This window comes from Acetobacter senegalensis (genome assembly GCF_001499615.1).
GTDB classification, from domain to species: domain Bacteria; phylum Pseudomonadota; class Alphaproteobacteria; order Acetobacterales; family Acetobacteraceae; genus Acetobacter; species Acetobacter senegalensis.
This window is the reverse complement of record NZ_LN606601.1, coordinates 1-56,904: the sequence shown is the minus strand read 5'-3', so window position 1 is coordinate 56,904 and position 56,904 is coordinate 1. Positions and strand designations below refer to the sequence as shown.

Sequence of the window (56,904 nt, the reverse complement as noted above, 5' to 3'; positions counted from 1 at the left end):
CGAATGTCGCGCCTATTACTTTGGCCTCGATTGCGCAGACTGAATCAGGGTTTGATCCATTTCTGGTTCACGATAACAACACGAAAAAAGCGTTCAATCTGGAAACAGATGCCGAAGCTGCGGAACTGGCAAGCCGACTGATCTCGATCGGCCATTCGGTCGATCTTGGGCTTATGCAGATCAATTCGCATAACCTGCCCGCTCTTGGATTACGGGTTCAGGATGCGTTTGACCCCTGTGTTTCGATAGGTGCAGCGTCGATCATCCTATCCGATACCTATGTTGGCGGTGAGAGCCACGAGGCGCAACAGAAGGCGCTGCGGGTAACAATCTCCCGATACAATACCGGAGATGCACAGCGCGGCTTTACGAATGGCTATGTGAGCAAGGTGGAAGCATCTGCCCGCAAGGTTGTTCCTGCGCTCGATGTAGGCATGGGTCAGAGCGGCGTGCCGGCCGCTCCCCAGCCGCAACAGGTTGCTGTTCCTACCGATCCAAATGCCCCCCCGGTGTGGGACGTGTGGGGCAGCTTCGAATACAGCACAGCGTCTGACACCAAGAAAAAAGGAAATGATCCTCGGGCTTCAGATGCGGTGTTGTTTGTCCAGGCTAGCGATGGTTCGGCCGTTTTTCCTCAACTGAGCAAGGAATAAGATATGCTGTCGTCCAGTCATTACGTTGCAGTTCGTAGTCCACGCTTGAAGGCGGGTCTGGTTGCATGGGTGGTTTTTCTATCTGTTCTTCCGGCAGTGGCCCATGCACAGACTGTTTCTGGTGGTTCAACGCCCACACAGATGATTAACAATATCTGCACATTCATCTTGGGTGATTTCGGCAAGAGCATTGCTGTCGTCGTACTCGCGGCTGCCGGATTGATGCTGGCATTCGGCCGTCTTTCGTTGGGTATATTCGCCGGAATGGTTGGCGGTATCCTCTTAATGTTTGGCGCGGCCTATCTCGGGTCCATGGTTACCGGGTGACTCATGGAAAAATTGGAAGAAGACACCCTCTTTCTTGCAGCAACCCGTCCGGCGCTATTGGCAGGGGTCCCTCTGCCGGTAGCTGCACTATTGCTGACGATGATTGGGCTCATAATGGTCCTTCTTCAAAACCCACTATATGAAGCAGTAATGGTTCCGCTTTGGTTCGGATCGCGAATACTTGTCGCGAGAGACTATAATGCGGTTGGCGTGGTAGTTTTGTTTTTGAAGACGGCCGGACGTTCTTTGGATAGTTCCTTGTGGGGCGGGGCATCTGTCAGCCCAAATCCGCTGAAGGTTCATAAACGGGGGAGGGGCATCGTGTGATGTTTGGCAATCCCGGTTATGGCGAACGCTCAGGTGAGATTTATCTTCCGTATGTTGGGCACATTACGGAAAATGTCATTCTGCTTCGTGATGGATCAGTTATGGCAATGGGCTACGTCAAAGGCGTTCCCTTCGAGCTGGAAGATACTGTCGTCCGTAATGGCCGCAAGCGCAATATGAATACTGTCCTTCGGAATATCTCCGATGATAACGTAACAATTACGACTCACATGGTACGGCATTCGGATGTGCCGGGATTGCCAAAGACGCATTTTAGGTCAGATTTTGCGTCGAGACTTCATGAAGATTACAATAGAAGAGTTCTAAAAGATCGTTTGTTTAGAAACGACTATTTTCTCTCTGTTGTGGTGACTCCCCGGAATGCACTCGGCAAGATGGGCAGCAAGCTCTTTCGGGTGGGTAAAGGCGAGGCGACAGAGGCCAGTGACGCGACAGTCAGGCAGCTTGAAGATGTCTGGCAGATCGTTTCGTCTGCTCTCGACAATTATAGCGTGCGGCGCCTGGGGCTGCGTGAGCATGATGATGTCGTCTTCACTGAAATCGGCGAGGCGTTGCGTCTCATCATCTCTGCACGCTGGATGCCTGTCCCGGTTGTATCGGGACATCTTGGAGCGTCCATTTACACGGATCGGGTAATCTGCGGCAAACGTGGCTTCGAAGTTCGTTCTCTGGATCGGAGCTATGTCGGTGGCATTTTTTCGTTCCGTGAATATCCGGCCAAGACCAGGCCCGGAATGTTGAATGCTCTGCTCAGTGTGGGTTTTCCCCTCGTGGTAAGTCAGTCCTTTGGCTTTCTGACACGCTCACAGGCTGATGAAAAGCTGACGCTGAAGGGTAATCAGATGGTAAGCGCAGGTGACAAGGCGACCAGCCAGATCGACCAGCTCACGGATGCCGTAGATAAGCTCATATCGAATGAATTTGTCTTCGGATCGCATCATCTTTCATTGGCAGTTTATGCTGATACCCTTGCGCAGCTAGGCGATAATGCTGCTCGTGCGCGGGCACGGCTGACCGATGCCGGTGCAGTAGTCGTACAGGAAGGTATCGGCCTAGAGGCCGCATTCTGGTCACAGTTGCCCGGAAATTGGGAGTACCGCACCCGTCCCGGCGCTATCAACAGCAATAATTTTGCCTGCTTTTCGACCTTTGACAATTTTCCGGCAGGAGCACGCGAAGGCCATTGGGGCACGGCAATCGCCCGTTTTCGGACGGATGGTGCGACGTCTTACGATTATGTGCCTCACGTCAAGGATGTGGGCATGACGGCGATCTTTGGCCCGATCGGCTCGGGCAAGACGACCCTGCTGACATTCATTATGGCGATGATGGAACAGGCGCTCTCTGAGGTGAACGGTGCCGTCGTATTCTTCGACAAGGATCGGGGAGGGCAGCTTCTGGTCCTTGCTACTGGTGGCACGTATCTTGTTCTCAAGCGTGGTGTTTCCTGCGGCCTTGCGCCGTTGCGTGGCCTGACGAACACGCCCGAGGATCGGGAGTTTCTGCGGCAGTGGCTCACCGGGCTGATTGAGAGTGACGGCAAGGGCACGGTCTCGTCAGAAGATGCAAAGCGACTGCAACGGGGGATCGAACGGCAGATGTCCTATCCCGTCGAAATGCGCTCACTTGCTGGATTGCGCCAGTTCTTGATGCACGGGCCAGAAGAGGGAGCTGGTGCCAGGTTGGAACGCTGGTGCAGAGGCGGCGCATTGGGATGGCTGTTCGACGGCGAAACCGATGAAGTGGATCTGTCGAGTGCCATAACAGGCTTCGATCTGACGGCTTTTCTCGATCATGACGAAATATGCGCCCCGACGGCTGCGTATCTGCTCTATCGGATCGAGAAGGTGGTTGACGGCCGACGTTTTCTTATGAGCTGCGATGAATTTAGGGCCTATCTTTTGGACCCGAAATTTGCCGCTGTAATCGACAAGTTCCTGCTGACCGTTCGTAAAAACAACGGGATGCTGATTTTGGCGACACAACAGCCGGAGCACGTTCTGGAATCAAAGCTGGGTTCGTCGCTCGTTGCGCAGTGCATGACAAAGATTCTCTACCCGTCTCCCACGGCTGACCGGCACGCCTACATCACGGGACTAAGCTGCACCGAGGGCGAGTATCGTGCTGTACGGGAAGGGATGGTGGGTGATCCCAAACGGTTTCTCATGAAGCGGGAAAACGGCAGCGTCATTTGTGAATTCGATCTGTCCTCCATGCCGGAATACATCGCGGTACTGTCCGGCCGCGCCAATCGAGCGAATTTTGCCGAACGGTTGAGGGCAGAATACGGGGCCGATCCGAGCCAGTGGCTCGACCATTTCATGGCCCGTTACCACGAAGCGAAAGACTGAGGCGAGGGAGGGCACGATGAAGGCATATAGTCTGGTTGCAGTGGTATGGTTTTCTCTCATTGGAGCGGATGCCGCCCATGCGCAGGTAGCTGTATTTGATAATGCAAGCATTGCGCAAAGCGTCACCAATACCACAAATGAAATCAATCAGATGATGGACGAGCTGAAGCAGCTACAAGCGCAATATCAGCTCCTTCAGAACATTCCGAATGTTGCAACGGGGATGCTGAAGACTTTCAACAGCGCCAATCTGCAAAATCCGCTGCCGACAGTTACACAAGCAACCGGTCAGATCACGGGAGCAACCAATACACTGAATAGCTATGGTCAGTCATTTATGAGCTTGAACAGGTATTCAGCTACGGGAACAGATCCAGTTGCGCAGTCATATCAGCAGAGAGAAACTTCTTTAGCAAACATTCAAGGTATAGCAGCGCAGAACCTTGATTCTATTAACCAGCGCCTCGCTTCGCTTGATGAAATGAAGCAGGAACTGTCGAACGCAAAGGATATTACGCAGGTCAGCACGATTAACGGTCGGATAGCCGTCGAGAATCAGGCCATCCAGGCACAGGCGGCTGCGGCCCAAAATCTTCAGACTCTCTCTATGGCGCAGATCCGAAATCAGGAATTGCAGGAGCAAGAGGCGGCGCGGAAGGACGACGAAGCGACCGCTGCTTATTTCCCTGCGGCCATCCAGTGAAGGGATATGCTGTGAACGGTTACAAGACCCTTGTTGTGGCATCTTTGGGCGTGCTTGCGAGTGGTGTGGCTTCTGCTCACCCGTTACCCAATGCCGCGGAGCATACAGTGGAATGGTATTCATCGCACGCGGCCGAACGGCGTCAGGTAAACCGTGAGTGCATGAACGACCGGACGTATGAGAATTATCCGGATTGTAGGAATGCCGTTGCGGCTGAGACAGGTGCCGAAGCCCCGGCCCAGCCAGCAACGGACGACATGACGCAGCCGGGTTATTACGTGGACAAGCGGCAGCGTGACATCGTGCTGGCTTTGTGCGGGGTGAACCATCCTCCCCCGGCCGCCGTATGTAGCGCAGCAAGAAACGCAGCCTCGGCAGCCAACAAAAAGGGAAGCGGTCGGCAATAGACGTGAACTTAAAGACGGTGCGCCGTTGACGCGGGGTAAAGACTATGACGACGCCATTTGAAGACTTCGACACAAGCCTACGGACAGCTTTTTCGACCGGGACATCGAATGTCATCAGCCAAGGACTGTCTGCTGTGGCGTCCCCGTTCACGGCGTTGATTGTTCTGTGGGTGATTGTCCAGGGCGTACTCGTCATGCGTGGTGATCTGGATGCCAGACGCGGCATATCAAGGATTATTCGGGTGACGCTAGTTTCCGCATTCATCTTGGAAGCTGGCATATACAACGGTTACGTCGTGAATCTTTTCCAGACTGTGCTTCCGACTTGGGCTGCGAGTTCGGTATCCAGCTCTACGGCTTCGACACCTAAATTGCTGGACGACATCTGGAACAGCCTCGTCAATTATTCGGCAACAATAGATAAGCAACTTCATTGGTTTCAGGTTGTCGATCTGATTGAGCTGGCAATGATAGCGATCGCAGATGGTGCGATGCTGACAATAGCTTTTGCCATCTACATCTGCTCAAGCCTCATGACTGCGGTGATTCTGTCTCTCGGTCCATTCGTCATTGCAGGTTTCCTATTCGATGCGACAAGAAATATTTCCGAACGATGGATAGGAAAGCTGGTGGGCCTCGCTCTCCTGTCATTGCTTGTTGATGTTACGATGATAATCGTGGCGACAGGCATACGGACTTATATGTTGGCCTGTAATCTTAATGCAGTTTCTGCTGCGGGAACGCCGGGTATTGCCATTCAGATTATGGAACAGACGGCGATGTTTATTGCCGTATCGACCTTTATTCTTATTTCGTTGCCGGCTGCTGCTGCTTTTATCGGCGGGGGAGTATCGCTCAATCCTGCTGGGGCAATCCTGAATACAATCATTGGCGGCGCAACGGGTGGTGTTGGGACTGTCGCAAAGGCAGGGGCCAACATCGGCAGGAAGTCTTCTAATAAATAACTAAGTTAAGTTTTAACATTACTAGGGGAGTAAGACGGATGGCAAAGATCCGTATAAGTATTTCTGTACTCATGCTCTCTGTTTTATCGGCGTGCGCAAGTCACGATCCGGTCCCAAAATGCAAAGGACCGACATTTGCTCTGAACTCGGGGCACTGGAAACCGACAGAAGCGGACCTCAAAAAGCCAAAGGAGATTGGGCATAAATGACAGATCAGAAATTTGTCCCGCCCGTTCCGAAGGAAAAGATGGCGGAATATTATGAGCAGGTCGAGAATTTCCAGAAGTCGCGAGCGCGCGCGGTCGTCAAGATCAATAAGTACCTGACGATCGGCTTAGGAATTTCATTGCTGGCTAACGTCGGCTTGGCCTGGTCGGTTGCTTCGCTGTTGCCGTTGGAAAAGCTGGTGCCCATGCCGTTGTGGGTTCGCCCGGACGGAACGGTTGATAGCGAGATCTCCATGTCACGCTTGCCGAAGACAATGGACGAAGCAGTCGTCAATGCAGCGGTGTGGCAATATGTTCGGCTGCGCGAGGGCTATACATATGCCACGGCGCGCTATGCCTATGACACGGTTTCTCTCATGAGCAACGAACAAGTCAGAGAGCAATATCAGTCGTGGTTTAATTTCCCCAACCCCAAGAGCCCACAGGTAACGGTTGGAAAAAGGGGCCAGATCGACGCCGAACGTCTGTCTCTCGCTCCCATTGGCAATAACGTCATTCAGGTGCGCTTCCGGCGCATTGTGTCGATGGAGGGAGCGCGCCCACAGACGACGACCTGGACCGCGACTGTGCAGATTCAGAGGGTCACGGATCTTCCGGCCAGTGCCCGCTTGGCAAATCCGGGCGGTGTGATCGTCACGTCCTATCAGTCGTCGGAGGATGGGGTATGATTCAGCGTCTCGCAGTTGCTGCCTTCCTTGCAGCGACCTCTCTTTCGGTCGTGCCCGCATTTGCAGAGCAAGACCCTCTACCCAGCCGTCATGACACGCGAATGCGGTACGTGCCTTATGTAGCGGATCAGGTTGTTCATCTTTCGACTGCCGTAGGGGCGACACTGGTGGTTGGTTTCAGTCCTCATGAAACCGTCGATCGCGTCGCAGTGAGTGACAGCATACATCTGAAGGCAGCCCCGGCAGGGAACTATCTTTTCTTCAAAGCGACACAGGGGCTTGGCCTTCAGCCTGTTATCGTGTTGACACGAAACGATACCGGTGCCGAGCGGCGATACGTCTTTGAAGTGACGACAGTTGCAAGTGCGTCGCTCGCGAATGCGACGGACGGCGTTTACTACAGCGTGCAGTTCACTTATCCCGCTGATGAAGCCGCAGCGCGTCGTGCAGCCGTCCTGGCCCGGCAGCAACAGGAGCGGGCTCAGGTCGAGGCACGAGCAAAAGAGTTGGAACTTCAGCTCGCGCATGAAAGGATGGAACGGGAAACAAAAGACCCGAATTTCGGTCCCAAGAATTGGAAATACATTGCTCAGGGTGATCGTTCTATTCTTCCTATCGAAGTATGGGACAATGGAAACATCACTGTTTTCCGGTTTCCGGGGAATGTGCGTCTTCCCTCGCTTTTCACGATCAATCCGGACGGCAAAGAAGCGACTGCCAATTATAGCGTGAAGAACGATCCGGCTGGGTGGGGAACACTGATGATTGCCGATCATCTCGCCCCAGCATGGCGTCTGCGAGATGGAAACACCGTCTTGTGCGTCTTCAACAAGGCATTTGATCCGGTTGGTCGTAACCCAGGCACAAATACCATCAGCCCGAACGTGGTCCGCACGCTGAAGGAGGCCGCCCAATGAGCGACGAACAAAACAACAATAGTGGAATTAACGACGGCGGCTCTCTCGTATCAAACAACAATCGACGCGAACTAAACGCATGGCAAAAGGTTGGCATTTTCATACTCGTTGTCGTAGTTGCGCTGGGTTTTATTTGGCTTCGTGCTCTCGATAGAGCGAAGAAAACAGAGGAACAGAATAATCAGCCTGTCGTAGCGGCTGGGACGCACATGCGCAGCGCACCGCTGACACCGCCACCTGCTCTTACAGACCAAAATCTGCCAATGCCGCAGCAAGCTCCGCAGCGGTTTTTTATGCCTGCGCAAGCAACGCATCACGAGGTAACGCCGGCAGAAAGCCCGATTTTTGCCGCGTCAGGAGGCTCGGGGGGAAGCTCTGCACCTCAGCCCGCGTCTGCGCAGGAATCTCCCAAGACGGTGACGGTCAATGGAGCACAGCCCCCGGCCGGACAAGATCCGCAGGGGGATAGGTCACTGGCCGTTCGGCTAAAGCCGACAGTGTTGGAGGAAGCGCGCGCGCGGTTGCTTCCGCACCCGGACTTTCTGGTTACGAAGGGGACAATTATCCCGTGCATTCTTCAGACCAAGCTAAACACTCAACTCGCCGGATACGCGAAATGTGTGATTCCCCTAGATGTGCGGAGCACAACGGGGAATGTGGTTCTCATGGACAAGGGGACGATTGTCACCGGTGAGATGCAGCACGGTTTAATGCGCGGTGAAGACCGGGCATTCGTGATTTGGGATCGGGCAGAGACACCGGAACACGGCATCATTGATCTTGCATCACCCGCGACGGGTGAGCTGGGCGAGAGCGGTGTTAAAGTGACGGTGAACAATCACTGGTGGTCGCGCTTTGGCAGCGCCATTCTTCTAAGCGTGATTCAGGGTGGTCTCGATGCCGGGGTCGAGCTGGCATCCCGGGTTGGTAGCAACAATAGCGGTGCATACTTCAATTCATTCCAGTCAAACGGGCAGACAGTCGCGAATACGGCGTTGCAAGCGGACATCAATATTCAACCAACTGGAGAAAAAGCACAAGGAAAGACGGTCGCTATTTTTGTCGCGCGCGATCTTGATTTCTCGGACATCTATGACCTGAAGCCAACGGTAGGTAGCAATGCTCAATGAAGCAGCGGTACAGCTCCGTTTCCTGATGCAGCCCCTTGCGGGCTGGCTCGAAGACCCGGCGACGGAAGAGATCTGCGTTAATAAGCCCGGAGAGGTTTTTGTTCGGCAGAGGGGTGTGTTTACACAACACGCTCTTCCCTTGAGCTATACGGATCTGGAAGACATCGCGATCCTGGCAGGAGCTTTGCGCAAACAGGACGTGGGTGAACGGCATCCTCTGTGCTCTACCGAGTTGCCAAACGGGGAGCGTCTGCAAGTGTGTTTGCCGCCAGCCGTACCCGCGGGGACGGTGAGCCTGACGATCCGGCGGCCAGGGGGGAGTGTGGCTGCCCTCAGTTCCGTGACAAAGCGGTACAACATTGCGCGTTGGAACCGCTGGGATAAACGGACAGAGGCCGAAGAGAAACGGCACGAAGAGGTTCTGCGGTATTACGATGAAGGCAATTTCGAAGCCTTCCTCGCTGCGTGTGTACGGAACCGTATGACCATGCTGCTGTGCGGGGCGACGGGCTCTGGAAAGACCACGATGGGCCGAACGCTGATTTCGGCCATTCCGCTGCATGAGCGGCTGATAACGATCGAAGACACGTTAGAGCTTGTTATTCCGCACCCCAACCATGTGCGGTTGCTCTATTCAAAGTCGGGAACAGGAATCAGCTCGGTCAGTGCGGAAGACCTTTTGCACGCAAGTCTGCGCATGAGACCGGATCGGATCTTGCCGGCGGAGCTTCGCGACGACGCCGCATGGACATATCTCAATGAGGTCGTATCGGGGCATCCCGGTTCGATTTCTACCATTCATGGCGCAAATCCGGTTCAGGCGTTCAAGAAGCTCTTCTCGCTTATCAAGGGCTCGCCCCAGGGGGCGGCGCTAGAAGACAAAACTCTTGTGGACATGCTCTCCGCCGCGATTGACGTAATCGTGCCCTTCGAGACGACAGGCGAGATCTATTCCATCGGCGAAGTGTGGCTGGCAGCGGATGCGCGCCGTAGAGGCGAGACAGCAGCAGATCTTCTGACGAAATACTGAAAGGAAGCGCACGATGGCGTCAGAAAACAAGTCGATCGTCTTGATCGCCCGGATTATCCTCGGAATTCTGATGGTATTTGTGTCTTGGACCGTTGTCGCGTCTTTTGTTTTTCTGAAGGGAACGGGTTTATCGGGCTCGTTCGAGCATCCTTTCTATCAATGGTGGCTCTATTTTCTGTATGGCCGGGATAATCCGATCGTAGTGCAATGGCTCAAGATCGGCGCGGGGGCAGGCGGTGTTGTGGTTGCGCTGGTAATGCTGGCGGTGATCTTCCGGCGTGGTGCAATCGGCCCTTCTCTGCGCCCGTCCATATTCAGTCGAAGGCAACGGCCTATCCGTGGCGTGACAGAGAATCATGGCTATGCGGACTGGATGACAATGAAGCAGGCCAGGCAGCTCTTTCCACGTCCTTCCGCTGAATATGGAGGTGTCGTTGTAGGCGAAGCCTATCGCGTGGACGAAGACCGGCATGCAAGGGTGCCCTTTCATCCTAAAGAGCCGAAAACATGGGGACAGGGCGGCCGTGCGCCATTGCTCATAGATCCCTGTGAGACAGGATCGACCCACAGTCTGGTTTTTGCCGGACCGGGATCGTTCAAGTCCACGTCGGCCGTCACCACGCTGACCACATGGACGGGCTCTGCCGTGGTGCTTGATCCGAGTACAGAATTGGGGCCGATGCTTCGACCGTTCCGCGAAACGCTGGGTCATCAGGTCTACGAGCTGCGGCTCGGTGGAGATGTTGGCTTTAATGTCTTGGACTGGATCGACATTCGTTCGCCCGAAGCAATCACGAATATACAGGACGTGGTGTCATGGATATGCCGGGAGAGTGGTGCCAAAAAAGACGCCAATAACGAGTTTTTTGACCGGCAGGGCCGCAATCTCGTGACGTGTTTATTGGCGCACATGATGTTTGATCCGGACCTTCCAGCCGAGGAAAAGACCTTGCGGACGCTGAGAAGCGGGGTCTGCACGCCGCAAGAAGAAATGCGGAATCTGCTGAACACGATCCATGCGAGCAGTCCGTGCGCCTATGCGAGCCAGACGGCCGGCGCGCTCAAGGGACTGGTCGATGAGACGTTTTCCGGGGTGTATGGCAATGCCGATGACAAGACAGCCTGGCTCAGTAATCCTGCGTTTGCGGACCTGGTGTCCGGAGACAGTTTTCGCTCGTCAGATCTGGTCGATGGCAAGATGGATGTTTTCGTACAGTTGCCATTGCGGGCTTTGGAAAACACACCCGAAATTGGTCGCACGATTATAGGGGCGTTACTGAATGCCGTTTATGAAGCTGATGGCAATATTCGGAATCGTGTCCTCTTCCTTCTGGACGAAGTCGCACGTCTCGGTCCTATGCGGATCATGGCAACAGCACGGGATGCCGGGCGCAAATACGGTATTACCCTGAGATTGCTCTATCAGTCGGTCGGACAACTCGAAGAACAATGGGGCCGTGAGGGAAAGCGAGCATGGTACGAGGCGGCCGCACATCGGACATATGTTGCGATCTCCGATCTCGATACCGCGAAAGAGCTGGAAGAAACCTTCGGTCAGTATGGTGTCATGGCGACATCCGTGGGCAGCAATACCGGCACGTCGGGGAAAGGCTGGGAAGCGAGCAACCGTTCGCGCGGGGCGAACACGAGCTATCACGAAATCAGCCGCCCGCTGATCCGACGGGAAGAACTGCTGAACGATGTCCGGGTAGATGAAGCGTTTGTGGTGGTGCGTGGTGGTCGTCCGTTGCGTTGCGGGATGCCTATCTATTTTCGACGGCCTGAAATCAGAGAAAAAATAGCGGCCAATCGGTTCAATAAGATCTCGGCCTGAGTGTCAGGGGGACATGAGCAATGTCGGAAACGAACAATGAGAAGCGTCGGGATAAGGCGCGTCAGCAGGGAAGCCAGAAGACGGCCGGTATTGCCGAGGCGCAGAAAGCGGCATCGCGTGAGAATGTCGCTGATCGCTACTGGAAGCAAACAAGCGAAAAGGGACAGACCCCTGGACAGCGGGCGGAGAGCAACCAGCCACGTGCAAAGCCCAAAAGCAGTCCGTAACTAGGAGGCTGACATGCCTGAAGCGGGCTGGCTGTACGTTCTCGAAATTCCGGCATTACCTGGGGTAGTGAAGATCGGGCGCACGTCCAGAGATCCGACGTTACGATGCCGCGAGTTGGGCGGCGCGGATTGCCCCTTTGAGCTGGTTGTCGCGTGGAAGAAACCTGTGCCTGATGCGCAAGCGGCCGAAAAGCAGGCGCATCGGATGCTGGTTGCCAAGCGGCTGCGACGTGCAGACCGGGTGCTTGGTCATGTGGCTTTTGCCCGGTCCCGCGAGTTTTATCGGGCGAATGTCCAGGACGTCACGTCGGTCCTTGAGGTCATTGTTGCTTCTCGCGTGCGCGCGCGATCTTTGCTGCTGGCGGCAGCTCGCCCAGGTCGGTGTCAGCCCTTTCGATCAGGATGGAAAGGGCGACGCAAACTGGCAAGGCATTATCGGCCGACTGGTCGGGCGGCCGGGTTTAATGCGCTCATGGTTCCTATGATGCTTCTTGCTGTCATTATGGCGGTGCGTCCGGATGTGAACTGGCTACCGTGGCCTATAGCGGCTTCGCTCGAATGGCTGGAATCGCTGAGTATGATGCTTTGGTAAAGACAGTGATGGGCGATCAAAAAAAGCCATACAGTAACAGTAGGGCTGTTGATCGGCGGCTTAGGAAGATAAGCGAGGTGTCTGATCTGAGCAGCAAAATTGAGAAAATCGACGGTCATGATCTCCGTTTGCTTGATAGGATACCTTGACTTGTATCCATATATCTGAAAAGCCAGATATATGGATACAAACTCTGCCATTGCCGCACTTAGCGCCCTGTCACAGTCCACGCGGCTGGATATCTTCCGCCTGCTTGTGCGCCATGAGCCGGACGGGCTGCCCGCCGGGGACGTCGCACGCCATCTTGATATGCCGCAGAACACGATCTCGGCCCACCTCGCCACCCTAGCCCGCGCCGGCCTGCTGACCTCGCAACGCCATAGCCGGCTGATCGTCTATCGCGCCTGTCTTTCTCGCCTGCACGACCTGATGCTTTTCCTCGTCAGGGACTGCTGTGCAGGCAGCCCCGAACTCTGTACGCCCCTGATCGCGACCCTGTCCTCCTGCTGTCCGTCCCCGGAATCCTGCTCATGACCATCACGATCTATCACAACCCAGCCTGCGGCACGTCGCGCAACGTGCTGGCACTGATCCGCAACAGCGGTGAGGAACCTCGCATTATTGAGTATCTGAAAACGCCTCCCAGTCGTGAGGAACTGGTCGATCTGATTGCCCGTATGGGCGTTCCGGTGCGCTCGGTCCTGCGGGAAAAGGGCACGCCCTTTCACGAACTCGGCCTCAATAATCCGGCCCTGAGCGATGACGCGCTGATCGATGCCATGATCGCACACCCAATCCTGATGAACCGGCCGATCGTCGTCACCCCGCTGGGTGCGGCACTCTGCCGTCCGTCCGAGGTGGTTCTGGACATCCTGCCCAACCCGCAGAGAGGCGCTTTCGTCAAAGAGGACGGGGAGAAGATCGTCGATGAATCCGGCAAGCGGATCGTCTGATGCTGGCGCTTCTGATTTTCGTTGCCACGCTAGTTTTTGTCATCTGGCAGCCTCGGGGGCTGGGTATCGGCTGGAGTGCCATGGCAGGCGCCGCCGTGGCCCTGGCGGCTGGCGTGATCCACTGGCACGACATTCCTGTCGTCTGGCACATCGTCTGGGACGCAACCTTTACCTTTATCGCGCTGATCGTCATCTCGCTGTTGCTGGATGAGGCCGGATTCTTCCATTGGGCCGCCCTGCACGTCGTGCGCTGGGGCAAAGGGCGAGGCCGGACGCTGTTCCCGCTGATCGTGGTGCTGGGAGCGGCCATTGCGGCTGTGTTCGCCAATGACGGCGCGGCCCTGCTGCTGACGCCCATCGTCATCGCCATCCTCACGCAGCTTCGCCTCAGCCCTGCTGCGGCGCTGGCCTTTATTATCGCCACTGGCTTCGTCGCGGATACCACCAGCCTGCCGCTTGTCATCTCCAACCTGGTGAACATCGTCAGCGCCAATTTCTTTGGCATTGCGTTCGATCGCTATGCCGCGATCATGGTCCCTGTCGATCTGGCAGCACTTGGTGCAACGCTTGCCGTCCTGTGGCTGTGGTACCGGCGGCAGGTGCCTGCGACCTATCCCGTCGCCGAACTGCCGGCACCTGCGACGGCCATTCGTGACCACAATGTATTCCGGGTAGCATTTCCGCTGCTGGCGCTCGTTCTGGCAGCCTATTTCCTGACAGCGCCGTTTCATATCCCGGTCTGTGTCGTCGCCTGTCTGGCCGCCGGAATCCTGTTGCTCGTCGCCGGATATGGCCGGGTGATCCCTATTCGCAAGGTGCTGCGGGGCGCCCCGTGGCAGATCGTGATCTTCTCTCTGGGCATGTATCTGGTGGTGTATGGGCTGCGCAACGCCGGGCTGACCGACTACCTAGCGACCGCACTGGTCTGGCTCGGTCATCAGGGACCGTTCACCGCCACGCTTGGCACCGGCTTTCTGGCGGCCCTGCTGTCCTCGGTCATGAACAACATGCCGAGCGTGCTGGTCGGGGCGCTGGCGATCGAGCAGGCACACGACCTCACCCCGCTGACCCATGACCTGATGATCTATGCCAACATCATCGGCTGTGACCTCGGGCCGAAATTCACGCCGATCGGCAGTCTCGCGACACTGCTCTGGCTGCATGTGCTGGCGTCCAAGAACCATCGGGTCACATGGGGGCAGTATATGAAAGTTGGACTGGCGATTACGCCGCCCGTCCTGCTGGCAACACTCGCGGCGCTGGCTCTGTGGCTGCCCCGGATCAGCCATCCGTAATGCACGAAGGGACCGATATCTATGACCGAATCTGAGCTGCCCGCCCTGCATCCTGAATATCTCGAACGGATTGACCTCGCGCGGCTTGAGCCACACTCACGGGATGACCATCCGCCGTGTATCCTTCTTCTCTACGGCTCTTTGCGCCCCCGATCCTTCAGCCGGTTGCTGGTGCTTGAGGCGGAACGCATCCTGAAAGCAATGGGGGCCGAGACAAGAGTGTTCGACCCGACCGGCCTGCCGGTAGCGGATTCCGTGCCCGCGACCCATCCGAAAGTGCAGGAATTGCGGGAACTCTCGATCTGGTCGGAAGGCCAGGTCTGGTGCAGCCCCGAACGGCACGGCAACATGACCGCCGTGTTCAAGAACCAGATCGACTGGCTACCCCTTACCGAAGGCTCGATCCGTCCGACGCAGGGCCGCACGCTGGCGGTCATGCAGGTTTCAGGCGGATCGCAGAGCTTCAATTCCGTCAACGCCCTGCGGGTACTGGGCCGGTGGATGCGGATGTTCACCATCCCCAACCAGTCCAGCGTGCCAATGGCCTATACGCAGTTCGGTGACGATGACCGCATGAAACCGTCCCCCCTCTATGACCGAATGGTGGATGTCATGGAGGAACTGATGAAATTTACATGGCTTTTACGCGACCGGGCCGACTACCTCGTGGACCGCTACAGCGAACGGAAGGCGGAATTCCGCCTCCCGGAAAGCCTGTGAGCCGGGCAATGGCGGAACAGTTCGATGTCGTGATCGTGGGCGGCGGTCAGGCAGCGCTCGCCGCCTCGTATTTCCTGCGCCGGACCGGGCTGACCTACGTCATTCTGGACAACGAGACGCAGGCAGGCGGTGCATGGGTCCATGGCTGGGACTCCCTGCATCTGTTCTCGCCCGCGTCCTACAGTTCACTGCCCGGCTGGCCAATGCCCGACACGCCGGATGGCAGCTACCCCACCCGCGACGAGGTGCTGGACTATCTGCGCCGGTACGAGGCGCGTTATGCGCCGCCGATCCACCGTCCGGTGACGGTCGATCGCGTGGAGCGCGCGGACGGAAAACTCCTGAATGTCCGGACGAACACAGGTGATTTCCTCAGCCGTGCGGTTATCGGGGCGACCGGTACGTGGTCAGCCCCTTTCATTCCCGATGTCGCGGGGCATGACCTCTTTGGCGGGACGCAACTCCATTCCAGCCATTACCTGAATGCCGCGCCCTTTGCCGGCCGGCGTGTGCTTGTGGTGGGAGGCGGCAATTCCGGGGCGCAGATCCTGGCGGAGCTGTCGCTTGTCGCCCAGGCAACATGGGTCACGCTGCATGACCCCGTCTTCCTGCCCGATGACGTGGATGGACGGGTTCTGTTCGAGCGGGCGACCGCTCGCGTTCTCGGCGGCCCGTCGGCCATGCCTGCCAGCGGTTTTGGCGATATCGTCATGGTACCACCTGTGCGCGCCGCCAGGGAGCGAGGCGTGCTCCACGCGGTGCGCCCGTTTGTACGTATGACCGCAACGGGCGTCGTCTGGCCCGACGGGCGGGAAGAAGCCATCGACGCGATCATCTGGTGTACCGGCTTCCGACCCGCGCTCTCCGCATTTGCGCCACTCGACGTGATCGAGCCGGACGGGCTGATCCGCGTTAACGGGCAGCAGGCCGTCAGGGAGCCACGTCTCTGGCTGCTGGGTTATGGCTCCTGGTGTGGTCCTGCATGCGCTACCCTGCTGGGGGCGGGTCGTGTCGCCAGATCCATGGTCCGGCAACTGGCGGCGTGGCTTGCGTTGCCAACATAGAATGTCTGCTTATTGAAACCTTGAGCAAGCTTATACATGGCCGCGATGAGGCGACTGCCGTCTGTCTGCTCCTGCGTCACTGAGCTGACAGGCAGATCAGGGGGGAGAAGAGACGGTCTGCTTGTCGACCGCCAATTAGGAAAGCGGTCACATAATGAAACCACTTCAATCTATTCTGTTAGCATTCGGGCAAGGTCAATGAGCGTCACAAAGTCGATATCGAAATTAGATTTTAGCCAGCGCCTGTGATCTTCATCAAGCACCGATGCCTTTTTGGAACTTTTTCCAAAGTCCTCGCTACAAAATAGATCCATCCCAAAACCATAGTGCGCTGCGATGCTGTCACCATCTGCCCATTCTGCGACTGCTTTGGCTACGTCTTCTCTTTCAGACTTGGTTTTAGCGTGCCCTAACCCACTATGAAATAGCTCGTCTTCACCGCTCCCATATTTTTTAGTGAGTTTTACGCCGAGTTCAATTGCAGCAGCCTTACCCACACCTTTACACCCTAAGTTTCTAGATAACTCATGCACTTTGTCCATGCAGTGGACTAATTCCGTAATTCCACCTTCAGGCATATATAAAGGGTAAATTTCATGATCCAAATGGAAATTCCCCATTTCCTTTCCAGTACTCAACGGAAGTATGTTCAAAGAAAGCGCATCATTAATTCTATTCATATGTTTTATATTTATAGGAGACCGGGTAAATGCAATTCCAATCCTTATGCCAATATTTTTATCATTTGTTTGATGGGTTTTTACCTTTATATGTGCGCTTCCCATTGTAGACGGACGATCCCGCTTCGTGATTCCTTCAAGTGTTACGAGGGTTTCACAAAAAAAACCTCGCAACTGACCAGAAATTATAGAATTTCGAACTATTTCAGCTTCACCTTTATTTTCTCTTTGTGAAAATTCTGGATATAAAACTGAGTTTAATGTATTTGAGTCGAATGTTACCGTTGGTATTGATTTTTTAATCATTTTTCTTTCCTTATTATTCCAACAATATATGACATTAACATTTATAAACTACTTCATATGGGGAATATATAATTACAAGATGTCCGCTTTTAGAGAAAGCACCATATACATCAACGTCTCCAATGTAGGCGACAACTGCCTGTCTGGCTACATATTACTGAGCAGACAGGCAGTTTAGGAGGAGAATAGAAGGTCCGGCTTGGGAGACGAAAGGTGTTAGGCGGACATTGGTTATCGGGAAAATTTACGGTAACATTCGATATGTTCTGTGATTTTTGGGGTAGTAATGTTATCGAAATATCGAATGTAAATAAAAACATAGACAAAACTTATTTTTATTGAATGGAAATACAGTGAAGTTTGAAAAGTTAGAAATCATACTGAGCGTTATTGGCGGATTTTGTTTGCTTTCTGCGATTCCTCTCGTGATCTGCATGAATCACACTACACCTAGAGGCGATAGCGCAAACTGGCTACAAGCAATTGTAGCAATTCTAACTTTATTGGGCGTAATCTATGCCGCAATTAAGGCATCAGATGCAGCTAAAAGCACTGAAAGTATAGCACATAAAGCGAATGAAATTTCTGAAAATAGCCTTATGTTGACCGAGCGCTCCTATGTGGTAAACATATTAGGATATTTGGGGCAACAAGCCAATGATTCATTAAGTAGACAAACTATCGCAACAAGAAGGTGGGCGGAGTATCAAGATATTATCAGTGCAGGTGGATTTCCATCCGCATCAAACGCCAAGACTGAACAAGACAAAATATTTATCAATACAACAAAAGACAAGAATATTTCTATATTCGTAACGTCAATATTAAAATGTCACCATGTTATCGATTCATGTAAATACAAAGATTCTGAATATTACAAAAATATTTTGCGTTCTTATTTAGACACTGACGCAATCATCGAATTACGAGACGAAACCCAATTGCAATGGGTATGTAAGAACTATAAACATCACGGAACTGCTTCTGATTTCTATCAATTGGCGTCAGATTTGGAAAAAAATTACCAAGATGCACGTGCTTTCCTAGAAATAAAAAAGTCTTCATAAACCAAATCGGTTGATGGCGTACAGTTCCCTGCTCGAAGTAGTGTCCCCTTTGGGAATTATGTCATGGTCTCCAGAACGGCAGAAATGAGGCGTAAGCCGACATCATATACCATTATACTTTCACCAAACCAGCCGTCTTTGGATCATAAATAAAACCTTCAATACTTCCATCTGATATTTTATCCACCATTTGAGACACAATATCCAGCGGAGCCAGAAACCACTCTTTCGGCTGCACGGGATGCCCAAACCGATCCTGAATCATCAGATCAATCTGTGCTGGAGCCAGAACCCTATGAAAGATCTTCTCCAGCTTCGTGCGATTGATGTTGAAGAGCTTGTAGGTCGCCACGACTTCCACATCAGCCAGAAGATAGGTTGCATCATGCCTGGCGTTGGCAATCCGCTTTTTCACATCGCCTCCCGTCACCCCGATCTTGTGGATCAGGTTACGATGCTGCGCGATATACGGGTTATCTGACAGACTTCTCAGCACATAGATCGTGCCGCTTTCCAGATCATCCGGTTCAACGGTTGTGCCAAACAAAGGCCCGACTGTCGGATCTGTAATCCGGCGACCAGCCTCATCCTTATAGAGCGCCCGCTGGAGCGACCTCAGAAGGACATCACTCTCGGTTCCGTTGTCATAGATAACCCGCAGACGGCTGTCTCTGCGACCGTACTCTGTCTCGAACTCTTTCCCGACATGCGCGACGTAAACCATCTGCCCTTTCAGGATAAAGAATTCTCCCTGCCGAATACCGGCTTCCTGCCCAAAAGGACGTGTTTCCCGCACGCCGGATTTCAGATCCTCCTGCACCTGTGCAAACAAAGGCCGGAAGGTTTCAAAATCCTTGCAGGGTTCGCGGCTGGCAATTTCTTCCGCTGCCCGCACTTCTGCGCGTGATTTCACATGCTTCAGGACAGTGATGGAGTCAGCCGCTGGCTCGGCCTCAATGCCCAGTTCAGCCAGAAGCGCATCATCGTCCAGCGTATCGGGATCAGGACTCTCATCGTCCGTCCCGGAAACACCCAGAAGCCCATGCGGATCACGCTGTGCCAGCAATGACCGGCATTTTTCCAAAGCCCGTATCCGATCCAGACGCACGGCATAAAGCCGCTCAAAGATATCCCTGTCTTCTCCATGCGCAGGCGCATGCCCGTGTTCCTCATAGAAACGACAGATATCCTCAAACCCGGCAATAATCCGCTCTTCCTCGGCTGTCAGCGCAGCCTTCTTTTTAGCCTCAAGCGAGACACCAAGTTCGGCCAGAAGCTCTTCATCGCTCAGGTCAGCCATTCGCCCGTTCCTCTGCCGTCTTACGCGCCAGAACCGCCACCCCTTCGGCCATCTTCCGTTCCCACGCATCGGGAGATGTCAGCTCCGGAAGGCGTCCCCTTTCCTTTTTGAACAGAAGGGCACGCTTTGCCAGATCCCTTGCCTCTTCAATCGTCAGAGCAATATGACGACCGGCAATGACCTCCTGAACCTGTTTGAGGGTCTCTGCATTCATGCTCCTGGCCAGGATCTTATAGGCTTCCTCAAACGGATTGATCGCATCAATCAGGTCGATATCCAGATCCCGGACATTCATGGCAATCTTCCGCATCCCCTCAATCAGGGCTGTATTGCCACCAATCTTCTCCTCGCCCCCCGCTGCCTTCTGCCCCTTCTGGGTCAGATTGAATGCCGCCACGGCATGCTGGCGCACAGCCTCCTGATCCTCATCCGAAAGCTCGGGATACCGATCCCGAATGATTTTCCCCAGCCTGACCTGTGTCAGTTCTTGGGGGGCTGTTTCCTCATCGAACAAACCATGCTCCAGGGAAGGCTTGTCCTGCACAAAGGACGCCACAACTTCGTTCAGATCCTCCCGGCAGATCCGCTGCGCTTCAGGGCTTTTGGGAGAAACGAGCCCCTTGATCTCCATATGGAACTGGCCGGTCTGCGCATTGAAGCCAACATTCGTGCCGTTTGGCTTGTAGCCTTCTTCCCCATAGTCATAGCCATCCAGAGGCGCACTTTCTGCGGTCTTCGGCGTGAACTCGAAACGTGGCGTCAGCACCTGTTCCATAAGCAAGCTGGCGGCAATGGCCTTGAGCATGTCATTGACCGCATCCGTCACTTTTTCCTGGGATGCATCCGGTTCAGCAATCAGATTGATGAATTCGGCCCGTGTCTTACCAGGCGCATCACGGGTGGCGCGGCCAATGATCTGAATGATCTCCGTCAGGCTGGAACGGTATCCGACCGTCAGCGCCTGCTCACACCAGATCCAGTCAAACCCTTCCTTGGCCATCCCCAGTGCAATGATGATGTCCACATGATCGCGGTTGTTCTTCTGCGCCGGATCCTTCAGGGCAGCGACAACCTTGTTGCGCCGCACAGGCTCATCTTCCACCAGATCGGCAATACGCAGCACCCGGCCGTCGGTAGTACGACGCACCAGATGAAAGCCCGTTTCCTCGTCCTCTCCTTCCCAGTCTCCCAGGACGGACAGGATATGCTCGACTTCCTTGTGCTTCTGGGTCGTGCTTTCGCGTGAATTGACATTGGGAATATGCACGATCGTTTTGCGCTTACCGTCCAGCACCCGGTCAATCGCATCCAGATAGGAGCCTGTATAGAAATAATATCCCAGATCCAGCTCTTTCAGATACTGGTACCCGTTCAACTGCTGATAGTAGGTGTAGGTGACTGTCTCGAATTTCCCTTCATCTTCAGGGGACAGCACAGCAACGGCATCCCCACGGAAATAGGAGCCGGTCATGGCGATGATATGCGTCTCCCCACGGGCAATCAGCTGGTTGAGATAATATCCCAGCCTGTTTTTCGGGTCTGCGCTGACATGGTGGAATTCATCCACCGCCACCAGACACCCATCGAAGGCAGCAATACCTAGTTCTTCCGCAGCGAACCGGAACGTCGCGTGGGTGCAAACCAAAGTCTGATCTTCACTCTTCAGAAACTCGCCAACAGCTTTGACCTTGGAGCGCGCGACCTGTCCTTCATCGGACCCTGGCGCGTTGCACAGATTCCATTTCGGCTGGACGATCCAGTCGGCCCAGAAGCCAAACTTGCTCAACGGTTCGCTCATGAAGCTGCCCCCGATCGAGCGTTCCGGCACAACGATCAGGGCTTTTTTCACGCCCTGATGTGCCAGCTTGTCGAGGGCAACAAACATCAGGGCACGGGATTTACCAGAAGCGGGCGGTGACTTGATGAGAAGATACTGCTCGCCCCGTTTCTCATAGACCGCTTCCTGCATGGGCCGCATGCCCAGCTCATTGGTTCTGGCAGACTGCCCTGTCTGGCCGGTACGCAGGGAAACAGCGGGAATAACCGGATTGATCGTCATGGCTCAGGCAGCGTCCTTCTTCTTTTTCGTCTTGCCGCCTTTTCTGGCGATCATCTTGCTGTAGAGGTCGAACAGCTTTTCCAGACGCTCCGTATCATTGCGGAAGCGCCGACCGATATAGATCCGCTCCAGCACTTCGTCATTGCGATCATGAGCGGCCCGCAGATTGTCTGGCATTTTGTCAGGATCATACAGATCGGCAATCGTGGCCGGGAAATGCGCCTCACGCGCCAGAAGAATGTCCTCGGCACAGCGCGTCAGATCGGCACGGTTCTTCTCGGTTAAAGTCGGAACAGGAAAGGTGTTCCAACCCAAAGTATTAGAGTATGAAAAATCCGTACGCATACGGACACAAACTGTACCAATCCACACCCAATGAAGCCGAGAGGCAATCAGGGCCATATTCCAGAGAGGGGCATCGTACAAAGCAAAATTTCTATCTGTAACAATAGATCTAGAACCAATATAACCAACTGGTAAGAAAGATCTATTTTCAGATGAAACACGAGGAACAATTATAAATTTTTCATTCCCTATCTGCCGAACTTCATCAAATTTATAGGGATATTTAGCTCCATCCCTTGTCGCAGCCTTCGTGCTGCTCGCACGCATGGCAGCTACTTTTTCAAAACGCTCTTTCAAAACTGGAATTTGAAAAGCCTCATCTCTCAGATCATCAGGCACCCAAATACAGAATCTCATATTCCCACGAATATATTCCGAAGACCCATAAACAGGCTTAATGAATTTCTCTTTTTGCTCTCCTGTGAGTCTAAGGTGCTCCACCTCATCCCATGAGAGCAGTAAATGCCCACCATCAACTGGTTTATTACCGAAATCCATCAGAGAAATTTGCGAAATCGGCTTGCTGCTCTTCTCAACAACGACATCAGCACCGGACACCAGATAAGCATTGATATGCCCAGCTTCCTGCCTGATCGTTTTCCCATCTGCTCCGTTTGAGAAGAGAATTTTGGAGCACTCTGAAACAGGAGCAATACCAATGATAGCGACAGTCACACCCGCATTATGTGCCGCCAGATTGGCCCACTTGAACGACGTATGGGCAAAACTGATCTCATAGTTCAGCCCAAAAATCAGCGGCCAGAGAATGGGAACCTGCTGCCCCTGACAGATGGAATTCGTGCTCACAAATGCGCTGGAAGACCCTGTTTTCTGGCCATAATCCGCAGCCTTCATGAACCAGCCCGCAACATAATCTAGGGACTTCCAGGATTTCGTACGCTGCCCGAAAATCTGCTCCAGATCCGCCTTCTGCTCAGCTGACTGCCAGGTGCTGCCCTTATACGGGGGATTGCCACAGATATAGGTTTCAGACCCCTTCTGAGGCGGGCAGACGTCAAACCAGTCCTTCTCCAGGGCATTCCCGCAGATGATATGCCCTGTATCTTTCAGGGGCAGCACATTCAGGCGGGCCTGTTTCTGGTCGATATGGATTTCGTCACTCTGGAATTCTGCGATCAGAAGCGACAATCGCGCGATTTCCACCGCAAAATCACGGATCTCAATCCCATAGAAATTGGCCAGAGGGATGACGGATTTCCGTTCCGCCCTCTCGATCTTCAACCGGTCATCAATCTCGCTCTGAATGTCCCGCATGTCCTTATAGGCAATCACGAGAAAATTGCCCGATCCACAGGCCGGATCAAATACCCGAATGCCAGACAGACGCGCCTTGAGGGCATGCAGCTTCTGGGTGTTGTGACCTGCCTTTTCCAGTTCCTCACGCAGGCCATCCAGAAATAGCGGATTGAGCACTTTGCGGATGTTGGGCACGCTGGTGTAGTGCATCCCCAGCGCACCGCGCTCCCCTTCATCCGCAACGGCCTGGATCATGGACCCGAAGATATCGGGATTAATCTGCGCCCAGTTCAGCTCACCAGCACGCAGAAGATAGGTGCGGGCCAGTTTATTGAATTTCGGGCAGTCCGTTGCCCCGGAAAACAGGTTCCCGTTCACATACGGGAAATCCCTGGCCCAGGATTTGACCCCGCCTTTTTCACGGTCGTCATTGCGCGTATCCAGATCCATCGTCCTGAACAGCTCAGCCATGACCTCATGCGTCTGATCCGTGGCCCCTTCCGTCATGGTCTGGATGGTTCTGGTGAACAGATTGTTCAGGAAGATCCCGGTATCCTCGGCAAAAAAGCAGAAGATCAGGCGCGCCATGAAATGGTTCATGTCGTGGCGGCGTTCTTCCGTTGCCCAGTCGGGGTTTTCCTTCAGAAGTTCGACATAAAGACGGTTCAGGCGTGACGTAGCCTTAACGTCGATCGGGTTGTTCTTGATCTTCTGAACGGTCGTAATGCCCGCCAGGGGCAGGAAAAACCCGAACCGATCAGCCAGATGCGTGAACACATCTGTAATGTGCTCATCTTCCGTGCGATCTTCCGCCTCAAACGTCACCCCATCCGTGGCCAACAGAAACCGTGCCTTGGCCGACTGGGTCTTGGGGCTTTCCCTGAGCAGATTCAGGGTCTGGGCAACCTGGCCTTCTGAACAGACAGCCAGATGGATGTTGTTGCGCTGGAGCACTGCTCCAGAAACGTCCGAGCGGTTATCCTTGCGAAGCCGCTTGATCGTGACATCGCGGTTTCCGAACGCTTGCAGGAACTCGAAAGGAAATTCCCCGGGATTAAAAGGTGCCTCGGCAATCCGGGAGACAGCTTCTTCAATCTCAACGGGATTCATGCGTAAAATTCCATACGTTCGAAAAACAGATCATACACTTCATGCGCCACCGGACACCTCCAGGAAGAGGCGGACCAGAGGTGCGTTGATATAATAATTGCTCCGTCCTGAGCGGTGCTTGGACAGCAAGCCTTTCTCTGAGAGCTGGTCGAGATATTTCCCTGCCGTCTGACGCGCGATACTCAGGTCCGACTGGACATACTCGATTTTCGTGTAAGGGTGCCGGAACAGGTTGTTCAGCAGCTCCTGGCTGTAAATCTTGGGCAGTTCCGTGCGCATCCGCTGCTTCATGGTGGCCATCTGCGCCCGCATCCCTTCAATCAGCTCCAGGGTGATCCTGGATGTCTCAGCCACGGCACGCAGCATGTAGAGGATCCACGCTTCCCATGCGCCTTCATCTCGCACCTTCTGCAACAGACGATAATATTCATCCTTGTGCCGTGTGATGTAGCGCGACAGGTAGAGGATCGGGATATCCAGAAGACCGGTCCGGGTCAGATACAACACGTTCAGGATCCGCCCGACACGGCCATTCCCATCGGGGAAAGGATGGATGCTCTCAAACTGATGGTGGATCAGGGCCATCTTGATGAGCGGATCCAGATCACAGAGCCCGTCATCATTCACGAACCGCTCCAGATCCGACATATGCCGGACGATTTCCTGCCCGTCTTGCGGTGGTACAAAGATAACTTTCCCTGTACCTTCATTTATCAACGTTGTTCCAGATCCTTTACGAAACCCATCACTCCGCTTCTTGAGACTCTGGAAAATCGCGATCAGCGCCTTGTTCAGGATCAGCCCGTCGGTTTCCTTCAGCTGCCGAAACCCCAGATGTAGGGCATCGCGATACAGGGCGACTTCCTTGGCCGCCACTGAGTCCGGCCCCTCGGGAAACAGATCGGCCTGGAAAAGCTCATCCTGGGTGGTGACGATATTCTCGATTTCTGAAGACGCCTTGGCTTCCTGCAAAGCCAGCGTATCAATCAGGATCCCCTGATTGGGAATGGTTGCCGCCCGCCCCTTCAGTTCAGCCAGGGCTTTATTGGCCTCGACCAGCGCCCTGAGAACCGGAACCGTTTCTATCTCCGTCTGAGGCGGCAAAGGCCGAATAAGGTAGGTTGGCGTTAACATGACATCCTGACGTGGTAGCGATATCCGTTTTTTCTAACACGTCAGAATGATCCGTCAAAGAAATCCGGTTTCTTTGACATATGACGGTCTTCTGGATCCACCCAGCCCTTTTAGGCCCGAGAAAAATCTGACCGCTCAGGCTTCAGTCAACAATATCTCAGCGGCCTGGAAAAAGGGCACCGCAAGACACGTGGTTATGACGCAGGCAAGAAGATCGTCGGTCGGAAACGTCACATCGCAGTTGATACGGATGGCCGCCTTCTCCTGGTTCAGCTGACAACAGCCGATATTTCGGACAGTGCAGGAGGACAGATGATCCTTGATGTCATTCGCAAACGCTGGCCTTGGGTGAAGCACCTGTTTGCCGATGGAGCCTATGACCGCCTCCAGTTGATGGATAAGGCCACTTTTCTCGACTTCACAGTCGAGATCATCCGGCGGTCAGAGACAGCAAAAGGGTTTGAAATCCTGCCGCGTCGGTGGGTTGTGGAACGGACCTTCGGTTGGATGATCCGCTGGCGTCGCCTTGTGAAGGACTACGAACAGCGGATCGACGTCGCAGAGGCCATGATCCACATCGCCATGGGAAGCCTCATGCTACGCCGAAACGCTCATCCGTGAATTTCCAAAAGGGCTCTTAGATTTGGCAAATTTTCTAAAAATGAAACAAATGATATAGAAAATATGACAGAGTGACTCGAAATATAATATAATATTATTGAAATAGTTATGTATTGTATGTGGATATTTTATGATATGTATAAAGAAAAAATTATGTAAATCATAATTATCAGATACAATCCTATCTTATAGATGTAAAGTGCGCCGCTTCTTTTGTTTTTCCTGCGCTTTGGCTTCGGTTTTGCGCGAGAGAATGGTTCTGACCTTCGCTTTCAAGGCTTCGGTCATCTCACGCAACCGATCCATCATACCTTTTCGGTCCTTCATGACTTCAGCCGTGTTTTTAAGGCCCTCGGCTGCCTTCTGCTCATGCCGGCGGGTTGAGAAGCGGCCTGCCAGAGTAGCACGTTGCTTGCCCTTTCCTTCCCGTGCTTCCAGACCCTGTTTTGTCTGCTGCATAGCGCGTACGGTGCCACGCCGGATATTTTCCGCTCGTTCCAGAAGGGCGTGTGCTGTCTCTTTTTCGGGCTGGCGCTCGAAGTTCCGGATGATATTTTTCAGGACATCGGTTGCGGTAATTGTACGCTGATCCCCCAGAGGCCGTCGGCCGGCAATCTCGCTCCGTTCAGCGCCATCCGATGTGACGATAAAGGTCTGCTCCCGGTGTCGGCTGGACGAAGTGTAAGCACCGAACGCCGTGACATTCCGTGACCCGGCTGGAATGGCAAAAATATGCTCGGTGACGGTGACACCCTGGCTGGTATTGGTGGTCATCGCGTCCCCATAGGATAGTAGAAACCGACCGGTTTCCTTATCCTTGAGGGAGTCCCATTTCACCAGTCCATCCCGACCATTGGCCCCTCGCAGAACCAGCCCCTCTTCGCGTATATCACGGACTTCAACCACAGTGCCGTTGCGGCCGAGATTCCCGCCTGAATTGGTATCGAGGAAGCGGGCATTTGTCCGCTGGAACAGGCGAACCTTGTCGCCGCGTGCCAGGGACAGGTCATAGGAGGTATTTTCTCCGGTAGCCTGTGCCTTGAGGGTAATCAGATCCGCGCTGATTTCCCCAAGCTCACGCCGGCGATCACGGATCGCGCGGCTGATGTTGTGGGCGTCAGCATTCGTCGGGGTGGAGATCGAAAGGGTGTATTTGTCGCGATCGGCATTCTCCGTACGGCGTTGCTGCCAGAGATCGACCACGGCCTTGATGGCTTCCTCGTAGCCTCCCGGTGCAACACGCAGGGTTCCATTTTCCGCCTTCCGCTTGACGGCTTCCTCGGTTTGCCCGTTGCGAAACATAAGGGTGGTTTCGCGCTCTTCCTGCTGAATCTGGCGCGTGGATGTCCCCAAGAGGGCTGTGTTTTCCTTGCCCAGCCCTCGTTGCAGTAATTCGATAACCGCGCCCGCCTCAACGGACTGCATCTGTTTCGGGTCGCCGATCATCACCAGCTTGAAGCCGATGTCCTCTCGCTTCCTGAGGATGTCATTGAGCTGGCGTGTGCCCAGGAGGCTGAGTTCGTCAACGACGACGACGGATTTCTTGGTGAGTTTGAGCTTGCCGTTGTCGATCCGGCGCAGGAAGGATTCCAGAGCGCGGGTCTTGGCGACTTCCATACCCGTAGCAGACAGATCGTCGGACTGTCGCCAGGCCAAGGCGATGCCGTGAACGTCCCGGCCCTGCTGCTTCCACGCGGTTACGAGCGGCTTCAGGAGTGTGGTTTTTCCTGAACCTGCAACGCCGATCCCCACGACGACCTGACCGCCCTTCCCTAGATCCTCCATCATCGTGCGTTGGGCCTGCCCGTGCGCGCTCTCGAAACTGAGTTCGGGATGGGCCTTGACGGCCTGGTCAATCTGCTTGTCCGTGAGCGCGCCGCTTCGATCCTTCGCGGCCTCGCGCGTCATGCGGATCAGGTCGCGCTCTTCGCTTTCGTGAAGGGCGGTCGTGATTCCGACCCGCTCTCTGCCTTCCGGGTCTTTGACTTCTCCCCAAATCAGGGAGGTTTGCCGTCCGTGCTGGCGGACGCCGCGATTGCGCATGGCTGCGGTCACGGCGTTGATGTCGGCTGCTGTGTCGATCCCCGCTGCGATCAATCCTTTGGCGGCGGCGATCCGGGCATCAGAACCGTCAAGAGATGCGCGCTGCTGAAGCTGCTTGTCAAAGACATGCTGTGCAGCTTCATAAGCGTGTTCCAGGCGCTCGGCCCGATCGCGCTCGGGTGCGATTTCATCGGGCCGGAGAATGCTCCGGTGCTTGTATCCGATCTCTGCGGCCGTGCGCTGCCATGAGGCCATGTCGGTAAGATCGTCCGACTTCGCGCCGCGCGGATCTTGCACCCCCTGCTTGATAAGGCCGATTTTGCGCTTGGCATCGAGGGTATCCCAATCAAGGCCCTGCCCTGCCGCATAGGCGCGCGCGGCGGCCGTTCCTGAAAGCGTGCGGCGACTGAACTGTTCACAGACACTCTCGGGAATGGCTGCAACCCTGCCCATTTCCGTCCGCTCGTCCAGCACCATATCGACCCCCTGCTTGCGCAGGTTCGTCGCTAGGTGGGCCTGATAGACGGCGCCCCACTCCTTGACCTTGCCGTTAAGCTGATCGAGCCACAGGCCGCCCATGCGGCCCTCGTCGGTCAGTGCCGCGTTCAGAATGGCAGTATGCGTGTGGAGCTGCATATCGCCTGGCACCCGGTCCCCTCCCTGACGGAGCGTATGCAGCTCGGTAAAGACCTCGCCCTGGTCGTCTGTCCGGATGACCTCAACGGTCGGCCGTGCCGTATAATGATCGAAGGACACCCAGCCGATGGATGCGGGGTCCCAGCCATCTTTTCCGGCGTCGCCTTTCCGCGCACGTCCGATCACCTTTTCCACTTCCTGCATGGTTGAGGCGATCGCGTCGTGATGTGCCTGAAGGATGATTCCGCGCTCGGCTTCTGTCGGGGCGAATGCCCATGCAACGGAAACCGATTTGGGGGCGGAAAAGGTGAAATCCACATACCCGATCCGGGCGCGACTGGTGTCCATGCGCTCGTGATATTCGGACACACTCAACTCCTGCCCGTCGGCCATACGCCCGGACAGGATGTTTTCGCGTTGGTCATTGGTCAGGCTGGCCGCATCGGCACCAAGGACGGCCGTAAAACGCCGTACAGCCCGTTCAGCTTTCTTGGCAGGTATATCGCCGCCAGAAACCGTCTTGCCCGCCAGAACGGCTTCCAGTTCGGATCTCGTGGGCAATCGGCTTTCATCCATCTCGAAGATTTTGCCGATTGCTTCCGTGGCCGATCTTTTCGTCTTCCCCGGAATATCCTGTCCGTCTGCTCGTTGCCCGTTCAGAAGGTGAGCGACTTCGGCCGGTGTCAGGCCCTTCGTGGGGTCGATCCCAAGTCGTGCGGCCAATTCGGGATTCATGTCCCGGCGTGGGACGGCTGTCGCACTGCTGTAGTCGCGGGCGGCGCTGGCGTTGCGGATCTCGCTATCAAGTGCGTCGGCAATGAAGGGCACGGCGCGTTGCTGCAACAATTCCTCGGCTTTGGCCCGGTCGATCAGATTGGCCGCCACGAAGGTTCCGGCTGCGCGGACTGCCAGCACGTCGTCCGAATCGGACGTGGCTTCTCGCAGGCGGTCGATTTCCATTGCCAGCGTGTCGGCCAAGTCATCCATCCCGCTCGTGGTGCCGGCATAGCGGGTGGCAGCGGCCTCGGCCGGGGTCGGGGGTCTTACACCCTGCGCGTAGTACTCCGCCATCACGGCCATCTCGGGCGGAAGGGTCTGCTGAAGCAGGTGCTCGCTCATGGCCTTGGCGGCGGACGTGGCCCCGGCCGCGCCTGTCCGATAGGTCAGCATCAGGGTGCCGGGGTATCGGACGCTTCGTGACCGGAAGCGACAAGAAGAGACGCCATATCATTCATGCTTTCGGCCATTGTGTTGACGGCCTGGGTATTCTCGCCCACGGCGGCGGTCAGGTTGGTGAGGGCCTGCGCGACCGGAGAATCCCCCGGCTCGTCTCTGGCGGCTGCCAGCACTTCGGTCAGCATTTCGGTCTGCGCCTGAAGCGTGTCGAGCATCATCCCGAGGACGGTCTGAATGGCCGAGAGCTGCTTACCGAGCTCTTCCAGCGTATCGGAAACATGGGCGAGATAGGCCCCGTCGGTATCTTTCGCCATGAGGGTTCGGGCTCCTTATTCCCGGCATTATCACGAAAACGTGAGCAATGAATCGGAAGGCGATGCGCCGGAATCAGTGCCCTCTTTTCGCACCTTTTCACCCCATGCGTCTAGCATGACTTGGTCTGTAGGAAAAACGCCACTCCCCCCTCACCCTCCTACCTCTCATGGAAGGATACGATAGAGGATACGAAAGAGGCCACGTATCAGGACACGAAAGAGGACACATCAGAGGATACGTTAGAGGGCACGCTAGAGGCTACGGAATAAAAAAAGAAGGTGACGGACGAGAAGAAAAATGCAATTTTTCTCAAGCCATGAAAAACGCCAACAGACAGACGATCCGTGGAGTTCCGAGCAAACGTCCTCGCACTGAAGAGGAATTGCAGGAGGCTGCGGATCGGTTCAGCCAAGACTGGACCCCACAGGATCAGGTGATGCCGTGGATACGCGCTCATGAGCCGGAGCTTAGTGCGATGGTGAGTGCGGGCTGGTCCTGGGATGATGTCGGCCGGGCGATGGCTCGTGCGCGCATCACGTATAAAACCGAGGTGCCCATGAAAGGGTCGATCTTGCGCGCGAAAGCGTACAAGGCGCGGAAGGACAGGTCAGAGGCGACGACAGTTCGAGCGGTTCCCGCGAGAACGCCAGTCGTCTCGGGAGGCGTGAAACCGGCTCCTGCTGCCTCGTCCATCAGACCGTCAGCGGACCCCTCGCCTGCGTGGCTGGAACAGGCCCCGGAAAGGGAGGAAGGCGAACCGGAGTTCAAGCCGATCTCACTGCGAACCCCTCTGCCCCCGACAGCCGAACCCAAGGCGGTAAAAACGCAAACGGCTCCTGAGCGGCCGAAACGCTCAAGAGCCGATGCTTTAGCAATGCTAACTAATCGTCCTGTAAAGACTGAGGAATCATAATGAGCGACACGAAATCAGGCAACAAAAACCCTGCGCCTGCTGCCAAGAAGCCGGTCCAGCCTGCGAAGTTCGATCTGAACCAGACACTCGCGCAGGAACCGGTCTTTGACGTTAAACCCTTCACGCCGCGTAAGGTCGAAGAAGCCGAGCCGGTGATTGCCGAGGGCATGGACCTGAGCGGCAAGACGAAGATCGTCTTCGTCAACGGGCGCGGCAAGACCGGCAAGACCACATTCCTGCGCTGGGCGGCCGAGCGTGCTCTGCTGGGCAACCGGCCGATCCTCATGGCGGATCTGGACCCAACCAATGCGTCGTTCTCGTCGTATTTTCAGGACGTGGCGCGACCGAACACAGACGATCCGGCAGGCGTTGCGCAGTGGATGCAGCGGTTCATCGAATACGCGGTCGAAAACCAGACAACGGCGGTTCTCGATCTTGGCGGCGGCGACACCACGCTGCGCGAGACGGCGGCCGAAATGCCGGGTTTCGCATCAGCGATTGCCGAGGCCGGCGCGGTTCCCGTCCTGATCTCGCTGGTCGGGTCGCAGGTCGATGATCTGGCCCCGATTGCAACACTGCGCGATCGCGGGTTTTCGCCGGACGCGCGGGCGATCGTGTTCAACGAGGCATCCAAGGAAATCGGTCACACGCGCGATCAGTCATTCGGCCGCCTGCTGACAAGCGCCGTGGTCGTGGATGAAGTCACGGACGGGGCGGTCCCGCTGTGGATGCCCCGGCTCAATGCGGCGGCAGCCGTCGAAAGCCGCCGGAGCCTGTTCAGCGCCGCGCGCGACGGCCTGACCACGCCTCCCCTCGGGATGTTCGACCGCTCGAAGGTCCGGACATGGCTCGAAGCGATGGACCGCCGGTTTGCTGGGATCATGTCATGGCTTCCGTAAGCCAGGACGAACCGGCAGACGATTTTGAAGGCGCGATCGCCAGCGCAAGACAGGATCTACAGTTGGCGATTGCCAAGGCGCACCTGACGGATGATCCGTTGGGTGTTGCCCTGCACGCGATGTCCGAGACGCTGGGTGCTCAGGCCGCGCTCTACAAGGCGACGTTCAACAAGTATCGCGACATCAGCGCGGACCTCGATCGCGCGCGAAGCGATGCGGTCGAAGCTGGACGGCTGGAACTTGAAGGCCAGAAAGCCGGTATCGTTCAGGAACTGGCTCCCCAACTCCTGAAGCTGACCGCTTCGCAGGTGAAGGTTCAGGAACGCACGGTCAAGCTCAAGACGCTGCTCATGGCGGGCGGCATTGCCGGAGTGCTCGCCATCACGGCGGCCTGTGTCGGATACGGCACGGGCTGGAAAAACGGCAGGACGAACGGTCTTTACGACAAGGGGGCACTGTTCGCGGCGCTACAGGAGCATGGCCCGGGCGCTGAGACGGCCCTGATTGAACTGGTCCGGAACAACGACATTCCGGCTGTCCTATCGGCCTGCCGCGCTCATGCTTTCGATCAGGGCGGGCGACAGGCTTGCGCCGCGCCGCTCTGGCTTGAGCCGCCTCGGCCTCCTGCTGCACAGGACAACAAATAAAGTCAGGGACACGGCATCATAAGGGAGGGCAGACTATGCGGAGAATGTCACTCAATCCGGGCCTGCGGCTTGCGCTTCGCCCGTTTGCCTCCCTGCTGGCTTTTGCCGTCGGCCTTCCGGCCGCCATATTGGCGGTGCTCTGCTTCATTCATGGTGCGTCGCTGCTCTGGTCAGCCGGAATCCTCATTGCGTACAAGACATTCATCGCGGGCGGAGTATGTGCGGCGCTGGCTGCTTTAGCGCGCTGGCCGCGCGAGTACCTGACGCGCTGACGGACCGGGCGCGAAGTGCCCGGAAACGTCGAGCGTCATCGACGGTGTAAAGCGTCGCAACGGAATGTTGAGGGCTTCCATCAGATCGTTGACGAAGCGGTCGCGGTCCTGCCGCTGTCGCTGCTGGTGGCTTCTATCATCGAGTTCGATGGCAAGGACCGGCCGCCCCGTCGCCAGTTCGATCACCACGAAATCGAGACTTTTACCGGCTACCCGATTCAACGCCTCGGGAAAGCGGCGTGGATCGACCACGATGCTTACCAGCTCCGCAAGCCGCACCTGCGGGCAGACATAGTGTCCGGCCGGAATCTGCGCCCGAAAGGCAAGAAGGGCACGGCGTTCCCAATCCGATAGAAGGGCTTTGGGCTGATAGCGTTTGCGCAGGATAGCTTCCCGCCCTGTCTGGTTCTGCTCGGGCGGTTCCTGCACGCTCTCGGCCGGCGTGTCGGCCGAGAGCGTCGCCGGCGTTGCCTTGCCAAGCGGCCGGCGGCGGACATGCCATACGACCGCACCAATTACGCAGGAGCCGCCAATCAACCAGAGCGTTTCGAGAGAAAGAAACAGGGCGCGGTCCTTCCGGTTAGCGGAGCTTCGGGCCTCGCAGTTTGGCCGCGGGCGCGTCCGGTTCCTTCATAACGCCTGCGGGGCTGGATCGCGCACCCTGCCCTTTCTGCACCTGGCCGGACCAGTAGCTTGCAGCGCGCTGGCTGGTGGCGGGCTTTTCCTGCGCTGTGCGGTCTGCCGCTGCTGCGGAGAACCCGGATTTGACAGTCACGGTCACGTTGTCGCCGGCGGCCGCCTTCTGGCGGCCGAGATCTTGCGTCGGTACAACGATGATGCCCTTTCCCGTGTTCACGCTGCTGCTGTGCGTATCTGTGGCGACCAGTACGCCCGTGATCTGTTCGCCGGGACGCGCGGTCCGCACGTCCTGGGCCAAAGGCTCCGCACCCTGTTGTCGCAGATGCTCAAACGCTGTCCGAAGGGCGGCCACCCTTCCCCGGTCCGTCGCGTCCTCGACCAGATGACGCATGGCCGGGTTGGCAGGGTCATCAGCACCCGCGATGGAGGCGGCCAGCATTCGCGGCTTGGTGATAACGGAGAAATCGACATCATGCCCGTACTTCTGCCCAAGCGTGGCGATGAAGGCTTCCTGAACCCGCCCATTTCCCTCGCGGAAAGGATGGACAAAATTAAGCTCGGACATGACGCGACCGGCCACGGCGGAAAACAGCTCGACGTTAGAGCCCTTCAGGACATCGGGATCACGGATCGGCCGGAATGCCTCGGCCAGCCCGCGATCGAGCCTCGAACCCGGCAGGAAAGTCGTGCTGCCCTTGGTCATGAATTCGATGGGCTCGACCGGCCGTCCATCCACAACGGGCCGCTCGTTGCGCGTATGTCCGGCCCATTCGTAAATCTCGCCGAAGAGATGCTGGTGAATGGCTTTCAGGTGCGCCGCATCGAAATTACCGGCCGGGCCTGAACCCAGCCGGATGTCGATCATGCGGTCACTGGTGATCCTGTATTCGGCCCGATTGAGTGCCGCGCGCGACCGTAGGTCCAGCCGGTTGCGCAAGACATCCTGTTGATCCGGATCGTTGGAATTGGTGGGATAGGTATAACCGCGCCCCGGATCGCCGGTACTCATGGCGGCCGCGAATTAGCGACCGGCCCGGATGGCGTCGCGCATCTCGCGGCGCAGGTCTTCGAGCGAAATCACGCCCCGGATATAGCGTTCGTTCGCCTCTTCAAGAACCGGATCATGGACGTATCCCTGCCGGTAGTTTGCCGCCCGGGCTTCCTCGACGGCGCGACGACGCTGCGCGGATTCTTCTGCGCTGATCGGTCTGGCGGAAAGGGTCTGTCCCATCACGCTCGCTCCTGACTGGTAAGCGGTCATAATAGCCGATTTTGCAAGCGGAACCAAGAATTTATGGGGATGGTGTCGCCGCGTGTCTGCATCTTGCGAAGCAAATATGGGAGGGTAAACCCGTCACGCGACGACACGATAGCATGTGCGCGAACGGGCCTGAAAAAGCAAGTGAAGAGCCGCCCGAAGACGGCTCCCCTCCCCTGCTTATTTCCGGTCGAACGGATCTTCTCCCTCCCACTGGTCGGCCGGTGGAGCATCGGCCCCCTGCCCGCGCTGCTGTGCGGGACGGCCCTTGAATTCGAAATCCGTCGGATCGACGTACCAGATCGTGACATCATTGGTTGCGCCCTGCGGCCGGAAAGTGGCCGAACGCAGATCGCCCCGGACCTCAACCTGCCGCCCCTGTGTCGCATTCTTTTCGACATACTCGGCGCGCTTCTCCTGCCGGAGATCGACGCGGACTTCGACCCATTCGGTCAGCTCGCGCCAGCCGGTTTCGGACTGCTGCGAACGCACATTCTTCGAGCACGCTACGCGGAAAACCACATATCCGCCGCCGTTGCCGAACGTCTTGCGCGTCGCATCCTTGCCAACACGACCAGAGAGATTGATGGATGGGAACATGGTTAGGCTCCTTCAATGATTGATAAGTGTGAGGCAGAACATCAGCGCGACGAAGCTGCCAAAACAGCAACAGGCAAGAGCGCCACAAAGAAGACAGCGCGGGTTTTCCAGAACGCCTTCTGACGGAGCCTCTGGGACTTCCGACAGATACGCGGCGGCAAAGAAAACAAAGGTTAAAACACCGAATACTCCGGCGAAAACAGACAGATAGACATCTGACATAGGGTTTACCCTCCCTCCACCGAGCGGCTGGGGACTGGCCCCGGCTTTCCGCCCGGTGTTCTTATTATATACGAGATATAATAAGAGAGAGGCAAGAGAAAAATGCTAGTTTTCACACAGAAAATGGCGGTTTCCCGCCAAAAATTACCCTTGCATCCGCCCCCTCAAAACCCCAGCCTTTCGTTCGACCTGCCAGCGGCAGGGCGAAAGGCAGCGCAGCGACGCCTTTCGTCCCGACACCTTCAGATCCGCCGGCAACGCAGCGCAGGTCTACAGGTTGCAGCGGCCCGGTCGGAGAATTTTTCAGTATTCAGGTATGGGGCTTTTGGGGATACGAGCCAGGTGCAACGGCAGCAAGGCGTGCCGCGTTTTTGAACTCGTGCTCCGGGGCGGCGGCCAACGAAGCAGTCGTGCAGAGGATCATCGGGACGTACGGGACACTGCTCGCTGCGCCATGACGAAAGACGCGGTTCCCCTCATGGTGGCGCATGTCATGAGAGGAACCGCGAAGGCGGACGTGGGATGACAGGCCGATCGCTGTTAGTCGGCCAGTGCCGGTCGCCATTGCGCGATGATCGCGGCGAATTCCGGGCCAAGGGCAGGATCGAGCTGATCGGGGTAATTGCCGGCCTGACCAATCAGACCGAAAACGACTGTCATATCTTCCACGATGGCCCTATCGAGCGCCCATAGCGACGTGAGATCAAACGATCCGCACGATCCTGCATTCCACCATGCCAGCAGGAAATCCGCGACACGCCGCGATTGTCCGGTGTCACCCTTTGCAATTTTAATCAGGCGTGCCAGCGCCGCCCGTTCACTGTCCTGTTTCGCGGTCATGGATCTTTTCCGTGGTTTGTTGGTTTGAACTGGCGGGCTGTGAGCGTCACCCCACAAAGGGTTTCCAGGTCCATTTTGCGGTCAGGTCTTCGTCATCAATCTCGAAGCCCATCTCCTTCAGTCCGGTCAGGACCATGTTCACGAGGCGCATTCCCGGATGCTCGCGCATCCAAAGTTCTGCCGCTACGCGGACATAGACCGGCAGGCTGACGGAGAGCCCGACCAGCTCGCCCGTGTCGTCGCCCGTATGCGGTTTGAGACGCCGCTTGCGTTCGGGTACCAGATCCTCGGGCTCCACATGCACGCCGATCGTCTTCAGCGCCTGAAGGATGGCGCAGCGCATGGAGGTGTCGTTATCGTTTACATACTCTTCGAGCTGCCGGCGCACGGCGGGCTTGACGCGGAACAGCGTCAGGCGCGGGGTGCGATCAAGGACAGGGACAGCAGACGCGGATTCAGACATCGAAACTCTTTCAAGGCACAGATCCTCTCCTTTAACATATATCGGATATAATAACGAGAGAGCCGGCCGCCCGCTGCCGTGGGCAGGGTCAAACATGCGCCTCTCCGAGATAGATGCCATAGCGGGGCCGGATCTTCGATCCGGGCCGCAATTTCTGGTCCATTGCCCATAGGGAAACCGACATGCCGCGCCTGCGCGCGAGCTGCACGGCCGACCGTGCTGCCGTGTCCCGGCTTTCCTTGACGGCCAGGACCGACAGGTCCGGGCCGGCCAGATAGACATGGCGATGCTTCGCCACCCGTCGCGGCGCGAGGTAGGTCATGACACCAGCCCTCCCATACGCGATGACACCCGGCACGCACGCTCTAGCCCGGCCAGAAGATCCGCGAGGACCTGGCGGGGCAGGGGGTGGGTGCCAAGCGCCACGATCCGGCCGCCCTCCATCTGGACGGGCAAGCGGACCGACCCCACGCAGATATGTGCGGGAAAGGGGCCATCGGCGCCGACCGGGTATCCCGGCCGGGCAACAGACATCCGCTCATAGCGGCAGACGAGAGCTTCGTATCTCACGCGATCAGTCATCGCTTCATCCTTTTATATCCGCGATATAATAGAGACACGGACGTTCACCACGATCGTCCGTGCTTGCTGGTCTAGTCGCCCAAGTGAGCTTCCCCGGCTGGCTCAGCGTCATCAGGGGGCGGTTCCCGCAAGGCGGCATCGACCAGTGACCTGAGCCGCCATACGGGGACCATGATCCGGAAGGCCATCCCGTATGAATCGGCCGCGCTTTGCACCCATGAGCGGATACGCTCGACCGGCGCATTCTCTGCTTTCATCGCCACGGCCAAGCTCATGAGATGGGCCATCAGCTCGTCCAGCTCGAACTCAACCACGCGCAGGGCATCTTCGAGACTATGTTCGGCCAGTTTTTCAAAATCTGCCGAAATATTCTGGCGTTCTGCTTCCTCTGCCAGTTTGGCTTCCAGATGGGCCACGGCATCGACATAGCTCGTAAGATCCATCAGGACCATTTTCGCTTCGGTCCGTGCATCGACCATGATGCGCAGGGCAAGAACCGCGTCTGCCACGGGTCCGGTTCGCTTGCCATTCGCAGGACTGTCATCTGTCTGCGTCATGCTGTGCTTCCGGCCCGCATTTATTGACGATATGGCATTCATGCTGCGGTCCTCCTGACGAAATCACAAGAAAAACCCGTTTGTTTTTTGAATCGTTTCAGTCGATACGCAGCCCCGTGCTGTCGATACGGGAAAGAACGGTATCTGTTGTCATCCAGCCCGCCACCCGACCGAAGCCGATGAAGGGGACCAGGACGGTATAAACAGAGTCCAGATCGTAGCTGGTGCGCTGGTCCCGTGGACCTTCCCACAGGCATGACAGCATCAGCCCCTCGATCTCGGTGCCGTCGCTGCCGATGGTCGTGACCCACAGATCCGGCAGGACGGCGGCTTCGCAGGCGCGAACGCGGCCCTTACGGGTCCAGTAGGCCATCAGATCCGGCTTTGTCTTCATCGCCGAAATCGTGCTGTATTCGTCGCGATCCAGCCGGATCAGCGGCAAGGTATTGTGAAGAGGCGATACCTGTTTTTCGGCGTGGTCTTCCTTGGACATAGGGCTATCCTCCCTGTGCGACGGATCGAACGGTTTTATCCTCCCGGCCCGCCTCTAATATATACGAGATATAATAAAGAGGGTTTAAGAGAAAAATGAAATTTTTCTCGCGAATGGTGGAGAGGCCGGCAAGACGGCCTCTCTCCCGGATTCAGGCGCAGGCTGCCTGCTCTTGCTCGGCCAGTATCTCGGCATGGAAGGCTTCCATCGCGCGCTGGCTTTCTTCAGGGTCGATCAGATAGGCATGAAAGCCGGTGAGGACGGTAAAGCCCGCCGCTTCCAGCGCCTGTTGTACCTCGGTGATACCCCATAGGGCACTCGCATACTCGGCCTCTTCGCGCTGCTCGTCGGAGACATATTCCAGGCCGCATGATGCGGCTTCATAACGGGCGATCGCGTCGTCCTCGGGGTCATCATACACGCCATACCTGATGCTGAGATCGACGGTCATGGAACTGGTGGCCTTGGCCTGTTTCATCGCATCTTCGAAGTGCTGGACATAATACATCCGATCACGCAGCTCGTTTCGGGTCGCATAGGAATCTTCCGAGGTATCATCCAGCCGGTCGGACAGGCGGCTGTACCATGCCTGCGTGTCGGTGATGGCGCGATCAAGAACGTCTGCCGGATTGGGGCGAGGTGGCATCTTTTTGGAGCGGAACAGAAAGCCCATCAGACCGGAAAGAAGTGACATAGGTTTACCCTCCCATGTTCGGACGGGGAGGGGGACGATCCCCCCACGTTTTCCCGCCCGGTGTCTCTATTATATACACGATATAATAAGGGAGAGGCAAGAGAAAACGGCAGTATTCCGCCAAAAATTACCCTTGCATCCGCCCCCTCAAAACCCCAGCCTTTCGTTCGACCTGCCAGCGGCAGGGCGAAAGGCAGCGCAGCGACGCCTTTCGTCCCGACACCTTCAGATCCGCCGGCAACGCAGCGCAGGTCTAGGGGTCATCTCAGGGGACCCGTCTGCACGGAGCGACCAAAGGGAGCGCAGGAAGATGGGGTGGATGATCCCCTAGACCGGAGCGAGGCTGCTGGCACCAGCGCAGCCCCCCTTGGGGGGGCGAGCACCGGGGGGACATACCGGGCTTCCGATCGTTACCCGGATGGGCGGAGACAGACGGCGACCGCAGCGCAGCGCAGGGCGGCGGCTGGCTCCGGTGAGTTGGCCGGGAGACAGGTGCAGCGCACCTGGCTCGCGGCCTTACGAACTAGAGCGGAGATCAAGCCCCCAAACGCAGATCGCACAAGCACCCAGCCTGTGCGGCATCAGTGCGAAAATTGGCCAATTCAGGATACACCAGAGGATATGGAACAGGACACGTTAGAGGATACGATAGAGGATACGATAGAGGATACGGCGGCCGGTAGGCCGCCCGGCTACTCTTAGCCCGCGAAGCGGGCTTCCGGTTCGGCGCGCGGAAATGGGGGCATATCGCCCCCGGAGTCAGATGTCTTTGCGTTCGCCCTCCCATGCCCTCAACGGCGAGTTGCCCTCCCTTCCGCAAAAGGGGCAGGTGGCCGGGTCGGGTGCGGGGTCGATGCCTTCATAGGTCCAGCCATTGCCACATGACAGACAATCATAATCGGCCCCGGCAAGTCTGCTCTGGTGTGAGAGGGCTTTGACGGCCGAGGCGATATTGTCGAACATCTGATAGCCGACATCCTGCGGTGTCCCGACGTGTGAGCGGACAAGGGCGGCGGCTTCGTCGAAGCTCAAGGGGCGCTCGGTGGGAATGGTCTGCGCAATTTCGAATGCTTCGCTCATGGGTGACGTTCCATCCTGAAGGGTAGGGGGGCACGCCTCGGGTGAGGCGTGCCGGATGACGGGATCAGGCGGCGTCCTGCATGAATGCTCCGCCTCCTTTCAGCCGGGCCATTTCCTCGTTGAGACGCCACAGGGCGCGGTTGATCTTCACGTCCGCATCAATGGCTTTGACTTCGCGGGTGGACACGCGACGGCGGCGGCCGTTGGCATCGCGCCCCCATGCCCGGAGACCGCCCCGGATGACGTTTTCCTGCACCACGTTTCCGACGGTCCACAGATCGGAACCGAGATCATCACGGCGGCGCGGGGCCAGAAGCTGGCGCGGCTCGATCGGGGTTTCGGCTTCCTCCCCGAAGCGGATTTCATGGGCCGCCCCGGCAAGGATCATCTGTTCGTCATGGTTCAGGGTGACACCGGACCAAGCGTCTGCGGCTTCAACCGCGCGGCAGCTCTCGGACAGCACCTTGAAGCTGCCCTCGATGACCTGCGCCATCACGTCGCCCTTGTGGTGGACGGACACGGAAGCAAGCTCCCGATCTGACACCATCAGCCCGTTAAGGCAGACCAGACGCATCAGCCCGGCCATGACCTTATAGGCGCTCGTGCCGTCATGGCTGTTGACGAGCACGACTTCCGGATAGATGCCGCCGACCTTGCGGACGGTTCCGGCTTCGCCCTTGTGACGGAAGCGGATCAGGTGCTTGGTAAAATCCGCCTTGCCCGGCACGCGCGAACCGCCCTGCTTGGCATAGACCGGCTCGAAGCCTTCTTTCCGCATTCCCGCGAGCACTTCATAAGTGGGGATGTAGGCGTATCGGTCGCTGCGGCTCTCGTGCTTGTCTTCCGCGAAGATGGACTTCGCCAGATGGCGCAGGGCTTCGTCGGACAGCGGATCGCGGCCGAGATTGCCGGAAAAGCGAGAAGAAACGAAGTGATTCATGGGTTTACCCTCCCGTGGCCCCGGTGATGGGGGAGACCGTCTCCCTCCTTTTCGTCCGGTGCCCTTATTATATACGCGATATAATAAGGGTCTGGCAAGAGAAAAATGCAAAAATTCTCCGGAAAAATTCCCGTTCAGCACGAAAAAACCGCTTGCATCCGCCCCCTCAAAACCCCAGCCTTTCGTTCGACCTGCCAGCGGCAGGGCGAAAGGCAGCGCAGCGACGCCTTTCGTCCCGACACCTTCAGATCCGCCGGCAACGCAGCGCAGGTCTAGGGGTCATCTCAGGGGACCCGTCTGCACGGAGCGACCAAAGGGAGCGCAGGAAGATGGGGTGGATGATCCCCTAGACCGGAGCGAGGCTGCTGGCACCAGCGCAGCCCCCCTTGGGGGGGCGAGCACCGGGGGGATATACCGGGCTTCCGATCGTTACCCGGATGGGCGGAGACAGACGACGACCGTAGCGCAGCGCAGGGCGGCGGCTGGCTCCGGTGAGTTGGCCGGGAGACAGGTGCAGCGCACCTGGCTCGCGGCCTTACGAACTAGAGCGGAGATCAAGCCCCCGAAAGATAGCTCTCACACATTCCAATGACCGGGAAGGTTTCAAGATAACTACCAATTATTTCAGCAAGTTTATCTTTTGAGATGGTCAATTTCTGACCGAACGACGGCCTCTTCTACGAATAAAGTGGTGATGAAATGTACGACATCATGGGTAACAAAATCCTTTTTGTTGGGAGTGTAAGCCTTTCAGTTGTAGGCGTTCTAGTGCTGTTTATTGGAGCCCTCTACAGGGAAAAGAGGGTTATATTTAACGGGGCTGCGCTTGTGCTGGGAGCGGCACTTTTCCTTGCGGGTGGCATTATATTGTCGCCGAAGAAAGCGGCTTCAGAACCGTTGTCGCAATTCGTCCAGGCACATCAGCCAGATCGCGGAACAGTGTCAGGTTGATAGCAAAGACGTGGAGAGACGCCCGATGAAGACTTCCGGACTAGACGTGTTTGATAGCGTCAAGGCGGCACAAGATCCTCGGATGCAGGAGGAACTTCTGAACATGGCATGGGCAGATGGCGACGCAGGGGCGTTTGCTCATGCTCTTTCGGTCATAGCGCGCGCGCAGGGAGCGGACGATATTGCGAAGGAAGCCCTGTCTGGAAAAGGTGATCTCGACCTGACCGACCTGTTCCGCATCATGTCGGCGTTCGGCATAAAGGTGACGTTTCATGCGGCGGACTGATGCGACACACGCCGAAGGGACGGCGGCCTGTCGGGCCGCCACAGAGCAGTCAGCCCCCGTGAGGGGGGCTTCAGTTTCAAGTGTCCGCTTAGACGTTCACTTGCCTTTGACTTTTTCGACGCTCTTCAGGCCGAAAGCGGAAATCCGGTCCATAACCTCGCCACATTCTGCGCAATGAACGGTAAATTTTTCGCTCCACCCTCCATGCTCCGGTCCTGTTTGAAGTGTTATTCTATTCACGGTACCGCATTTTTCACATTTCTCTCTGTAAGATTCTTCGCCAAGATTGTAAGACATCTATATATTCCCTTACTTTCCTGACCAGAACTCTTCATCAAGCTCTTCAATTCTTCTTACAACATCTTTCCAATCCTCAATTACCCTGTCTTTTATTTTTCCATCGCTATTTATTCCGTAAAAATCACTCTTCATAGCGAACGCATCTAGTAGTGTCCTTACTCTTTCAAGTTCTTTAGAGAGCGCATTTGAGTGTCCAACATATTCGTCAGGGGTCATTATTTTTGTTCCTTCCATTCAAAACCTGAGATTTCATAAGTGAAGATAATAATTCACCGGATTATGATAAGGCCACCATCAAAGATAGCAAATCAACACTGTTCATGCCCGTTTCGAGATACGCAATGCCTGTGCATCGCGCATTGAGCGGAACGCCAGAACGATCTGTTTGCTGAAAGCGGGGCTGAACTGGCCGCGCGCGGCCCGATCTTCCAGCGTGTAGGACGTTTCGAGGATGTCGTAATTCACTTCGTCCACCATCACCCACAGGGGCATGTCCGTATCCAGCTTCGCCCTGCGGACTTCTGTTTCCGGAATCAGTACGGCCTGACGATCAGCGGCCGGCTCTTTGCTCGTGATCGGCAGGATGAAGAGATGATGCTTGCCGTCCCGGTCAATGGCGACGACCACCACGCAGCTCGGCCGCTTTTTTCGGCCTTCCGTCTCACCTCGTAAATCCTGCCATTTCCAGAGATAGTAATAGTCGATGACCTGGCCGACACGCGGGAAGTCATCAGCCATTCAGATAGTCCTCGATCCCCTGATCGCACAGGGCGGCGACGTCTTCAGGCATATCGTTGACGGCATAAGCCTTCTGACTACCCGTATCCCTGCTGGTCAGCGTCTCGTATCGCTCCATCGACATGACAACAAACCGGGGCTTGCGATGCTTGGTGATGGCGACGGGGGCGACAGCTGCGGCCTCGAAGAGATCGCCGGTATTACGGGTCAGGTCGCCCGCTGCAAACTGCTTCACTGGCTTTATCCTCCCACGGGGTAATATCAAGAATATACAGAAATTCCGAATATTACGCAAATTAAATCGCTGAGGATAGCAGAGGCGCAGCGGCCTACAGGGCCGCCAAATGACACACAGCCCCCGTTAGGGGGCTTCCGTTTATCGCGGCTATCCCGAGGGGAGAAGAGACTATGCCACAGAGGGCACAACCATCCGCCCTTCTGTGCTCACCTCGCTGATTTTTTCGCGACCAGCAGCGCGACCACAGGTCCGCCCCATGCGCCCAGCAGGCCGAGAACGGCGATTGCGGTCGAGAACCAGAGTGGTAAAGCCACGGGCGAGGCATCGGCTCCCATCATCATCGGCAGACCCAGCACGCCGAACATGAATTGAAAGAAGACAACGGGCAGAGCGATGATTTTCACAGATCGAAAGCTGTGCGTGAACATCACAGACAGGCCCGCCATCATGACAGAAAAAAAGAGACCGGCCGTCAGGATGCCTATCCCATGAAGGGCCAGGAACCATTGCGGCAAGAGTTCCAGCCCACGGTCCCGCATCAGACAGAACATAATCACGACACCAGCCAGAAAACCGAAAGTCACGATCAGTTTCAGCGTGTCGATGACATCAGCAATATGCCCAGCAAGACGGTCAACGCCATTTGGCGCAGTATTCTGCTCTGTTGTCATGTCCTGATTCCGCTAGAACCTGTTTTGCCGTTGCTACCATAAACCCGGTCTTATCCGTAAGAAATTGCCGGTCGCTTATAGGAGCGGGAATTGATTTCGACTTACTCGCGCCGAGGTAACGCGCTGTCCGCCTGATTTTCGGGTTTCTCACTTTCTGGTACCTCGGAAAGAAGAGACAAAAGAGTATCGGGAACAGGTTCTTTCACCACAGCACCGAACCGGGCACGCAACGCGCGCTTCAGCCAAGACGCCAGAAAATTTTCATCTGAATACTTGTGCATATCCGATCCTTCCCACTGCATTTTAATCGGATCGCCCACGACAGGAAGATTCTGGCGTCGTGGGGCACTCCACAATATTGCGAGCCCAGCATCATCCGCCGGAGCGGGTGGCCGGGGCGCAATGCCCCGGCCGGTTGTTGTCATGCGGTCGCTGCGCCGGGTGTGCGGAGAAAGGCCGGAAGCCATCCGCTTTCCGCTGCGGCCTTGCCCGCGTCGGTGGCGAGGGCATCCCGTTTTGCCTTCTGCCAGTCGCCGGGGTTTGCTCCTGCCTCGGTGATGTAGTCGGCAATGGTGGATTTCGTCAGCGAACGGAAGAAGTTGTCCGCATCGGGCTTCCACCATTCGCGCATGTCGAAGCCGATTGAGGCTGCGATGTCACGCGATGAACCGCGCTGCCTGTCCTCGGACCAGTCCTCCTTTCCGGCATTCACGAAGGGCAGGGCGCAGGCGGCAAGGATTTCGACCAGTTCGCTTTCGGTACGGCCCAGCAGCCACAGCCACAGCCGATCATCCTGCGGGATGCGCAGAGGGTTGAGGCGTTCCAGCCGATATTCGGCAACCGCGCACATAGCCGGGTTGGTTGCCTTGTCGTGCGGCGTTTCGGGCGTCTCGAAGCGGGGAGACATCGCGCCGTGGTGCTGCATCAGAAGCGCATGGACCAGAACCCGCAGGACCATCACGCTGTCCCGCGCAAGCGTAGCCTGTAGGGCGGCTGTCCGCTCGCGATAGAGCGTTTCCATCAGACCGTTGGGAATGGTGGGCACCGCACTGTCATTCTCGGCTGTGCTGGCGCTGGCGGCGTCCTTCTTCTTCGCGCCGGGTTTGACCACGCCCACATAGGTCGTGCCGATCTCCGCCCCCTCGGTCATGATGAAGACCCCGGCCTGTTCCTTCTGCTCGGCGCTCCACAGGTGAGCCGCATTCTGCAATGCCTCAAGCTCGGCGGTCAGGGCGTCGTATTCTTCGTTTTCCTCGTCGGTCAGGCCCTGGGACTGCTCGTTTTCCTCGATCTCGGTCAGCCGGTCGGCAATCGCCTCGATGCGTGCGTCATCCTCGGCGGTTGGCTCGGCCTGTTTTGGCGACAGGCGAGGGGTGGAATAGAACCAGCTTGGCCGGTCCGTGATGCGTTCAACCCATGACCAGCCTTCGGCCCTGAACCCGGCTTCGACTTCGCCCAGCTTCTTTTCGGCCAGTTCGTGCAGAAGCGGGGTATCGGTCAGGAAACCGTTCTCTCCGAACAGGTCCTGCACCACGGTCCCGCCCGCAGCGCGGTAGGTATCCAGTCCGACGAAGGAGACGATGCGGCTGCTTTCGGGAACGGCCCCCTGCATGAGCCGGTTCTTGATGGAGTGCGGGGCAACCTGAAAGTGCGTATCCAGCACCCATTGCAGCACACTGTCCTGCGCCTCGTGATCGTCCGCCACGGTGAAGGCCGAAACCTGTTCGAGCGTGAGCTGATCCTGTCGGAAGGCGCTCATGACAGCAGGAGAGACGGACGCCAGCTTCAGGCGCTTCGCGACGATTGAAGCGGAGACGCCAAAACGCTGCGCGATCTGCTCGACGGAGCGTCCCAATTCGACCTGTCGGGCGAACGCCTCGAACTGGTCGGCCGGGTGCATCGCATGACGCTGCACGTTCTCGGCAAGGCTGATTTCCTCGGCTTCCTCGGGTGTCACGATCCGGCAGAGAACGGACTTGTCCTCGGTCCAGTCGCCGCGTTCGACCAGCAGGGACATGGCGAGAAAGCGTCGGCCGCCCGCGACAACGCCGAAGCGATCACCATCCGGCACGACGACAAGGCTCTGGATCAGGCCAACGGCTTTCAGGTTGTCGGCCAGTTCTTCGATAGCGATGGCGGGCACCGTGCGCCGGACATTCAGGGGCGAACGGAACAGCTTGCTGAAGGGGATGCGTGTCCCGTCTGTATCGTTGGCGGGCGTCGTGATTGGCGTCGGCGTCTTGCTCGTAGTCTTTCTGGCGGGCTTCGTGGTGGCTTTCTTGGGCTCACTGCGGAGTGTTGCAGACATAGGGTTTACCCTCCCTGCACCGGGCGGGGAGGAAGGACCATCCCCCCACGTTTTCCCGCCCGGTGTTCTTATTATATACGAGATATAATAAGAGAGAGGCAAGAGAAAAATGCAGTTTTTCACACAGAAAATGGCGGTTTCCCGCCAAAAATTACCCTTGCATCCGCCCCCTCAAAACCCCAGCCTTTCGTTCGACCTGCCAGCGGCAGGGCGAAAGGCAGCGCAGCGACGCCTTTCGTCCCGACACCTTCAGATCCGCCGGCAACGCAGCGCAGGTCTAGGGGTCATCTCAGGGGACCCGTCTGCACGGAGCGACCAAAGGGAGCGCAGGAAGATGGGGTGGATGATCCCCTAGACCGGAGCGAGGCTGCTGGCACCAGCGCAGCCCCCCTTGGGGGGGCGAGCACCGGGGGGACATACCGGGCTTCCGATCGTTACCCGGATGGGCGGAGACAGACGGCGACCGCAGCGCAGCGCAGGGCGGCGGCTGGCTCCGGTGAGTTGGCCGGGAGACAGGTGCAGCGCACCTGGCTCGCGGCCTTACGAACTAGAGCGGAGATCAAGCCCCCGAAAAAACCCGCACGCGTATCGCTGATCTTTGAGGGATAAATCCATTCGTCACGAAAGAATTTCATTGACGAATCAATGATACCCCATTTATCAGAAAGAAATGAGCGAGGAATCAGACCGATATGGCGAATATCTTTGAAGACCCCAAAAAGGCATCCAGAAAGACACAACTCTTTGAAGCTGGCATTCATGCGTTAGAGAATGACGGATGGCAGGTCGAGAAAATCCCCGGCTTCGGAAAAGGAAGCGTTCGGAAGATTACAAAAGGCAGCCAGGAACGAATCGTATCAATCAGGACGACGCAGGATCAATGGATTGCGTTTCCAAGGAATGATGCCGGTGATGCCTGGGTCACGTTGTCCGATGTGGATGCGGTCGTGGCCGTTTCTGTAGATGACAAGGAAAATCCGCGCTTTGCGCAGGTGCATCTTATTGAAGGTGATGAAATGCGCGCGCGCTTCGACCGGGCATATCAGGCTCGGATCAAGGCCGGACATAGTGTACCGAAAAAGCGGAGAGGGATCTGGATTTCACTCTACGATGAAGAAGCCAGCAGCCCCGTTTCGCGTGTGGGAGCTGGTGCCGGAATAGCTCATAAGCCGATCGCGCGCATACCTCTGGCAGAACCTGGTCTTCCTGCCGAACAGGAAAAGAAGGAGGCCGGTCATGCCGGCACCGATTTGCGGCCACTTTCCATAAGCGATGCGAAGAAAAGTCTGTCGATGTTTCTCGGGGTGCCGGAAGAATCCATCGAGATCATCATACGATCCTAGAGACAAGCGTGTTGCAGTGAGGTCGCTCAATGGCATCGCGCGCCGACGCCGCGATGCGCTTCCGTGGAGCGAACCGCGATATTTAGGACACGCTAGAGGATACACCAGAGGATACACTAGAGGGCACGTCACAGGATACGCACGGAGCGCGGTTTCCGTTTATGCTTGACTCCCGCCGTGTATCAGCTTAGAAGCCCACTTAATACGGCCGTCTCCGCTGTTGTGCTGTGCGCAAGCTCAGGACATCAAGGGACGGCCTTCTTTATTTTTAGGCACATGCGTCCGCCTTATACCAAGCCCCACCTCAGTTTTGCCGATCAAGTTGATCTCCTGATAAACCGGGGCTTGGGAGTGACAGACCGGACCAAGGCGATCCATCACCTTCAGCGCATTGGTTACGGGCGTCTGGCACCGTATTGGGAGCCTTTCGAACAGAACGGCCCCGATCCTCGCGATCCGTCCCGCATCATTCGCACCGACCAGTTCCGACCGGGTGCGGAGTTTCGCCACGCAGTCGATCTTTACCTGTTCGACAAGCAGCTCCGTCTTCTGTTCCTAGACGCAATCGAGCGGATTGAGGTGGCATTGCGCGTGGATCTGGCACACACGCTCGGAAAGCGCGATCCGTGGGCACATCTCTCGCCAGCTTTCCTCGACACGCGCCGAGCGAACACACCATTTCACGACGGCACACGCCACCAGAATTGGCTCGACAAGGCCAATCAGTCGATCCGACGTTCGAAGGAAAGCTGGGTAAAGCAGTTTTTCGACACCTACAGCTCGCCCCTGCCGATCTGGATGGCCGTTGAGACTTGGGATTTCGGCACGCTTTCCTGGCTTCTGTTCATGGCGCACCCACGGGACCGCTTCGCGATCGCGTCACGATACGGTCTGCTTCCCGATACGCTGGTGAGCTGGATCAGGTGTCTTGCGTTCGTCCGCAACATCTGTGCCCATCATTCCCGCTTATGGAACTCGCCGATCATCAATCAGCCCAATGTTCCGAAAGAGCAGGAGGCACCCACAGTCGTTCATATCGGAACGGAAGTCGTGCGGCGAACTCGTGTTTATGGTGCGGCAGCCGTGGCAAGCTGTCTCGTCAAGGAGATCAGCGCCGGCACATCATGGAGCCGCCGGATGAAAGCGCATTGGATCGACTTCCCGACAATGCCTCTTGCAAGGGCCAGCCAGGGCGGCTTTACCGCGCCGTGGGACACGCTTGAGATCTGGACCTAGACCCTTCCCTTCTTCTGTACTCGCGGCTGGTCCGGTGCTAGAATCTGGTTATGGGCAGGACCGTCATGAAATCCAGACAGTCGAAAAAATCCGCCGCCTTGCATAAGGCGGCCCAGCTCGCGTTGTTCCCGCTTACGGCACGTCTTCGGCGTATTCGACCGGAGCTGAATGAATGGCGCTTTTATGCGATGTCCGTTCAACCTGACCTGTTCGGCGGCGCGGCGCTCGTGCGGCAGTGGGGCCGGATCGGCACGACGGGATCGCAGTGTCTCGATCTCTATCCGGACGAAGGTACGGCCATCAATGCGCTGTCGAAAATGGTCCGTTATCGGCAGAAACGCGGCTATACGCTCGCCGTTGGTCAGGATTAACTCAGGGGCAGTGTGGTTCCTGCATGGCCCTGCGACAAACTCCATTCATTGAGCGAGCTGCACCATGCTGACACGAGGGTTTCACTCGTGTCAGCATCAGTTACCGCTTTCCACGCAGCATGAGTCGTTTGTTGAAATCTCAGGCTTGCGAGCGGGCTATCTTAAATCCGAAGCGCGGGAAGTGGACGACGACTGTCCCGGCATTCTCCTACTCGTTTTCTCATTCACTGGACGGTGATAATAATGCAATCAAGATAATGATTGCATTGTGATAGCATCTCGGTGCAATCATTCTTCTATCGAAGGAGGATGATCCTGTGCCAAGTCTGACAATCAGGAATTTAGACGACACTCTTATCAATGCTCTGAAGCGCAAGGCCGGGGCGTCGGCCCGATCCGTCGAAGCCGAACTGAGAATTGCGCTGAAGGCGTGGGCAGACCAGCCCGCCATGATGCAGGTCGAGGCAGTTTCACAACGCTTGCAGCAGGCGATTGCCCTCGCAGAAAACGGACGAGCAAGCGATTTCTCGACACGTCCACCATATAGCGCCGCGCGCCTGGCTGACGCGATCGGAGAAGATCACGTCACGCCTGTTGCACAATGGATTGAGGGGATAGCTGAGCCCAGCCTTTCCCAACTCAAGGCCATTGCCGCTTACTGCTCGGTATCGGCAGACTGGCTGGCTTATGGCGAGGGCACCCCATATCTTTGCGAGTATGACCGAATTCCAGAGAATGCCGGTCAAGGGGTCCTGTGGCTGCTCGATGCAGACCCCAAAACCCTGAAAACACACCTTCAGGGGCTACGGTTCATCCGATGCGCCGGCGAACGCGGTGGATTGCTCCTGGTGAAACAGTGGGCCGACAAGGATCTGGTTATCCGCACGCCTTACGTTGTATCCGAGGACACGGGCGGGGGCGGTCGGAGTTCCCTGCGTAATCTTACTCAGGTCTGGCACCTGCTTTATCAGGTCTACAGCGAGTGCGATCTGGCCCCGGATCTCGCAATCACGAGCCACATCGCAAGCGAGCGCACCTACCGCCAGCTTCAGGACGGTTGGCACAACCCGTCAGCACTGCTTCACGACCTGCCCTCCCAGCCGTGGTGGGAAGACATTTGGGATTCCAATGAGTTCGCACGGAGCAATTACTGGCCGGGATGGAAAAAGCTCTGCACGGATCTGTACGAAGAAATTTCTGACAGTAAGAGCGCATCGAACATTCGGGAGTCGATCGAAAGCGGTGAGCATCCGCTTTTGAAAGAAATCGAGAACGCAGCCCTTCTAGGGAAGCTCGATACGTGAAACAGTTCGCCTGTCACTTCAGACCAAATACATCTGTTGTGCAAAATCTATATAATCTCAGGCCCGCGCATATTGGATGGTGGCAAGTTTTTTTCGTTTGTCCGCAAATGAATAATAATAAAATCTGTTTCCATCACCTGCACCGAAACGATAACGTCGGATCAGAATCATCAAGCAGACAAACAAGCCTTGCGTCACACGCAATATGCTGAACAACGTAGCAGGGAAGAGAGGGATCGGACGAATGAGCAAACGCAAATCACCGCCTGAACAGAGTGAGCTTGTGCTTTCTCCGACAACCGCGCGCGTCATCCAGCTCTCGGCCGAAATCCAGGCAACACCGCCTGACGACATTGAGTTCATGCACACGGTCCTCTGCCAAGTCGGGCTCCCCCGCAAAAGGACGAAGGAAACGCGCTTCGAGCGAAACAATGGCAAGGCGTCCCTGCTCATTACAGCCGGCGAAATGTACAACGACGGTCATTGGGAAAAGCTCTTCGTTCCTTATGGGACAAAGCCGCGCCTGGCCCTCTTCCATATCAGTACCGAAGCCATCCGGACCAAATCGCGCACTGTCGCGGTCGGCCGGACCATCAGCGAATTCATGAAACGGCTGAACATCAGCCAAAACGGCCCATCCCGTGAGGCATTCAGGGCACAGATGAACGCCTTGTGCGCCTGTGAAATGAAGCTCGGTTACGGGTCGCGCAATCTGAACGCCCGACCGGTAGACGAATTCGATGCGTGGACCAAAAACCTCGCTAAAGACAGCACAATCGAACTGTCCGAGAAATTCTGGCACGAGTTAAAAGAAAACGCCGTCCCCCTTGATCCTCGTGCGCTTGAGGGCTTGCAGCATTCCGCACTGGCACTCGACATCTATACGTGGCTTGCCCATCGGCTTCATCGCGTGCGGGGATCTGGCGAACGGCTCACTTGGTCCAACCTTCGGCTACAGTTTGGGCAGGAATATACGGACGACAAGAATTTCAAGAAGGCATTCCTGATAGCCTTGCGACAGGTTTCGGCTGTTTATCCGGATGCGAAGCTAGAACAGGTTCGAACGGGTCTGAGGCTGATCGCATCGCCGCCCCCTGTCCCGCGACAGACCGTTGTCTCTTTTCAAAAAGTAATTGGGTCAGAGCCTTAACTCAAAAATTCGGGTATAATGGGCGGTGCAATCACCACCCTTTGGACAGCGTGTCTCCCGGTTTATCACGGTGCAATCACCACCCTTTTGGGAGCGATTCCGACATCCTCGGTGCGGTGCAATCGCCACCCCTTTGCGTCCGATTCGCCCTCAGAAACAGACGGTGCAATCGCCACCCTTTTTCCAAGCGGATCTCCGCAGGAAAGACGGTGCAATCGCCACCCTTTTTGGAGAAAGGCTCGCCTCTGTGGATAAAAAAGTTATCCCGGTGCAATCGCCACCCGGATGCGGTGCAATCACCACCCCAAAAGACGGTGCAATCGCCACCCGTAAAGACGGTGCAATCACCACCCCCCTAAAACCGGTATGATTCCCGATAAATAAACCGATAGTTTTTTCCGGTAGTTGCCTGCGGTTTTCCGGTGGATTTGTGGACAGTCGCCCAAGGGCGAACGCTCGAAGCGTGTGGACAGCTCTTCGACCTGCCCACACGCTCCGGCTCTGACCACAAGTCCACCGGACAACTTCAATAAGATTTTTTTTGATAGATTTAAGGGGAGGGCGCCGCTCGCCTTCGGCGCGGCGCTATGCGCAGACCTGGGAGGAAACGAAGAATGGGTTTTCTGAGAGACATCCTGATTATCAGGGAGCGAAAACGACTGCGACGCGAGAAAGCCGCTGTCGCTAAGCGATTAGCTGTCTCCCCGATGTTCAAGAACACATTCGCGGCTGATCGGGTGCTCGCTGATCGTATGCGATCGAACGGGGTTCCGTGGTGGAAACGAGCCCTCATGATCTTCTTACTCAGATAGTGCCCAGGAAGGTGCTGTCACATTAACTTTGGTTTGTTGAGCTCCTCTCGGTGTTGACGCATTCAGGCGGTAAGCGCGGTAGCGTTGTTCCACTGGACGAAAGCCCTGATCCGATGGATGTGCCGGGAGAGGGCATTGTCGATGGAGTGGGGCGGGACGAAGAGGTTGCGGACGGCGGAGAAAACGAAGACGAAGCGCTGGCATCCCCCAGGTGAGCGGAATTTCTGCATGACCCGTTCGCGTTTTCGCAGTGGCAGATGGCTGTTCTCCGCCCTGTTGTTCAGGCCCTTGTGGGATAGGTGCCGGACCGTGAGCCTCAGTTTACGTCTGGCCGCCCCGTAAGAGCCCAGCTTGTCGGTGACCAAGCGCGCGGGCCGGATACCCTGCTTTTTCAGCAGTCGCGTCAGCAATCGCCTTGCGGCTTTAGTGTTCCTTCGGGTCTGCAGGATTTCGTCGAGAACGTAACCGTCCTGATCGACGGCGCGCCACAGCCAGTGTGGCCGGCCATGGATCACGACCCGGACCTCGTCGAGATGCCAGATATCCCCGGGTCTAGCGGCCTTGCGGCGCAGCGAGCGGGCAAAGGCCACTCCAAATTTTAGGCTCCACCGGCGGATCGTCTCATACGACACAACAATCCCGCGTTCGAGCAGCATCTCCTCAATCAGACGAAAGCTCAGGGGAAACCGGAAATACAGCCATACCGCATGCGCGATCAGCTCACTCGGAAAACGATGTCGTTTGTAGCTCACAGATCCAGCGCTCATCAGCGGAGACTATCACAGGTCAGAGTTAATGTGACAGCACCCATGTTTCTTACTTCCACCAAGACACACCCGGCATAAGGCTCAAGAATGAATTATCGCCCGAGCGATATTAAAATCCGCAATGCGCACGGATCCCCCTTGTTTGAGAAATTAAATAAATATTTATAAGTCGTCAAAAAACCGGTAGAAGTTAGACGTAATCAGGAAGAATTAAAAGATAATCAATAATAGCATATCAGATATGCTTATTCCAACAACTGCGAATGATTGTCATTTCCAGTATATAGGCACGACTTCTTAAGTTCTGCTGAAAGTTTGGTGAATGACCAAAAAAGTGTATCGGACGTATCTTACGCCGATGTCCGTTGCCAGTGCTCTGTTTCTTTCAGCCCAGGCATTAGCATCGACACCGCAAGAGTCTCATGATGGAAAGAAACACCCAAAGCGTGAGAGCAAACGGCTGCGGACGGATGCACAGGGCGTAACCAATGTTGCGAGCGTCAATTCAGAAGACGAAGAGCGCCTGACGGTAACGGGTCATGGCTTCAACACCATGCACCAGTCTGTCGGGCTCTCGCGTATGCCCCAAGACGTTATGCATACGCCGCAAAACATCAACGTGGTTCCACAAGCGTTGATGCGTCAGCAGAATGTCAAATCACTGGATGAAGCCTTGCGCAACGTGCCGGGTGTTACAGCATCCATTGGTGAAGGCGCGGGGGGCATGAACGGGGATCAGTTCCTTATTCGTGGCTTTCAGGCGCAGAACGATATTTATGAAGATGGGTTGAGAGACTTTGGGGTTTATTCCCGTGATTCTTTCAATTTTGATTCTGTGTCCGTTATTAAGGGCCCTTCATCAGAAGTTTTTGGGAATGGCACAACGGGTGGCGCCATTAACATGGTAACAAAAACGCCCGGTTTGCAGAATCACTACTCCGCAGATTTTACGGGCGGCTCAGGCAGCTATTATCGCGGAACGCTGGATATCAACCAGAAGTTCGATAACTCAACGGCCTTCCGTCTTACCGGTATGGGCGATGAACATAACGTTGTCGGCCGTGATTACATCTATTCCCATCGCTGGGGGATTGCGCCGTCCATTGCTTTCGGGCTTGGAAAACGGGCAACGCTGGTGCTGCAATATATGCACCAACAGGAAAATTCCGTTCCTGACTTCGGGGTGCCGGTTGTTACAAAGCCGGGGGCCTCTTATGGCCAGCCTATTACCGAATATGGCATTCGCCGGACAAACTGGTACGGAACAAATAACGACCAGAATTCAACCAATGATAATATGGAAACAGCACGCTTCACCTATAAGGTGAACGATCATATTACGGTGTATGATGATCTGCGGGGCGGACAGTACTACCGTAATTTTGCAGCATCCAAAGCCACATGTGACACAACATGCGTCAATAATTATTTTAACGGTGATCCTGCTGCTGCTCTCGTCGCGCGGTCTGGACCCAAGGGTGCCGGAAATGGCACTGGAGCAGGCACGTATATGGCCCCTCTGCCGTACGAGCAGAGAAGCTGGTCTGTGCAGAATGTTGCGTCAATGGTTGCCAACTTCAATACGGGCTTTCTCCGGCATCAATTGGTCGCGGGTTTCGATATCGAACGTGTGAATGACGTGCGGTCTCAGTCAACGTATTTAAAAGCAAAACCTTACGCCAGTCTTGTTAACCCGAACCCGTATGTTGGTAACCTTGATCTTGTGCCGGGGGATTCTAATCCTGCGGGTCTGGTGACACTGGGTTCCTTGGGGGCTAAACCGCATAGCAGTGGGTATGGGTTTGATACAGGCCTGTTCCTGTTTGATCAGATCTGGCTGACAAAATGGCTGTCGGTTAAAGGTGGTTTCCGTTGGGATCGCTGGCAGACCAGTTATAATCTGACAGGCGGAAATACTGCCACCAATCCGGATAAGCATTTTCATGATGTGAGTAGCGTTTTCAACCCGAATGTCAGTCTTGTCGCGACACCAGATGAGCATCAGACCTACTATTTCACGTGGGCAAGCTCAACGACCCCGATGGGGATGTATGTTACCAACGGGTCTGTGCCCATCCGTCCGGGAACAAATTCTTTTGCTAGCCCTGAAAAAGCGCAACTCTATGAATTGGGCGCAAAATACAGCCTGTTTCATGATCGTATAGGCGCAACGGCATCCTTGTTCCGTCTTGATAAAGGGAATGCCATTAACGCTGACCCTGTAACGGGTGAGGTTCAGGGATCATCAGACCGCCAGCGTAACCAGGGACTGGAACTGTCTGTAGGAGGCATCATCCTGCCGGGTTGGAATGTAACGGCAACGTACGCGCTGTATGATAGTGATACGACTTACTCCGCCACAAAGGCTAATCGTGGTAAAAACGTTCAGTACGTTCCGCACAATCAGGCAACGTTGTGGTCAGTCTATAATGCGTTTGCAAACACGCCTTATAACATCGCTTTTGGGGGCGGCGTTACATGGCGGCAGCATGTCTGGCTAAATGCAGCGAATACCTTCCGGGCACCCGCCAACCTTGATTTCAGTGCGGTTATTTCTCACCGCTTTGACAAGCACTGGAAAATCTCCATGAACGGCTACAATCTGGCAAACCGCCTGAATTACCAGAGCCTGTTCTCTAACCGCTCTACACCGTCAGCAGGAAGAATGTTCCTGGGTGAAGTTAGCTTCACCTACTAATACTCAGATCTTTCAGAGAGCTCTGTTACGCAGAGCTCTCACTGATAACAAGATTTTAGCTATGATTGTTGATTTTCACTGAGAACTGACCCGGGTAGGGCGGAAATTTTCATCGAGATTTGGGTTCTTCCGCACTTTTCGTGATGGGTATCTTGTACTGAGGTTCCGGAAC

60 protein-coding genes and 1 pseudogene (1 of these 61 only partly in view) are annotated in these 56,904 nt (G+C 56.2%); 32 read left to right on the top strand and 29 right to left on the bottom strand.

Going from position 1 to position 56,904, the window contains the following annotated elements; genetic code table 11:
* From ASN_RS18230 to ASN_RS18140, 20 genes are all read left to right on the top strand, one after another.
* Positions 1–653, top strand: partial view of a lytic transglycosylase domain-containing protein gene (locus ASN_RS18230; RefSeq protein ID WP_231948535.1) — the 3' portion only. The gene continues 43 nt to the left of window position 1, outside the view; 653 of the gene's 696 nt are visible here — the last part of the coding sequence; its start codon lies beyond the left edge, outside the window; the stop codon is at positions 651–653.
* Positions 654–656: 3 nt separating this feature from the next.
* Positions 657–980, top strand: a complete 324-nt coding sequence (locus ASN_RS18225) for a TrbC/VirB2 family protein (RefSeq protein WP_007284448.1) — start codon at positions 657–659, stop codon at positions 978–980.
* 3 nt (positions 981–983) lie between these two features.
* Positions 984–1,307: a type IV secretion system protein VirB3 gene (locus ASN_RS18220; protein ID WP_010665815.1), complete on the top strand. Its 324-nt coding sequence runs from the start codon at positions 984–986 to the stop codon at positions 1,305–1,307.
* Positions 1,307–3,679, top strand: coding sequence for a VirB4 family type IV secretion/conjugal transfer ATPase (locus ASN_RS18215; RefSeq protein ID WP_058989488.1), 2,373 nt, complete (start codon positions 1,307–1,309; stop codon positions 3,677–3,679). The genes ASN_RS18220 and ASN_RS18215 overlap by 1 nt, the downstream gene beginning before the upstream one ends.
* A 16-nt stretch (positions 3,680–3,695) precedes the next feature.
* The gene (locus ASN_RS18210; protein WP_058989487.1) at positions 3,696–4,382 is read left to right on the top strand and encodes a type IV secretion system protein; all 687 of its coding nucleotides are present in this window, start codon (positions 3,696–3,698) and stop codon (positions 4,380–4,382) included.
* Positions 4,383–4,393: 11 nt separating this feature from the next.
* The gene (locus ASN_RS18205) at positions 4,394–4,789 is read left to right on the top strand and encodes an EexN family lipoprotein (protein WP_010665816.1); all 396 of its coding nucleotides are present in this window, start codon (positions 4,394–4,396) and stop codon (positions 4,787–4,789) included.
* 44 nt (positions 4,790–4,833) lie between these two features.
* Positions 4,834–5,754 carry a type IV secretion system protein gene (locus ASN_RS18200; RefSeq protein ID WP_007284444.1) on the top strand — a complete coding sequence of 307 codons (921 nt, stop codon included), beginning with the start codon at positions 4,834–4,836 and terminating at the stop codon, positions 5,752–5,754.
* Positions 5,755–5,792: 38 nt separating this feature from the next.
* On the top strand, positions 5,793–5,963 hold the full coding sequence (locus ASN_RS20605; RefSeq protein WP_158306040.1) for a type IV secretion system lipoprotein VirB7: 171 nt from the start codon (positions 5,793–5,795) through the stop codon (positions 5,961–5,963).
* Positions 5,960–6,649, top strand: coding sequence for a type IV secretion system protein VirB8 (locus ASN_RS18195; protein WP_007284443.1), 690 nt, complete (start codon positions 5,960–5,962; stop codon positions 6,647–6,649). The genes ASN_RS20605 and ASN_RS18195 overlap by 4 nt, the downstream gene beginning before the upstream one ends.
* The gene (locus ASN_RS18190; protein WP_058989486.1) at positions 6,646–7,566 is read left to right on the top strand and encodes a TrbG/VirB9 family P-type conjugative transfer protein; all 921 of its coding nucleotides are present in this window, start codon (positions 6,646–6,648) and stop codon (positions 7,564–7,566) included. Before ASN_RS18195 ends, ASN_RS18190 begins: the two co-directional genes overlap by 4 nt.
* Complete coding sequence (virB10, locus tag ASN_RS18185; protein WP_010665819.1) at positions 7,563–8,696, top strand: type IV secretion system protein VirB10; 1,134 nt, start codon at positions 7,563–7,565, stop codon at positions 8,694–8,696. The genes ASN_RS18190 and virB10 overlap by 4 nt, the downstream gene beginning before the upstream one ends.
* Positions 8,686–9,726: a P-type DNA transfer ATPase VirB11 gene (gene virB11 / locus ASN_RS18180; protein WP_007284440.1), complete on the top strand. Its 1,041-nt coding sequence runs from the start codon at positions 8,686–8,688 to the stop codon at positions 9,724–9,726. Before virB10 ends, virB11 begins: the two co-directional genes overlap by 11 nt.
* Positions 9,727–9,739: 13 nt before the next feature.
* Complete coding sequence (locus ASN_RS18175; protein WP_007284439.1) at positions 9,740–11,560, top strand: type IV secretory system conjugative DNA transfer family protein; 1,821 nt, start codon at positions 9,740–9,742, stop codon at positions 11,558–11,560.
* A gap of 20 nt (positions 11,561–11,580) precedes the next feature.
* Complete coding sequence (locus ASN_RS18170; protein ID WP_058989485.1) at positions 11,581–11,787, top strand: hypothetical protein; 207 nt, start codon at positions 11,581–11,583, stop codon at positions 11,785–11,787.
* A gap of 13 nt (positions 11,788–11,800) precedes the next feature.
* Positions 11,801–12,379 carry a GIY-YIG nuclease family protein gene (locus ASN_RS18165; protein WP_075624471.1) on the top strand — a complete coding sequence of 193 codons (579 nt, stop codon included), beginning with the start codon at positions 11,801–11,803 and terminating at the stop codon, positions 12,377–12,379.
* Positions 12,380–12,559: 180 nt separating this feature from the next.
* Entirely contained in the window at positions 12,560–12,913 is a 354-nt protein-coding gene (locus ASN_RS18160) for an ArsR/SmtB family transcription factor (RefSeq protein WP_058989484.1), read from the top strand.
* Complete coding sequence (gene arsC, locus ASN_RS18155; protein ID WP_058989483.1) at positions 12,910–13,332, top strand: arsenate reductase (glutaredoxin); 423 nt, start codon at positions 12,910–12,912, stop codon at positions 13,330–13,332. Before ASN_RS18160 ends, arsC begins: the two co-directional genes overlap by 4 nt.
* Complete coding sequence (locus ASN_RS18150) at positions 13,332–14,627, top strand: arsenic transporter (protein ID WP_058989482.1); 1,296 nt, start codon at positions 13,332–13,334, stop codon at positions 14,625–14,627. The genes arsC and ASN_RS18150 overlap by 1 nt, the downstream gene beginning before the upstream one ends.
* A 21-nt stretch (positions 14,628–14,648) precedes the next feature.
* Positions 14,649–15,347 (top strand): arsenical resistance protein ArsH, encoded by a 699-nt coding sequence (gene arsH / locus ASN_RS18145; RefSeq protein ID WP_058989481.1) that lies wholly within the window; start codon positions 14,649–14,651, stop codon positions 15,345–15,347.
* A gap of 8 nt (positions 15,348–15,355) precedes the next feature.
* Complete coding sequence (locus ASN_RS18140; protein ID WP_058989480.1) at positions 15,356–16,411, top strand: ArsO family NAD(P)H-dependent flavin-containing monooxygenase; 1,056 nt, start codon at positions 15,356–15,358, stop codon at positions 16,409–16,411.
* Between the two features lie 170 nt (positions 16,412–16,581).
* On the opposite strand, the gene ASN_RS20370 is transcribed toward ASN_RS18140, so the two are convergent.
* A complete protein-coding gene (locus tag ASN_RS20370) occupies positions 16,582–17,397 on the bottom strand; it encodes a hypothetical protein (RefSeq protein WP_231948542.1) in 816 nt (271 codons plus the stop codon).
* Between the two features lie 353 nt (positions 17,398–17,750).
* Here ASN_RS20370 and ASN_RS18130 point away from each other — a divergent pair, with 353 nt between their 5' ends.
* Positions 17,751–18,464 carry a hypothetical protein gene (locus ASN_RS18130; protein WP_058989479.1) on the top strand — a complete coding sequence of 238 codons (714 nt, stop codon included), beginning with the start codon at positions 17,751–17,753 and terminating at the stop codon, positions 18,462–18,464.
* A 112-nt stretch (positions 18,465–18,576) separates the two neighbouring features.
* Here the strand turns inward: ASN_RS18130 and ASN_RS18125 are convergent, their stop codons facing one another.
* The 4 genes from ASN_RS18125 to ASN_RS18110 are packed head-to-tail and all read right to left on the bottom strand — an operon-like array spanning position 18,577 to position 25,669.
* On the bottom strand, positions 18,577–19,764 hold the full coding sequence (locus tag ASN_RS18125; RefSeq protein ID WP_058989478.1) for a GIY-YIG nuclease family protein: 1,188 nt from the start codon (positions 19,762–19,764) through the stop codon (positions 18,577–18,579).
* Positions 19,757–21,823, bottom strand: a complete 2,067-nt coding sequence (locus ASN_RS18120; protein WP_058989477.1) for a hypothetical protein — start codon at positions 21,821–21,823, stop codon at positions 19,757–19,759. Before ASN_RS18120 ends, ASN_RS18125 begins: the two co-directional genes overlap by 8 nt.
* 3 nt (positions 21,824–21,826) lie before the next feature.
* On the bottom strand, positions 21,827–24,535 hold the full coding sequence (locus ASN_RS18115) for a class I SAM-dependent DNA methyltransferase (protein ID WP_058989476.1): 2,709 nt from the start codon (positions 24,533–24,535) through the stop codon (positions 21,827–21,829).
* A 39-nt stretch (positions 24,536–24,574) separates the two neighbouring features.
* The gene (locus ASN_RS18110; RefSeq protein WP_058989475.1) at positions 24,575–25,669 is read right to left on the bottom strand and encodes a Fic family protein; all 1,095 of its coding nucleotides are present in this window, start codon (positions 25,667–25,669) and stop codon (positions 24,575–24,577) included.
* Positions 25,670–25,846: 177 nt separating this feature from the next.
* Here ASN_RS18110 and ASN_RS18105 point away from each other — a divergent pair.
* A pseudogene (locus ASN_RS18105) lies at positions 25,847–26,290 on the top strand (IS5 family transposase); the annotation flags it as partial.
* Between the two features lie 186 nt (positions 26,291–26,476).
* Here the strand turns inward: ASN_RS18105 and mobF are convergent.
* From mobF to ASN_RS20095, 3 genes are all read right to left on the bottom strand, one after another.
* The gene (gene mobF / locus ASN_RS18100) at positions 26,477–30,088 is read right to left on the bottom strand and encodes a MobF family relaxase (RefSeq protein ID WP_231948541.1); all 3,612 of its coding nucleotides are present in this window, start codon (positions 30,086–30,088) and stop codon (positions 26,477–26,479) included.
* 50 nt (positions 30,089–30,138) lie between these two features.
* Positions 30,139–30,459, bottom strand: a complete 321-nt coding sequence (locus tag ASN_RS18095) for a hypothetical protein (RefSeq protein ID WP_058989473.1) — start codon at positions 30,457–30,459, stop codon at positions 30,139–30,141.
* 454 nt (positions 30,460–30,913) lie between these two features.
* Complete coding sequence (locus tag ASN_RS20095; protein WP_180952909.1) at positions 30,914–31,228, bottom strand: hypothetical protein; 315 nt, start codon at positions 31,226–31,228, stop codon at positions 30,914–30,916.
* A gap of 144 nt (positions 31,229–31,372) precedes the next feature.
* On the opposite strand from ASN_RS20095, the gene ASN_RS18085 reads away from it, so the two are divergent.
* Genes ASN_RS18085 through ASN_RS18075 form a run of 3 tightly spaced genes read left to right on the top strand, consistent with a single transcriptional unit; the run spans position 31,373 to position 33,191 of the window.
* Positions 31,373–32,272: a P-loop NTPase family protein gene (locus tag ASN_RS18085; RefSeq protein ID WP_007284570.1), complete on the top strand. Its 900-nt coding sequence runs from the start codon at positions 31,373–31,375 to the stop codon at positions 32,270–32,272.
* Positions 32,260–32,919 carry a hypothetical protein gene (locus ASN_RS18080; protein ID WP_007284571.1) on the top strand — a complete coding sequence of 220 codons (660 nt, stop codon included), beginning with the start codon at positions 32,260–32,262 and terminating at the stop codon, positions 32,917–32,919. The genes ASN_RS18085 and ASN_RS18080 overlap by 13 nt, the downstream gene beginning before the upstream one ends.
* 44 nt (positions 32,920–32,963) lie before the next feature.
* A complete protein-coding gene (locus ASN_RS18075) occupies positions 32,964–33,191 on the top strand; it encodes a hypothetical protein (protein WP_007284572.1) in 228 nt (75 codons plus the stop codon).
* On the opposite strand, the gene ASN_RS18070 is transcribed toward ASN_RS18075, so the two are convergent.
* From ASN_RS18070 to ASN_RS17995, 13 genes are all read right to left on the bottom strand, one after another.
* Positions 33,156–33,728: a DUF2726 domain-containing protein gene (locus ASN_RS18070; RefSeq protein ID WP_070097778.1), complete on the bottom strand. Its 573-nt coding sequence runs from the start codon at positions 33,726–33,728 to the stop codon at positions 33,156–33,158. The genes ASN_RS18075 and ASN_RS18070 overlap by 36 nt on opposite strands.
* 43 nt (positions 33,729–33,771) lie before the next feature.
* Positions 33,772–34,839, bottom strand: a complete 1,068-nt coding sequence (locus ASN_RS18065; protein WP_058989472.1) for a Fic/DOC family protein — start codon at positions 34,837–34,839, stop codon at positions 33,772–33,774.
* A gap of 12 nt (positions 34,840–34,851) precedes the next feature.
* Positions 34,852–35,061 carry an antitoxin VbhA family protein gene (locus ASN_RS18060; protein WP_007284575.1) on the bottom strand — a complete coding sequence of 70 codons (210 nt, stop codon included), beginning with the start codon at positions 35,059–35,061 and terminating at the stop codon, positions 34,852–34,854.
* Between the two features lie 207 nt (positions 35,062–35,268).
* Positions 35,269–35,688 carry a single-stranded DNA-binding protein gene (locus ASN_RS18055; protein ID WP_007284576.1) on the bottom strand — a complete coding sequence of 140 codons (420 nt, stop codon included), beginning with the start codon at positions 35,686–35,688 and terminating at the stop codon, positions 35,269–35,271.
* Positions 35,689–36,450: 762 nt separating this feature from the next.
* Positions 36,451–36,750: a DUF7673 family protein gene (locus ASN_RS18040; RefSeq protein WP_058989470.1), complete on the bottom strand. Its 300-nt coding sequence runs from the start codon at positions 36,748–36,750 to the stop codon at positions 36,451–36,453.
* A gap of 46 nt (positions 36,751–36,796) precedes the next feature.
* Entirely contained in the window at positions 36,797–37,309 is a 513-nt protein-coding gene (locus tag ASN_RS18035; protein WP_014095393.1) for a hypothetical protein, read from the bottom strand.
* Positions 37,302–37,535 carry a hypothetical protein gene (locus tag ASN_RS18030; RefSeq protein WP_010665809.1) on the bottom strand — a complete coding sequence of 78 codons (234 nt, stop codon included), beginning with the start codon at positions 37,533–37,535 and terminating at the stop codon, positions 37,302–37,304. The genes ASN_RS18035 and ASN_RS18030 overlap by 8 nt, the downstream gene beginning before the upstream one ends.
* Positions 37,532–37,783, bottom strand: coding sequence for a hypothetical protein (locus ASN_RS18025; RefSeq protein ID WP_231948540.1), 252 nt, complete (start codon positions 37,781–37,783; stop codon positions 37,532–37,534). The genes ASN_RS18030 and ASN_RS18025 overlap by 4 nt, the downstream gene beginning before the upstream one ends.
* Before the next feature lie 83 nt (positions 37,784–37,866).
* On the bottom strand, positions 37,867–38,352 hold the full coding sequence (locus tag ASN_RS18020) for a hypothetical protein (RefSeq protein WP_231105603.1): 486 nt from the start codon (positions 38,350–38,352) through the stop codon (positions 37,867–37,869).
* Between the two features lie 97 nt (positions 38,353–38,449).
* A complete protein-coding gene (locus tag ASN_RS18015; RefSeq protein WP_007284689.1) occupies positions 38,450–38,845 on the bottom strand; it encodes a hypothetical protein in 396 nt (131 codons plus the stop codon).
* A 151-nt stretch (positions 38,846–38,996) separates the two neighbouring features.
* Positions 38,997–39,539, bottom strand: a complete 543-nt coding sequence (locus tag ASN_RS18010) for a hypothetical protein (RefSeq protein WP_058989468.1) — start codon at positions 39,537–39,539, stop codon at positions 38,997–38,999.
* 759 nt (positions 39,540–40,298) lie between these two features.
* A complete protein-coding gene (locus ASN_RS18000) occupies positions 40,299–40,619 on the bottom strand; it encodes a hypothetical protein (RefSeq protein ID WP_010667381.1) in 321 nt (106 codons plus the stop codon).
* A 64-nt stretch (positions 40,620–40,683) separates the two neighbouring features.
* Positions 40,684–41,559, bottom strand: coding sequence for a DUF932 domain-containing protein (locus tag ASN_RS17995; protein ID WP_058989467.1), 876 nt, complete (start codon positions 41,557–41,559; stop codon positions 40,684–40,686).
* Positions 41,560–42,535: 976 nt separating this feature from the next.
* Here ASN_RS17995 and ASN_RS17980 point away from each other — a divergent pair.
* Positions 42,536–42,796 (top strand): helix-turn-helix domain-containing transcriptional regulator, encoded by a 261-nt coding sequence (locus tag ASN_RS17980; RefSeq protein ID WP_058989464.1) that lies wholly within the window; start codon positions 42,536–42,538, stop codon positions 42,794–42,796.
* 96 nt (positions 42,797–42,892) lie between these two features.
* On the opposite strand, the gene ASN_RS17975 is transcribed toward ASN_RS17980, so the two are convergent.
* From ASN_RS17975 to ASN_RS17945, 7 genes are all read right to left on the bottom strand, one after another.
* Entirely contained in the window at positions 42,893–43,093 is a 201-nt protein-coding gene (locus ASN_RS17975) for a hypothetical protein (RefSeq protein ID WP_058989463.1), read from the bottom strand.
* Positions 43,094–43,105: 12 nt separating this feature from the next.
* Entirely contained in the window at positions 43,106–43,312 is a 207-nt protein-coding gene (locus ASN_RS17970) for a hypothetical protein (RefSeq protein WP_058989462.1), read from the bottom strand.
* A gap of 102 nt (positions 43,313–43,414) precedes the next feature.
* On the bottom strand, positions 43,415–43,834 hold the full coding sequence (locus ASN_RS17965) for a hypothetical protein (RefSeq protein WP_058989461.1): 420 nt from the start codon (positions 43,832–43,834) through the stop codon (positions 43,415–43,417).
* Entirely contained in the window at positions 43,827–44,069 is a 243-nt protein-coding gene (locus ASN_RS17960) for a type II toxin-antitoxin system Phd/YefM family antitoxin (RefSeq protein WP_058989460.1), read from the bottom strand. Before ASN_RS17960 ends, ASN_RS17965 begins: the two co-directional genes overlap by 8 nt.
* A gap of 209 nt (positions 44,070–44,278) precedes the next feature.
* A complete protein-coding gene (locus tag ASN_RS17955; RefSeq protein ID WP_058989459.1) occupies positions 44,279–44,743 on the bottom strand; it encodes a hypothetical protein in 465 nt (154 codons plus the stop codon).
* A 101-nt stretch (positions 44,744–44,844) separates the two neighbouring features.
* Positions 44,845–45,168, bottom strand: a complete 324-nt coding sequence (locus tag ASN_RS17950; protein ID WP_231873522.1) for a NepR family anti-sigma factor — start codon at positions 45,166–45,168, stop codon at positions 44,845–44,847.
* A complete protein-coding gene (locus ASN_RS17945; RefSeq protein WP_058989457.1) occupies positions 45,165–47,051 on the bottom strand; it encodes a ParB/RepB/Spo0J family partition protein in 1,887 nt (628 codons plus the stop codon). The genes ASN_RS17950 and ASN_RS17945 overlap by 4 nt, the downstream gene beginning before the upstream one ends.
* 692 nt (positions 47,052–47,743) lie before the next feature.
* Here ASN_RS17945 and ASN_RS17935 point away from each other — a divergent pair.
* The 5 genes from ASN_RS17935 (at position 47,744) to ASN_RS17915 (ending at position 52,455) form a co-directional block, all read left to right on the top strand.
* Complete coding sequence (locus ASN_RS17935; protein ID WP_058989455.1) at positions 47,744–48,394, top strand: hypothetical protein; 651 nt, start codon at positions 47,744–47,746, stop codon at positions 48,392–48,394.
* Between the two features lie 351 nt (positions 48,395–48,745).
* A complete protein-coding gene (locus tag ASN_RS17930) occupies positions 48,746–49,630 on the top strand; it encodes an Abi family protein (RefSeq protein ID WP_007284619.1) in 885 nt (294 codons plus the stop codon).
* Positions 49,631–49,695: 65 nt separating this feature from the next.
* Entirely contained in the window at positions 49,696–50,001 is a 306-nt protein-coding gene (locus ASN_RS17925; protein WP_035730650.1) for a WGR domain-containing protein, read from the top strand.
* A gap of 317 nt (positions 50,002–50,318) precedes the next feature.
* Complete coding sequence (locus tag ASN_RS17920) at positions 50,319–51,305, top strand: FitA-like ribbon-helix-helix domain-containing protein (protein WP_007284617.1); 987 nt, start codon at positions 50,319–50,321, stop codon at positions 51,303–51,305.
* A 244-nt stretch (positions 51,306–51,549) separates the two neighbouring features.
* On the top strand, positions 51,550–52,455 hold the full coding sequence (locus tag ASN_RS17915) for a replication protein RepA (protein ID WP_058989506.1): 906 nt from the start codon (positions 51,550–51,552) through the stop codon (positions 52,453–52,455).
* 874 nt (positions 52,456–53,329) lie between these two features.
* Here the strand turns inward: ASN_RS17915 and ASN_RS17905 are convergent.
* A complete protein-coding gene (locus ASN_RS17905; protein ID WP_058988143.1) occupies positions 53,330–54,034 on the bottom strand; it encodes an IS6 family transposase in 705 nt (234 codons plus the stop codon).
* A 322-nt stretch (positions 54,035–54,356) separates the two neighbouring features.
* On the opposite strand from ASN_RS17905, the gene ASN_RS17900 reads away from it, so the two are divergent.
* On the top strand, positions 54,357–56,732 hold the full coding sequence (locus ASN_RS17900) for a TonB-dependent receptor (RefSeq protein WP_082666845.1): 2,376 nt from the start codon (positions 54,357–54,359) through the stop codon (positions 56,730–56,732).
* The last annotated feature ends 172 nt before the right edge of the window (positions 56,733–56,904 follow it).

Coding starts and splice junctions, on each gene's coding strand:
- ASN_RS18125 (WP_058989478.1), bottom strand. CDS start 19,764: ATGGCTGACCTGAGCGATGAAGAGCTTCTGGCCGAACTTGGTGTCTCG.
- ASN_RS17980 (WP_058989464.1), top strand. CDS start 42,536: ATGAAGACTTCCGGACTAGACGTGTTTGATAGCGTCAAGGCGGCACAA.
- ASN_RS17995 (WP_058989467.1), bottom strand. CDS start 41,559: ATGAATCACTTCGTTTCTTCTCGCTTTTCCGGCAATCTCGGCCGCGAT.
- virB10 (WP_010665819.1), top strand. CDS start 7,563: ATGAGCGACGAACAAAACAACAATAGTGGAATTAACGACGGCGGCTCT.
- ASN_RS18060 (WP_007284575.1), bottom strand. CDS start 35,061: ATGGGACAGACCCTTTCCGCCAGACCGATCAGCGCAGAAGAATCCGCG.
- arsC (WP_058989483.1), top strand. CDS start 12,910: ATGACCATCACGATCTATCACAACCCAGCCTGCGGCACGTCGCGCAAC.
- ASN_RS18000 (WP_010667381.1), bottom strand. CDS start 40,619: ATGAGCGAAGCATTCGAAATTGCGCAGACCATTCCCACCGAGCGCCCC.
- ASN_RS18115 (WP_058989476.1), bottom strand. CDS start 24,535: ATGAATCCCGTTGAGATTGAAGAAGCTGTCTCCCGGATTGCCGAGGCA.
- ASN_RS18215 (WP_058989488.1), top strand. CDS start 1,307: ATGTTTGGCAATCCCGGTTATGGCGAACGCTCAGGTGAGATTTATCTT.
- ASN_RS18040 (WP_058989470.1), bottom strand. CDS start 36,750: ATGACCGCGAAACAGGACAGTGAACGGGCGGCGCTGGCACGCCTGATT.
- ASN_RS20370 (WP_231948542.1), bottom strand. CDS start 17,397: ATGATTAAAAAATCAATACCAACGGTAACATTCGACTCAAATACATTA.
- ASN_RS17970 (WP_058989462.1), bottom strand. CDS start 43,312: ATGACCCCTGACGAATATGTTGGACACTCAAATGCGCTCTCTAAAGAA.
- ASN_RS17925 (WP_035730650.1), top strand. CDS start 49,696: ATGAAATCCAGACAGTCGAAAAAATCCGCCGCCTTGCATAAGGCGGCC.
- ASN_RS18120 (WP_058989477.1), bottom strand. CDS start 21,823: ATGACGATCAATCCGGTTATTCCCGCTGTTTCCCTGCGTACCGGCCAG.
- ASN_RS17905 (WP_058988143.1), bottom strand. CDS start 54,034: ATGAGCGCTGGATCTGTGAGCTACAAACGACATCGTTTTCCGAGTGAG.
- ASN_RS20605 (WP_158306040.1), top strand. CDS start 5,793: ATGGCAAAGATCCGTATAAGTATTTCTGTACTCATGCTCTCTGTTTTA.
- ASN_RS17935 (WP_058989455.1), top strand. CDS start 47,744: ATGGCGAATATCTTTGAAGACCCCAAAAAGGCATCCAGAAAGACACAA.
- ASN_RS18075 (WP_007284572.1), top strand. CDS start 32,964: ATGTCACTCAATCCGGGCCTGCGGCTTGCGCTTCGCCCGTTTGCCTCC.
- ASN_RS17950 (WP_231873522.1), bottom strand. CDS start 45,168: ATGACAACAACCGGCCGGGGCATTGCGCCCCGGCCACCCGCTCCGGCG.
- arsH (WP_058989481.1), top strand. CDS start 14,649: ATGACCGAATCTGAGCTGCCCGCCCTGCATCCTGAATATCTCGAACGG.
- mobF (WP_231948541.1), bottom strand. CDS start 30,088: ATGAGCGAGCACCTGCTTCAGCAGACCCTTCCGCCCGAGATGGCCGTG.
- ASN_RS18195 (WP_007284443.1), top strand. CDS start 5,960: ATGACAGATCAGAAATTTGTCCCGCCCGTTCCGAAGGAAAAGATGGCG.
- ASN_RS18065 (WP_058989472.1), bottom strand. CDS start 34,839: ATGAGTACCGGCGATCCGGGGCGCGGTTATACCTATCCCACCAATTCC.
- ASN_RS18095 (WP_058989473.1), bottom strand. CDS start 30,459: ATGGCGAAAGATACCGACGGGGCCTATCTCGCCCATGTTTCCGATACG.
- ASN_RS18170 (WP_058989485.1), top strand. CDS start 11,581: ATGTCGGAAACGAACAATGAGAAGCGTCGGGATAAGGCGCGTCAGCAG.
- ASN_RS18080 (WP_007284571.1), top strand. CDS start 32,260: ATGGCTTCCGTAAGCCAGGACGAACCGGCAGACGATTTTGAAGGCGCG.
- ASN_RS18200 (WP_007284444.1), top strand. CDS start 4,834: ATGACGACGCCATTTGAAGACTTCGACACAAGCCTACGGACAGCTTTT.
- ASN_RS17975 (WP_058989463.1), bottom strand. CDS start 43,093: ATGTCTTACAATCTTGGCGAAGAATCTTACAGAGAGAAATGTGAAAAA.
- ASN_RS18035 (WP_014095393.1), bottom strand. CDS start 37,309: ATGTTTGACCCTGCCCACGGCAGCGGGCGGCCGGCTCTCTCGTTATTA.
- ASN_RS18020 (WP_231105603.1), bottom strand. CDS start 38,352: ATGACGCAGACAGATGACAGTCCTGCGAATGGCAAGCGAACCGGACCC.
- ASN_RS17915 (WP_058989506.1), top strand. CDS start 51,550: ATGAGCAAACGCAAATCACCGCCTGAACAGAGTGAGCTTGTGCTTTCT.
- ASN_RS18010 (WP_058989468.1), bottom strand. CDS start 39,539: ATGTCACTTCTTTCCGGTCTGATGGGCTTTCTGTTCCGCTCCAAAAAG.
- ASN_RS18165 (WP_075624471.1), top strand. CDS start 11,801: ATGCCTGAAGCGGGCTGGCTGTACGTTCTCGAAATTCCGGCATTACCT.
- ASN_RS18150 (WP_058989482.1), top strand. CDS start 13,332: ATGCTGGCGCTTCTGATTTTCGTTGCCACGCTAGTTTTTGTCATCTGG.
- ASN_RS18210 (WP_058989487.1), top strand. CDS start 3,696: ATGAAGGCATATAGTCTGGTTGCAGTGGTATGGTTTTCTCTCATTGGA.
- ASN_RS18085 (WP_007284570.1), top strand. CDS start 31,373: ATGAGCGACACGAAATCAGGCAACAAAAACCCTGCGCCTGCTGCCAAG.
- ASN_RS18030 (WP_010665809.1), bottom strand. CDS start 37,535: ATGACCTACCTCGCGCCGCGACGGGTGGCGAAGCATCGCCATGTCTAT.
- ASN_RS18190 (WP_058989486.1), top strand. CDS start 6,646: ATGATTCAGCGTCTCGCAGTTGCTGCCTTCCTTGCAGCGACCTCTCTT.
- ASN_RS18015 (WP_007284689.1), bottom strand. CDS start 38,845: ATGTCCAAGGAAGACCACGCCGAAAAACAGGTATCGCCTCTTCACAAT.
- ASN_RS17955 (WP_058989459.1), bottom strand. CDS start 44,743: ATGACAACAGAGCAGAATACTGCGCCAAATGGCGTTGACCGTCTTGCT.
- ASN_RS18110 (WP_058989475.1), bottom strand. CDS start 25,669: ATGTTAACGCCAACCTACCTTATTCGGCCTTTGCCGCCTCAGACGGAG.
- virB11 (WP_007284440.1), top strand. CDS start 8,686: ATGCTCAATGAAGCAGCGGTACAGCTCCGTTTCCTGATGCAGCCCCTT.
- ASN_RS17965 (WP_058989461.1), bottom strand. CDS start 43,834: ATGGCTGATGACTTCCCGCGTGTCGGCCAGGTCATCGACTATTACTAT.
- ASN_RS18225 (WP_007284448.1), top strand. CDS start 657: ATGCTGTCGTCCAGTCATTACGTTGCAGTTCGTAGTCCACGCTTGAAG.
- ASN_RS18220 (WP_010665815.1), top strand. CDS start 984: ATGGAAAAATTGGAAGAAGACACCCTCTTTCTTGCAGCAACCCGTCCG.
- ASN_RS18055 (WP_007284576.1), bottom strand. CDS start 35,688: ATGTTCCCATCCATCAATCTCTCTGGTCGTGTTGGCAAGGATGCGACG.
- ASN_RS18160 (WP_058989484.1), top strand. CDS start 12,560: ATGGATACAAACTCTGCCATTGCCGCACTTAGCGCCCTGTCACAGTCC.
- ASN_RS18175 (WP_007284439.1), top strand. CDS start 9,740: ATGGCGTCAGAAAACAAGTCGATCGTCTTGATCGCCCGGATTATCCTC.
- ASN_RS17945 (WP_058989457.1), bottom strand. CDS start 47,051: ATGTCTGCAACACTCCGCAGTGAGCCCAAGAAAGCCACCACGAAGCCC.
- ASN_RS18140 (WP_058989480.1), top strand. CDS start 15,356: ATGGCGGAACAGTTCGATGTCGTGATCGTGGGCGGCGGTCAGGCAGCG.
- ASN_RS17900 (WP_082666845.1), top strand. CDS start 54,357: ATGACCAAAAAAGTGTATCGGACGTATCTTACGCCGATGTCCGTTGCC.